Origin of the sequence: Prevotella sp. TCVGH, assembly GCF_023522295.1 — a bacterium.
Classification (GTDB): Bacteria; Bacteroidota; Bacteroidia; order Bacteroidales; family Bacteroidaceae; genus Prevotella; species Prevotella timonensis.
Genome location: NZ_QFFX01000016.1, coordinates 1 through 54318 on the forward strand (window position 1 = coordinate 1; position 54318 = coordinate 54318).

Annotated in this window: 47 protein-coding genes, 1 tRNA gene and 1 pseudogene; 22 read left to right on the plus strand and 27 right to left on the minus strand. The window is 44.8% G+C overall.

Going from position 1 to position 54318, the window contains the following annotated elements:
* Positions 1-176 precede the first annotated feature (176 nt).
* The 13 genes and pseudogenes from DEM91_RS04580 to DEM91_RS04635 form a co-directional block, all read right to left on the minus strand.
* Positions 177-4664 carry a DUF2958 domain-containing protein gene (locus DEM91_RS04580; protein ID WP_249858142.1) on the minus strand — a complete coding sequence of 1496 codons (4488 nt, stop codon included), beginning with the start codon at positions 4662-4664 and terminating at the stop codon, positions 177-179.
* A gap of 94 nt (positions 4665-4758) precedes the next feature.
* Positions 4759-5187, minus strand: a complete 429-nt coding sequence (locus tag DEM91_RS12660; protein ID WP_410525623.1) for a topoisomerase C-terminal repeat-containing protein — start codon at positions 5185-5187, stop codon at positions 4759-4761.
* A pseudogene (locus tag DEM91_RS04585) lies at positions 5179-6842 on the minus strand (DNA topoisomerase); the annotation flags it as partial. The gene DEM91_RS12660 and the pseudogene DEM91_RS04585, both read right to left, overlap by 9 nt.
* A 21-nt stretch (positions 6843-6863) precedes the next feature.
* Positions 6864-8273 carry a DUF4099 domain-containing protein gene (locus DEM91_RS04590; protein ID WP_019036209.1) on the minus strand — a complete coding sequence of 470 codons (1410 nt, stop codon included), beginning with the start codon at positions 8271-8273 and terminating at the stop codon, positions 6864-6866.
* A gap of 430 nt (positions 8274-8703) precedes the next feature.
* Positions 8704-9216 (minus strand): isoprenylcysteine carboxyl methyltransferase family protein, encoded by a 513-nt coding sequence (locus DEM91_RS04595; protein WP_036868466.1) that lies wholly within the window; start codon positions 9214-9216, stop codon positions 8704-8706.
* A 106-nt stretch (positions 9217-9322) separates the two neighbouring features.
* Positions 9323-11287, minus strand: coding sequence for a phosphatidylinositol-specific phospholipase C (locus DEM91_RS04600; protein ID WP_019036211.1), 1965 nt, complete (start codon positions 11285-11287; stop codon positions 9323-9325).
* A 427-nt stretch (positions 11288-11714) separates the two neighbouring features.
* Positions 11715-14180 (minus strand): hypothetical protein, encoded by a 2466-nt coding sequence (locus tag DEM91_RS04605; protein ID WP_026302367.1) that lies wholly within the window; start codon positions 14178-14180, stop codon positions 11715-11717.
* A gap of 23 nt (positions 14181-14203) precedes the next feature.
* Positions 14204-14386 (minus strand): hypothetical protein, encoded by a 183-nt coding sequence (locus DEM91_RS04610; RefSeq protein ID WP_019036213.1) that lies wholly within the window; start codon positions 14384-14386, stop codon positions 14204-14206.
* 131 nt (positions 14387-14517) lie between these two features.
* A complete protein-coding gene (locus DEM91_RS04615) occupies positions 14518-14967 on the minus strand; it encodes a hypothetical protein (RefSeq protein WP_008124763.1) in 450 nt (149 codons plus the stop codon).
* Between the two features lie 202 nt (positions 14968-15169).
* Positions 15170-15349 carry a hypothetical protein gene (locus DEM91_RS04620; protein WP_019036215.1) on the minus strand — a complete coding sequence of 60 codons (180 nt, stop codon included), beginning with the start codon at positions 15347-15349 and terminating at the stop codon, positions 15170-15172.
* Positions 15350-15928: 579 nt separating this feature from the next.
* Positions 15929-17932 carry a conjugal transfer protein MobC gene (mobC, locus tag DEM91_RS04625; protein ID WP_019036216.1) on the minus strand — a complete coding sequence of 668 codons (2004 nt, stop codon included), beginning with the start codon at positions 17930-17932 and terminating at the stop codon, positions 15929-15931.
* 68 nt (positions 17933-18000) lie between these two features.
* Positions 18001-19281: a conjugal transfer protein MobB gene (gene mobB, locus DEM91_RS04630; RefSeq protein ID WP_249858143.1), complete on the minus strand. Its 1281-nt coding sequence runs from the start codon at positions 19279-19281 to the stop codon at positions 18001-18003.
* Positions 19278-19658, minus strand: a complete 381-nt coding sequence (locus DEM91_RS04635) for a hypothetical protein (RefSeq protein ID WP_019036218.1) — start codon at positions 19656-19658, stop codon at positions 19278-19280. Before DEM91_RS04635 ends, mobB begins: the two co-directional genes overlap by 4 nt.
* A gap of 590 nt (positions 19659-20248) precedes the next feature.
* On the opposite strand from DEM91_RS04635, the gene DEM91_RS04640 reads away from it, so the two are divergent.
* The 17 genes from DEM91_RS04640 to DEM91_RS04720 all read left to right on the plus strand — a co-directional run bounded on the left by DEM91_RS04640 (position 20249) and on the right by DEM91_RS04720 (position 33809).
* A complete protein-coding gene (locus DEM91_RS04640; RefSeq protein WP_004339679.1) occupies positions 20249-21052 on the plus strand; it encodes a division plane positioning ATPase MipZ in 804 nt (267 codons plus the stop codon).
* Entirely contained in the window at positions 21039-21557 is a 519-nt protein-coding gene (locus DEM91_RS04645; RefSeq protein WP_004338351.1) for a DUF3408 domain-containing protein, read from the plus strand. Before DEM91_RS04640 ends, DEM91_RS04645 begins: the two co-directional genes overlap by 14 nt.
* Positions 21554-22330 (plus strand): hypothetical protein, encoded by a 777-nt coding sequence (locus DEM91_RS04650; protein WP_004339677.1) that lies wholly within the window; start codon positions 21554-21556, stop codon positions 22328-22330. The genes DEM91_RS04645 and DEM91_RS04650 overlap by 4 nt, the downstream gene beginning before the upstream one ends.
* 151 nt (positions 22331-22481) lie before the next feature.
* On the plus strand, positions 22482-22784 hold the full coding sequence (locus DEM91_RS04655) for a DUF4134 domain-containing protein (RefSeq protein WP_004338354.1): 303 nt from the start codon (positions 22482-22484) through the stop codon (positions 22782-22784).
* Between the two features lie 3 nt (positions 22785-22787).
* A complete protein-coding gene (locus DEM91_RS04660) occupies positions 22788-23120 on the plus strand; it encodes a DUF4133 domain-containing protein (protein ID WP_036885181.1) in 333 nt (110 codons plus the stop codon).
* Entirely contained in the window at positions 23120-25639 is a 2520-nt protein-coding gene (locus DEM91_RS04665) for a TraG family conjugative transposon ATPase (RefSeq protein WP_249858144.1), read from the plus strand. Before DEM91_RS04660 ends, DEM91_RS04665 begins: the two co-directional genes overlap by 1 nt.
* Positions 25640-25669: 30 nt before the next feature.
* Positions 25670-26302, plus strand: coding sequence for a DUF4141 domain-containing protein (locus DEM91_RS04670; RefSeq protein ID WP_019036792.1), 633 nt, complete (start codon positions 25670-25672; stop codon positions 26300-26302).
* Positions 26303-26325: 23 nt separating this feature from the next.
* Positions 26326-27363, plus strand: coding sequence for a conjugative transposon protein TraJ (gene traJ, locus DEM91_RS04675; RefSeq protein ID WP_008448442.1), 1038 nt, complete (start codon positions 26326-26328; stop codon positions 27361-27363).
* 17 nt (positions 27364-27380) lie between these two features.
* A complete protein-coding gene (traK, locus tag DEM91_RS04680) occupies positions 27381-28004 on the plus strand; it encodes a conjugative transposon protein TraK (protein WP_036895233.1) in 624 nt (207 codons plus the stop codon).
* A 4-nt stretch (positions 28005-28008) separates the two neighbouring features.
* Complete coding sequence (locus DEM91_RS04685) at positions 28009-28302, plus strand: hypothetical protein (RefSeq protein WP_024992812.1); 294 nt, start codon at positions 28009-28011, stop codon at positions 28300-28302.
* Complete coding sequence (traM, locus tag DEM91_RS04690; RefSeq protein WP_024992811.1) at positions 28295-29554, plus strand: conjugative transposon protein TraM; 1260 nt, start codon at positions 28295-28297, stop codon at positions 29552-29554. Before DEM91_RS04685 ends, traM begins: the two co-directional genes overlap by 8 nt.
* Positions 29555-29598: 44 nt before the next feature.
* Entirely contained in the window at positions 29599-30549 is a 951-nt protein-coding gene (gene traN / locus DEM91_RS04695; RefSeq protein WP_024992810.1) for a conjugative transposon protein TraN, read from the plus strand.
* A complete protein-coding gene (locus tag DEM91_RS04700) occupies positions 30543-31121 on the plus strand; it encodes a conjugal transfer protein TraO (RefSeq protein ID WP_249858145.1) in 579 nt (192 codons plus the stop codon). Before traN ends, DEM91_RS04700 begins: the two co-directional genes overlap by 7 nt.
* A 12-nt stretch (positions 31122-31133) precedes the next feature.
* On the plus strand, positions 31134-31595 hold the full coding sequence (locus DEM91_RS04705; protein WP_019036799.1) for a DUF3872 domain-containing protein: 462 nt from the start codon (positions 31134-31136) through the stop codon (positions 31593-31595).
* Positions 31596-31606: 11 nt separating this feature from the next.
* Positions 31607-32113, plus strand: coding sequence for a glycoside hydrolase family protein (locus tag DEM91_RS04710; RefSeq protein ID WP_004338365.1), 507 nt, complete (start codon positions 31607-31609; stop codon positions 32111-32113).
* A 140-nt stretch (positions 32114-32253) separates the two neighbouring features.
* The gene (locus tag DEM91_RS04715; protein ID WP_231551771.1) at positions 32254-32679 is read left to right on the plus strand and encodes a hypothetical protein; all 426 of its coding nucleotides are present in this window, start codon (positions 32254-32256) and stop codon (positions 32677-32679) included.
* 11 nt (positions 32680-32690) lie between these two features.
* Positions 32691-33809: a DUF6575 domain-containing protein gene (locus DEM91_RS04720; protein ID WP_004338366.1), complete on the plus strand. Its 1119-nt coding sequence runs from the start codon at positions 32691-32693 to the stop codon at positions 33807-33809.
* Between the two features lie 195 nt (positions 33810-34004).
* Here the strand turns inward: DEM91_RS04720 and DEM91_RS04725 are convergent, their stop codons facing one another.
* The 10 genes from DEM91_RS04725 to DEM91_RS04770 form a co-directional block, all read right to left on the minus strand.
* Positions 34005-34223, minus strand: a complete 219-nt coding sequence (locus DEM91_RS04725; RefSeq protein WP_004338368.1) for a hypothetical protein — start codon at positions 34221-34223, stop codon at positions 34005-34007.
* A 4-nt stretch (positions 34224-34227) separates the two neighbouring features.
* A complete protein-coding gene (locus DEM91_RS04730) occupies positions 34228-34509 on the minus strand; it encodes a hypothetical protein (RefSeq protein ID WP_004338369.1) in 282 nt (93 codons plus the stop codon).
* Positions 34510-34540: 31 nt separating this feature from the next.
* Positions 34541-34786, minus strand: coding sequence for a DUF6926 domain-containing protein (locus DEM91_RS04735; protein ID WP_024992831.1), 246 nt, complete (start codon positions 34784-34786; stop codon positions 34541-34543).
* Between the two features lie 22 nt (positions 34787-34808).
* On the minus strand, positions 34809-36080 hold the full coding sequence (locus DEM91_RS04740; protein WP_004338371.1) for a PcfJ domain-containing protein: 1272 nt from the start codon (positions 36078-36080) through the stop codon (positions 34809-34811).
* A 4-nt stretch (positions 36081-36084) separates the two neighbouring features.
* Positions 36085-36504 carry a PcfK-like family protein gene (locus tag DEM91_RS04745; RefSeq protein WP_021668299.1) on the minus strand — a complete coding sequence of 140 codons (420 nt, stop codon included), beginning with the start codon at positions 36502-36504 and terminating at the stop codon, positions 36085-36087.
* Between the two features lie 5 nt (positions 36505-36509).
* Entirely contained in the window at positions 36510-36941 is a 432-nt protein-coding gene (locus DEM91_RS04750) for a hypothetical protein (RefSeq protein WP_024992817.1), read from the minus strand.
* A gap of 357 nt (positions 36942-37298) precedes the next feature.
* Positions 37299-37649, minus strand: a complete 351-nt coding sequence (locus tag DEM91_RS04755; protein ID WP_019036539.1) for a hypothetical protein — start codon at positions 37647-37649, stop codon at positions 37299-37301.
* A 140-nt stretch (positions 37650-37789) separates the two neighbouring features.
* Positions 37790-38257, minus strand: a complete 468-nt coding sequence (locus tag DEM91_RS04760; RefSeq protein WP_249858146.1) for a DUF1896 domain-containing protein — start codon at positions 38255-38257, stop codon at positions 37790-37792.
* Positions 38258-38284: 27 nt separating this feature from the next.
* Complete coding sequence (locus DEM91_RS04765; protein WP_249858147.1) at positions 38285-39517, minus strand: site-specific integrase; 1233 nt, start codon at positions 39515-39517, stop codon at positions 38285-38287.
* Positions 39518-39917: 400 nt separating this feature from the next.
* A tRNA-Ser gene (locus DEM91_RS04770) sits at positions 39918-40002 on the minus strand.
* Between the two features lie 553 nt (positions 40003-40555).
* Here DEM91_RS04770 and DEM91_RS04775 point away from each other — a divergent pair.
* The 5 genes from DEM91_RS04775 (at position 40556) to DEM91_RS04790 (ending at position 46014) form a co-directional block, all read left to right on the plus strand.
* Positions 40556-40885, plus strand: coding sequence for a PadR family transcriptional regulator (locus tag DEM91_RS04775; protein ID WP_195253756.1), 330 nt, complete (start codon positions 40556-40558; stop codon positions 40883-40885).
* 24 nt (positions 40886-40909) lie between these two features.
* On the plus strand, positions 40910-42658 hold the full coding sequence (locus DEM91_RS04780) for a PspC domain-containing protein (RefSeq protein WP_195253755.1): 1749 nt from the start codon (positions 40910-40912) through the stop codon (positions 42656-42658).
* Positions 42659-42870: 212 nt separating this feature from the next.
* Positions 42871-45006 (plus strand): TonB-dependent receptor, encoded by a 2136-nt coding sequence (locus DEM91_RS04785; RefSeq protein WP_195253754.1) that lies wholly within the window; start codon positions 42871-42873, stop codon positions 45004-45006.
* Positions 45007-45570: 564 nt separating this feature from the next.
* Positions 45571-45702, plus strand: coding sequence for a hypothetical protein (locus DEM91_RS12560; protein WP_262893459.1), 132 nt, complete (start codon positions 45571-45573; stop codon positions 45700-45702).
* A gap of 51 nt (positions 45703-45753) precedes the next feature.
* Positions 45754-46014: a transposase gene (locus DEM91_RS04790; protein WP_229039380.1), complete on the plus strand. Its 261-nt coding sequence runs from the start codon at positions 45754-45756 to the stop codon at positions 46012-46014.
* Between the two features lie 311 nt (positions 46015-46325).
* Here the strand turns inward: DEM91_RS04790 and DEM91_RS04795 are convergent, their stop codons facing one another.
* The 4 genes from DEM91_RS04795 to DEM91_RS04810 are packed head-to-tail and all read right to left on the minus strand — an operon-like array spanning position 46326 to position 54235.
* The gene (locus DEM91_RS04795) at positions 46326-49373 is read right to left on the minus strand and encodes a type III restriction-modification system endonuclease (RefSeq protein ID WP_249858149.1); all 3048 of its coding nucleotides are present in this window, start codon (positions 49371-49373) and stop codon (positions 46326-46328) included.
* 4 nt (positions 49374-49377) lie between these two features.
* Complete coding sequence (locus DEM91_RS04800) at positions 49378-50556, minus strand: YhcG family protein (protein WP_249858150.1); 1179 nt, start codon at positions 50554-50556, stop codon at positions 49378-49380.
* Between the two features lie 11 nt (positions 50557-50567).
* Positions 50568-52379 (minus strand): PIN domain-containing protein, encoded by a 1812-nt coding sequence (locus DEM91_RS04805; RefSeq protein WP_249858151.1) that lies wholly within the window; start codon positions 52377-52379, stop codon positions 50568-50570.
* An 11-nt stretch (positions 52380-52390) separates the two neighbouring features.
* The gene (locus tag DEM91_RS04810) at positions 52391-54235 is read right to left on the minus strand and encodes a site-specific DNA-methyltransferase (RefSeq protein ID WP_249858152.1); all 1845 of its coding nucleotides are present in this window, start codon (positions 54233-54235) and stop codon (positions 52391-52393) included.
* Between the last annotated feature and the right edge of the window lie 83 nt (positions 54236-54318).

Genomic DNA, 54318 nt, shown 5'->3' on the forward strand with positions numbered 1-54318 from the left:
ACCACTTTTAGCTGTTCTTTTCCTTTCATCGTTTCTCGAACGATTTGGTAACTGAACTCTTGCTTTTTCACTCCTTTCTTCGCCTATTTCCTTTGATGCAACTCAATGAGTAAGCAGGCAATATCTCCTCTATTTCAATCAGATACGCATTCTTCTCCTTTTCTTGCTTCCAACTCCTATACTTCCGCATAGAACGAGGCAAGTTCAGGCACTTTAATAAAGGTTCTGAAGCGTTCCTTCTGAATAATCTCATTGGTGATGGAAAACTCATAGTCAGTGGACTTCTTGGCAAAGACCGCAGCCCATGCGTCGAAACTGTTAATGCCCTGCTTCTCCAAGGCTTGCGGGCGCAAGTATTTGAAGAGCAAATATAATTCTGTTAGCGAATTACTGATAGTAGTTCCCGAAAGAAAAGTTGCTCCCAAGTCCTTGCCTGACCGCTCCTGTATGGTGCGAATGGCAAAGAGCATATTGAGCGCACGCTGTGAGCCATCCGGATTGCCCAAGCCCGACACTCTGTCGTGGCGGGTGTTGAACATCAAGTTCTTGAATTGATGGCTTTCATCTACAAAAAGGTGGTCAATACCCATCATCTTGAAATCCACGGCATCGTCCTTGCGCTCGGCAATGCTGTCTTGAATGCCCTGCAACTTGGCTTCCAAGGTCTGTTTTCGTTTCTCCAAACCTTTGAGCATGGCACGGGAAATGTCCGCTCCCTGCATACGGAGCACTTCAAGATTTTCTTCTACAGAATCTTTTTCTTTCTGCAAAATCGCTTCTTGTATCTCCAATGCTTGCGGTATCATGCCGAACTGCTCATGCGTGAGGATAATGCAGTCCCAATCATTATTCTTGATGTCATTGAAGATGCGTTGGCGATTCTGCTTGCTGAAGTCATTCTTTCCCGGATAGAGTATCTTGGCATTGGGATAAGCCTTGCGAAAAGTGTCGGCAATATCGAATACATTTGCTTTGAGTCCAATAATCATCGGTTTGTTAGCCAATCCCAACCGCTTCATCTCGTAGGCTGCTGTACACATGATAAGCGTCTTACCTGCACCGACCTCGTGGTCGCAGATACCACCTCCATTGGTCTTCAGCATCCACACGGCATCTTTCTGACTCTTATAAAGGTCTTGTATGCCCAATCTTTTAAGGTCGAGGTCGGGAAACGACTGATGCGTACCGTCGAAGTTGGGACGCACAAAGCAGTTAAAAAGGCGGTTGTAACGGTCAGAGAGCTGCTCCTTGAACGTGTCGGGTGTCCGTCCGAGCCAATCTACAAAGCCTTGTCTGATTTCCTCAATCTTGGCATTTGCCATCTGTATGGCATGACCGTCACGAACCTTAATCGTCTTCTCATTACCCTCCGCATCAAGTATGGTCTTGCTTTTGTTAATGTCAGGAATGGTATTGTGAAGTGCGTGCTTCAATAAATTGAGTCCGTCATAGCGTCTAAACTCACCTTGTACAGCATATTTGTGCCAGATATTACCGTTCTTTTGGTCGCAGCCAATGGCATACTCGTCCATATTAGAATGATAACTCACCCTGATGTCCGTCTCGAAGAACTCCGAGGCGAACTTGCCATAGACTTTCGCGGGTATCCAGCGTTCACCGAGGTTGAAATCCAAATCAGCAAAGGGAATGGGCGTGGGAGTGGCGGCACGCAGGGCAGTCAGACTCTGTTTCGCTTCCTCATGCTCCGGATGATCCAAGAGCCACGACTCGATACGCTCCGCCTTTTCAATCACATTGCCAGAAATAAACTTGTCGGCTACCTCATAGCTGTCCTCTTCGGGATTGTAGAAGATGCGTCCTTCCAAAGCAGAAAGCATATCGCTCTCTTCCATATCGGGAAGCAAAGAACTCATATAGTCAAGCTCCACCGTGCCGTATTTGTTGAGTGATGCGCCCAATGCCTCCATCGGGTCTGAAGCTATGGACAGTTCGGAGGTGGAAAAAGCCGTCGGGTGGTCGAAGATGTCCGCCTTGATGTACTTGCCGTTCTCGGAGCGTTCCAAGAACAGCATTTCCACTCCGGTGGCATCCATCTTGATGACATCGGTGTTTGTCTTCTGGTTGAAGTACCCCCAACGACCTACATAGCCGTCATAAAGCCGATTGAGTTTCTCACGCTCTTCCTTGTCCTCCGCTTGGTTGTTCGCCTCATAATCATAGAGTCGGTGATAACTCTCCCTAATCTCAATATATGCTTTCAGCCGTGAGAGCTGAGCAAAGGGTAAGTCCATCGGGTTGAAGGTAGGATGTCGTTTCAAGTCAGACAGGAAACCTACCTGCCCATTCTGTACGACTATCGAGCCGTCACGCAAATGTGAGTCGGGAGAAGAAAGGAACGGACGCGGTGAAGCATCAAACTCTTTCTTAACCTCTGCTATGGGCTGTGGCTTGCGAGGTTCGGCTTCCTCCATAAAGTCAAAGAGCGAGGGCTCTCTGACGGGAGCAGATGCAGTTTTCTTGCTTCTGCGGGAACTGCTTGGCGTGCTTCTTGCCGGCTTGGGTTGCCTGCTCGCAGAAAGTGGTTGGTTATCGCTGACCTTCTTTTGTTGAGCAGCCTCTTTGATTTCATTATTTACACGGGCTACATCTTGTGTCCAAAGACTATATTCCTCTGGGGCAAACAAGAACTGTTCCATGGCTTCTGTCTCTATGGTGCTATCCATAATCGGATGATGGTCTTCATCAAAGAATACCGTCTGACCGTTCATCTCGCGTGGGGCTTCCACGTCTGTGCGAATTTCACGGCTTTCTTGTTCGTATTGTCTTTGAAGGGTAATTACGGGGACACCTTCTGGGGCTGGTTCGGTTTCAGGCTCTGTATGTAAAACTGGCGCAGCTTCTTCGACTTTCAAAACCTCCTCGACTTGTTCTACCATTGCTTGTGGTTGATTGTCTTCCTGTACAGGTTTCTGCACTTCCTGACGGCTTTCATCCTTGATTTCCTCAATGATGGGTTCTTTAGTGTATTGTTCTCTGACAATCTCTTCCAGTTCCGCAATCTCGTGCAACTTTGTGGGTTTGAAGTATAAGTCCCGCTCAATACCCAAGCCTTTGACCTTTACTTCCTCCATTTCTTTAAGGGACATATACCCAAGTTCCCAGCCGTAGCCCATCGTTACGGCACCAAAACCGATGCGTTCTTTGGGGTCGTATTCCAGCATATAAGCGGTATAGGCTCCCATAGGAAAGAAATAGCGAGCGTATGCCGTGCGGTCGCCAATGAGCTGTTTTTCCGTTGCATAGAGCTTGGGAAGTTGCTTCTTGGTGCTGTCGGGCATCAAATTGTAGGTATTTTCTTCTTCTTTTTCATCTTCCTTGTCCTCTTTCTTTTCCTCCTTATCCTTGATTTCCTGTTCTTGAGGTATTCCTTCCGTTTTTATGTTTTCTTGTACTTTTTGCACCATCTTGTCCATGTGTACCTGCCATTCCTCCTCGGTCATGGGTATGCCGGTTTCATAGAGTTTACGATCGAAACGCTGCTCTACTTCCAAAGAGAGTTGTGTGCGCAGGCTGTCAGCCATATCCTCGATACTGCCGTCAAACGTATATTCCCAAGCAGGCTTACCGTAAGGGTCTGTACCCATTTGTCTGTCTATGGCAATCGTACGGTGGGAAATATCCTTCCATTCGCCCTCGAAGAGGGAGTTATGATTGAACGCAATAGAAAAGCCGTCGCCTTTGGGGACAGAGGCGGTTTGTACAAACTGCTGTTCAATGCCATCACCAATTTCTTTACCCGACTGCTTTTGCAGGACAATCAGGTCGCTGCCAACATCCGTACCCGCATTCTCGGAGAACATACCCGAAGGTAGGCGGATGGCGGAGATAAGACGGCTATTCTGCATGAGGTAACGGCGGATGGCTTCATTCTTGGGGCTATCCAATACACCCTGCGAGGTAATAAATGCAAGAAGTCCGCCCTCCTTGATAGTGTCCAGCCCTTTTACAAAGAAATAATTGTGAATGGTTCTGGTGGATTCCCGTTTAAGGATATTCTCTCCCTTGCTATAACTACGGTCATAGACCATAAAGTCGCCAAAGGGGATGTTGCTGGTAATCAGGTCGTACTTGTCCTTTTCTTCCAGTTCTCCAATGGCTTCAAAGGGTTCTTGCCGAACAAAGATATTATCCTTGCCGTAAGGATGGAGGGCTTGTGTGATGCGCGCCGTCAGTAGGTCTTTCTCCATCGCATCGACCATACCGGCACTTTTGGCAAAGGTTTCGGTAAAGGCTCCCATACCTGCTGAAGGGTCTAAGCACCTTCTTACTTGCACGTCGGCAGCACTAAGGGCTTCGGCAATGGCGGAGACGATACGGGTGTCGGTATAGAAGGAGGTCAGTACGCTTGCCTTGATACTCTCCCAATAGCGTTTGGCGGTGCTGGCATCGACGGCATCACGGTAAATCATCTGTTTGAGCCTTTGGGTAGGCGCGAACAGGTTTTGCTCCGATGCGCTCCAATAGCGGAGGTCATCGGGATTATCACAACGGTTCAACACGCATTTCAGACCACCGAAACCTTGATAACCTCTGAGCAGGACTTTCTCGGCTTCGGTGGCTTCACGGCGTTCTTTCTCTAATCGGAGGATCACACGGATGGCTTCCGTATTGCCCTCCAAGACTGCTTTCTTATTGTATGCCATAATTTTTCTGTTTTAAGATGGAGAGGGAAAATTAGTCGGAAGATAATTTTTCCTATCTTCCAACTAATTTGTTTTATCTCCGATTCTGTGAGAGTTATCTTCCTCGTGCTTTGCCTTTCTTTCCTTCAAACTCAAAGGCGGTGGTATGGTCTTCGCCCAGAACAAGACGTGCGTTGAACTTCTTGCCTGCCTTGCTCGTCAAGCCTTTGAGGATAGGCGTTCGCCCGGTAGTTATCAAATCACGGATATTGTCCTCGGAAAGGAACGTGCCGCAGATTTCACGGAAGATGTGGAAGTCGCAGCCCTCGTGCCTGCATTTCGCAATTTTGGCATAGATGCCCACACTCTCATTGCTGCATTTGGGGCAGTGGTAGGTGGGATAGGACTTTTGTACCTGTGGAGCAAGGGCAAGGAGTTCCTCGCAAATCGTCTCCACATAGGAGTTGATGCCTTGTGCGAACTTCTCGGGTGGCATTTGTCCAGCCTCGATGGCGGCAAGGGTCAGTTCCCACGAGCCTGTCATCTCTGCATTGGCAATTCGTTTATCCTTGACAATCTCATAGACTGCCAAGCCTTTCTCTGTCGGGACTACCGTTTTCTTTTCTCTTCGGATATAGTCTCGCAGAATCAATGTCTCGATGATATTGGCACGAGTGGCTGGTGTACCGATGCCGCACTCTGCCATTGCTCTTTTACTTTCTGCATCTGCGACCTCTTTCCCTGCGTTTTCCATAGCAGAAAGCAAAGTCGCTTCTGTATAGAGCGGTTTGGGCTTGGTCTTGTGCTCGGTAATTTCTGAAGAAAGCAGTGGTAACACCTCGTTTTCTATTAGATTGGGCAATACGGATAAAGTCTGTTCTTCTTCCTCTTTGCCTTTTTCATCGTTCGTGCCAGTACTATGCTGCACGGCTTTCCAGCCCAAGGAGATACTTCGGCACGCCTTCCAAATGTAGGTGTTTGTACCGTCTGTCAGTTCCGCCTGCATCCTCTCCTCCTCTGAATCGGGAGAAAAGGCTTCGATGAAACGATGGACTACCATTTGGTAGATGGTCGTTTCATCTGTCGATAGTCCCGATGTTGTTTCACCCGTAGGGATAATGGCGTGGTGATCAGTTACCTTGCCGTTGTCCACCGAGTGGCGGTTAAGTGGTGTCGGAAGTGCAGTGCCTATCTTGCCAAGTAAAGTGGGTACTTCCTCGAAAACGTCTTCACTGATGTATCGACTGCCGGTGCGGGGATAGGTCGTGATTTTCTTCTCATAGAGGCTTTGTGCGATTGAGAGGGTCTTATCTGCTGAAAAGCCGTGCTTTCGGTTGGCTTCCTTCTGTAGGGAGGTAAGGTCGAACAAGAGGGGTGGCGACGTATGTCCCACCTTTTTGCGACCGAAGTCACGGTAAGCCGGCTCTGTTCGCGAAGCATGGCGAGAGCGGACTGTGCATCGGCTTCATTGTCAAATGCACTACTGCTCACAGCTTTCAGCGATACGCCCTCTTTCTCTGCTGCTACGGAGAGTTTCCAATAGGGGACGGAAGAAAAATCACGATTTTCTATGTACCGACGGCAGACCATAGCGAGTGTCGGGGTCTGTACCCTTCCCAAAGAGTAACCGCCTTTGCGAGCGATGGACAGGGCACGGCTGGCATTGATGCCCACAAGCCAGTCGGCTTCGCTTCTTGCCTTGGCAGAGTAATAGAGATTATCGTAATGGCTTCCCGGCTTAAGATTGGAAAGTCCTTCACGGATGGCTTTATCCGTGAGGGAGGAAATCCAAAGTCTGTCAAAAGGTTTGTGGCAGTTCAAATGGTTGTAGATATAGCGGAAGATGAGTTCACCTTCACGCCCGGCATCGGTGGCTACGATGATGCGGTCAGCCTTGTCAAAGCAAACTCGAATGGCTTTGAGTTGCTTGAGTGCTGCGGGGTCTGATGTGTACTCCTTATCCTTGCGCACTTGTCGCACGATAAGTTGGAAGGGATTGGGACGGATGGGCAGGTCTTCTGCTTTATAGGCTGCAAAACCGTAGGCTTCGGGCATGGCAAGGGTAATGAGGTGTCCCATTGCCCAAGTAACCATATAGCCGTTACCTTCTAAATATCCGTCTTGTCTGGTATTAGCCCCTACGATACGGGCTATATCTCTGGCTACCGAGGGTTTCTCGGCAATAATACAAGTAATCATAGTTGATAATAGAATTAAAGGTTACATCTTACGTCCACGGGACTTCTTCTGTTTGTTCTCGTCCTGCTTTTGCTTCTGCTCAGCAGTAGGCTGTGTCTGTCCCGTTTTGAGTGGTTCTTTCACATTTTTGGTGGCTTCGTTGGTCTTGCCGTGGTTATTGACCGCAACCTGTGTCTTGTGTTCCTCTGCTACGGCAACCACCTTTTCTTTGCCGGTTTCTTGCTTTTTGTCAGGATTCCACTTGTAAAAACGTGGGCGATTCTGTTCTTTGTCCATACGGACGTAGGCATTGAATGATTGTCCCTGTTTGTCCACCATATTCTTTAGATATAGTGTACGACCGCTATCCAATGCTTCACGCTGTTTATCTGATAACTCTAAACCGCAGAGCTTATGAGGTACACCTTGCTGCTGAGCCTGTTTGTGTTCCTGTCGTTCTCTTAAACTCTTGTTATCGCCAAAGATGAACTCAATGCCTTTTCGCTCGGCATTGACCTGCAAGGTAGCATTGAAGGACTTACCACTCTTGGCGGTCATTCCTTCCACTTTCACGGCTTTGCCTTCCACAAGATCTTTGTACTGGACATCAGAGAGCGTTACACCCTTGATCTCCTTGGGAATGTTCACACGGTCGGCACGTAAGGCAACAATTTCGTTGGTCTGTGGATCGATGGAGACATAGGCAGAAAAAGGATTGCCGTTCTTGGGCGTTACTTCGATTGTCTTGCCAAGGTTGCCCGTAGCAAGGAGTTGCTCCTTTTCTTCGGGAGAGAACTTGTAACCCATATAGGGGAAGTCGAGCTGTGGCTCCTTGCGTAACGGGTGGATAGCCAAGCCGACATTGCCATTATCATCCGTGCGGAATGCAAGACGTGCTTCGGTGTAGATGGTCGTGTCACCAATAGGTACGGCAATAGTAATAAGGTTACTCTTCTGCCAAGAAAGCATCTTTTCTAACTCTCCACTTTGTTCCAGTCGTTCACGGGTAAGACCGAGGTCACCAAGTTGCTTCCAATCAATCTTCGACTCATCAATGGCTGTGGCGTTCTTCTTTTTCGGCAGATAATCGTCAAAGGATACTCCAATCTCTGTCAGTTGCTGTTTGCTTTCTGGCTTTTCACGACTTTGCAACATGGTGCGAAGATTGTCCACACCTTGTTCTACATTGTTTGCCAAAACCTTGTACAGTCCGAAACGAGTCGGGTTATTGAACTGTTTGAGGAAATTGGACATGAAGTTCTTTAGAAGTCCGTCCTTGTTGTTGAATTTCAAGAACGCTGCCTGATTCGCAGCGATTGCTTCGGTGGTTTTAAGGTTGCCCTTGTCGTCTATACCCGATACTACGGAGATTTTTCCTGCTTCTTGCTCATTCTTCACTTCCGTGCGATCTTCCAAGACCAGCACATAGTTGTCATTGTTGTTTGGTTCCATAAATATTACATTTTGATGAATATATAATGTTATATATTGGCAAAATTAAACGGATAAAACCAAACGCTCACACTGTGAGGAAATAGTGGGAAAAAGTGGGAAACAAAATGAGAGGAAGATTTGATGTACCAACAAAAAAAACTTCCCCTACAAGAGAAAGTCTATGGATGAGAAAGCACATCAACGATAAGTTTTTTGGTTTGCAGCTCGAATGTCAGCTACCAATAACCGTGACCGACGTCGGTCAGCGTCGTGAGTGACGACATTTGGAAGAATATTGGATGAAACACGCAGGGGGAATTTTTCTGAAAAGAAAAACTTCCCCTCCTCTTCGATACCACACGTCTGTATGTGGTTGCAGCCCTGTTTATAAAAGTTATCCTGATGATAGGTGGTATTTTATAAAGTTTATCGACGTCGGTCACGGCCGTTACGATAGCAGGTGTCGCATGGCTCTTTCCTCTTGACGGATGCGAACTATTAGCAGGTAGCCGTAGAGGGGCAGACCTACGCATAACGTTGTCCAAGCATGGCAGAGTAGCGCCACACCTATCAGTTCTGGTATGATGTTGAGGAAATAGTTTGGGTGTCGCACCGTACGAAACAAGAAACTACGATCGATGCGATGGTTGGGTACGATGTAGAGTTTCACTGTCCAAACGTCACTCAGCTTATAGATGACGTAAAACAGCATGATGTAGGCGAATGCCATGACTGCCACGCCGATGACAGAGGTCCTGTCAAACTCCATATTGCTGGTATATCCCTCATAGAGGGCACCAAAGTAGTAGGCTATATGGGCAAGCGTCAGCAGTAGGGAGTTGCGTTTTCCGTACTGTGTGGCTCCACATTTGATGAGACGTTTCTCGTTCCTTATTGAGAAAGCGAGGGAGAACAAGCGCAAGACAAAGAAACTTGCGAAGATGATAATTGCATATAGCATAACTGTAATATGTTTTATGATGTTTAATAATCCGCTATGAAGCCGTGCCGACGCGGGGGGGGGGATTCCGCACGGCTCGGCTGGTGTGTTGACTTGCCCCAACTTGTTACCACTGCTTGAGCGGCGGTGTGGCAGTATCGTTGAACTTGATGGCGATGTTGGTGAGTCCGTTGTCCCACCAGCCTGCAAAGTTGAAAAGCAGTATACCCGTTGTACGCAACTGATGGTCTCCCTTAAGAATATTTATCACATGCGGATCTACGTATCCTGTGACGGCATTGGGTGTGCCTATGCCGTTTGGACCCGTGTACGAGCAGAAGGTGATGAACCAGTCGGGTGCCGCATCACCGTATGCCTCACTGGCTTTTAGCAGGTTTTGGCGCACAAGGTTCACCTTGTCGCCAGCAGCGCATCTGTAAGTGTCCTCCACATTCAGCGTGGTACGACTGTGATTGGTGGAGTAGATATTGGTAGAGAATTGTCTGTTATCATACCAGCGGTCTATCCACCCCGAGTTGGTGGAGTACCAGCCCTCACGGCTCAAGATGAGCATCTTGCCTCGCAGTTCTCCCATTGTAAGTGTCGGACTGAACGATCCTGCAATGTATGGTGTAACGTAGGGATCAGCTCTTAACACGTTGCCCACCGCCGCACGATACTTGTTGCCTCCATCTTTGTCGTAGTCGTGGTCACGCTTGATGGTCATGATAACCGTTTCCGATGGGTGCTCCCGCAGAAAATCAGCGGTGGTACGCAATACATCCTTGTGGAACGTGCGGTCGAATACATTACTGGCGTGGCAGAGCTTTAGCACGCCATCTGCAAGCACCAAGCGTATGTCGAAGAAGCGTATGCCGCTCTCGAGCTGCCCCTTGATGTCCTTGTCTTGCGTCTTCACCCACCAATTGCCTGACCATGCTCCTGTATCGTGCGTTCCGGGTATGGACATCTTGCACACCAGTCGGTCGTCTTCCATATCCTGCATCCAGTTGGCATTGGTAGTGGAGATCAGTTGCCGCAGTTTCAGCGAGAGCGTGTATGTTCGACCCGCCACGGGACCTTGTGCATTGCTTTTTCCTTCCAGTGGAGTGTGGTACAACCACCATGGCGATCGATGTATCCTGGCTTCTTCTGTAGGTACGATAAAGTAATTGCCTGAATACCCTACGGATTTACCTATGGGCATACTCCAGAAGCCATACCAGCCTGATGTCTCGCCCGGTTTTAATGTGAGTGGTTGGACAAGTGGACATTCGAAATCCTCTCCACTTTTCTGCAAAATTGGAGAAATGACAGGCGCATCCCCTCGTTCATCAGTCTGCCACATTGCCTCCCACACGAATGGTGCTGCCTGCATGGAATCGTCAGTGGGTTGCATGCGCAGTGATGCCACGCTCATGTCATATTTCGTATCATTTGTCAATCTCATGCGTATGAACGCTCCTTGCGGTTTGAAACTCACATGTGGCGAACGCAGGTGCAAACCGTCACTCGTTTCCAAGGGCAACCATGCTGACAGGTAAGGCATGTTCCATAGTTGCTCCTCATTTTGGTTTATGGGGCGTGCCAAACGCTCTACGCCAATTTTTATTTTGTGCGTCTTCTCATCGTAGGTTCCATGACCAAGTAGAAAACATGCCTGCCAATTACCAATTTTTTCATCGTGAGGAGCCTCCACGTCAGCATTGAGAGTGTCGCACCACAAGACACCATCATGCGTTTTCCATTTCACCTGTACTAATTTTATTGGTATCTTGGGGTTTTCGTTTCTGATAACGCAAAGTCCCTCAGTTGTTTCGCCTTCTTTTAGCCGCATCTTCGGTGGGACCATATCTCCCTCAAAACCATAGGTGAAGGATCTTGTTGCTACCATCTTGGTGTTGTCTACGCCACCATTAGGGACTTCTATTGTAAGCCGTATCGTGGTTGATTGATGAGACGAACTTTCGTTATTCACTGTAGTGTCACCGTCGCATCCGTATAGTAGCATGGTGCATAACAGCGCATATATCACCGTCAAATTATATAACGTTCTTTTGCCCCATTGAAGGGCGAGTTGTTCTGATATCATAGTAAATCTTATGTAATTTTGTTTTTTAGGGTGCAAAGATAGCGAATAACAGGCAACTTCCAAAACCTAACTATTGGCATTTATCGTACGCTTTGGAAAGAAATGGAATGATGTAACTTTGAGTTGCAGCGGTTTTCTTGTCAAAAGTCTATGTACACGCAAAATGCATCTCGTAGTCATCTATGGACTTCGAGATGCACAGCCTCACACAAATACATATCCAATGCGGTTTGTTAAATATTATAAATAATCGAGGAGAGGGTAAGGAAGCTGAAAATATAAGTATGGAGGAATAGATGCCTACAACACAGAGTGTTAAGGATAAACACACCAATAGAAACCAACATGTATTTGTTATTTTTAGCCATTCCTTAACATAAAATTATATACTATAGTGAGGGACACGCATTGCCCCTCACCTTAGATACTATTTGCGACGTATGAGTCGTTGCTCGTCCTTGTCTTTCTGCAACTGGCGTGGGGCGCGCTTGCCGAATTCGTCCACGTCTCTGTTTACCATGAGGCGAACGCCGTAGTGCAGGGTGGCATTATCGTTATGTCCACGGTCGAAGCCGTCTTTGGATAGCACACGGTAGCAGAATGTCTTGTTGCTGTGCTCGTTGTCCTTGTCGTAGGTGTCGTATTTCCAGCGTGTTCTTGACCAGTATGCCATGCGCCATGTAGATCCGCCTTTTGGGAAGGGGTAGCCTACGCAGGGCAAAACACGATAACAGTCGGTACGATAGAGCGGGTTGCTGTCCGAACATTCTCCCCACCACTTGTCATCCATGATGTCGCGTACGGTTACGTTGGCGTTGCCTATCCAACGGCTCTGTACCACGAGGCGCATGCCCTGTCCGTCGTTGGTGGCGTCGGGACCGCCAGCGTCCATGAACCTCCAGCGATAGGCACAGCGATAACGGTTACCGTAGGGACGGCGGTCTTTGTCCGATTGGGCTTCCTTGTTGTTGCCGTAGAAACGAATGGCGTAGAGTTCGAGCCGACTCTTATCTTGCATAAAGTAAGAGTAGAAGATGGGTTTCTTATTCCAAAACCGCTCTTCCTGCATATCTGCCTTGTTGCTGTTGTGTGTTTCGCCAGCTGTGATGATGGGGCGCATGTCGTCTTCCTCTGGGTCGAACATTTCGAAGTAAGGGTTGGGAGCCGACTTGATGTTATTCCAGCCTGTAAGACCTATGGGCAACGTACCATTATAGATGCTTGTAAGGATATTAGGCAAGGCAATTCCCCATTCTTCGCCAGTGGGAAGATGGTAATCTTGTGGCTTCATGGTGCCATTGTTCAGCGCAAAGCGCATTTTCATATCGGCACTTTTGAGCGACCAGTTGTTCACCCATCCGTAATCAGCCTCGTTGGGGTGTGGTGCGTTGGTGTCGTGGAAGCCCATCTCATCGGTTTTGCTGTTTGTTACCGCCAAACGTTCCAAAGGGTTTGCCCATGGATAGGCAGGCTTGCCGTCTCTCATCTCACTGAAACGTGGACGACACACACCTACTTCCACGGAGAAGCCACAGCCTTTAACTTTTTTGTTTTTGAAATCGAGGACTTTGAACTCGCCCGACCATTCCTGAGGTTTTGACTGCCCAACCAACCATTCATCAGCGTACGGATAACGTGGGTTGCCTTTCTGTTTCCTACCCAGCATAAATCCTCCACGCTCGGCGGTAAGCATGGTTTGCCCGATGTAGTTGAGCTTAGGTATGGGCATGCCCCACACGTAGAACTCGTCGTACTCGGCTTTCTCCTTTCCCTTGCGCATGGCAGAGGCATCGAAGGTGTAGCGGTACTCGTAGAGTGGCGAACCGTAGTCTGCGCTCTCGTCGAGTGGGTTCACGTTGCCAGGATTGTTGAAATGTATCTGCCTGTCGTTTTCGTACATCCAGTAGAAGTTGCTTTCAATGCTTGTGTTCCAAGGGCGTAGCTCACAATCGAGACCGAAAGAATGATCCATAGCAAGATCGGAACTTGAGCGGAACAAGCTTGGTGGCATCATCAGAAATCCGCCTCGGGCAGTGATTTGCGAGCTGGCAAAGGCATATTTATGTCCCTCTGGTTTTACCAAGTCGGTATTGCGCTTTACCTTGAAGCGTATCATTGTTCCCAATAACCTAAACTTCCATTTTTCAAAATTGATTTTTCCATCTTTCATCTGTAACTTCATCCAACCTGTGGCATAAGGTACGGCAACTCGAATGTTTCCATTGGCATCAAGTTGGTTGTGGTATGGAGAGTGATTAGGGTCGAAGTCTACATAGAAATGATATAGCTTTTCTGCACGTTTCCTTGTCTTGTCGTCAAGACTCATATTTTTGCGTTCTCTGTCAAAGTCTGGGTTATATTCGCCACCGATGATGCCACACACATACCATTCCTCATTTTGCTTTGGTGTAAATGCTTTGTCGTTGAGCCAATGAAACTCAACCATGTCGTTAGTTTTAGCAAAAATAGTGCCATCGCTATTGTAGCTTACTTCGTCAAATTTTACCTCTCCAGCTCCAAGCACCACCTTGTTGCCGTCCATCGCCTCTTTGCCGTCAATCATCGTCTTGGCGTCTTTGTCAACACGTACGATGAAGATGCGTGCCTTGAGTTCGGAACCTTCTATCAATGGAAGATGCTTTGAATTTACAGAAACGGCACGTGTGGTTGCAGTATTTCCACCCAATGAGGTGGATACATCAGCAAGCTCTACACAGGCGTTACCCGAAATGCCAATTCTTGAAGTTTCACCAACGTTTTCCACTGTCGCCTGCTTAACATCTGTGCTATTGAGCATTGTTTCATCAGTGCATGAAACAAGAAATAAGAGTGCTATCACGCAGGATAAGAGCCATTTCATCTTATCCGTTCTTGGTGTAAAGAATGTATTCATTGCTATTGATAATATATTGTAGGTTAGTCTTCTATTATGTCATCTAAATCGCCACCGTTTTTGCCACCAATATTACTTCCACCGGTGCCGTCGTCGCTTCCAGCCAGCAGCGTACACTCTGCCTGCATGGGTATCATCGTGATTTGTGGACGAACGTACTGTTTTTTCTCTCTCGTTGTTTCTTGAGTGTCAATAATCTCTGTCATAATTCTTAAAATTTTATGTAGTTAATGCTAATTGGTTAAAATCTCGTATATTGTTGCCTGCCCAAGTTTGTTCGTGAGTGACGTCGGTCAGTGTTGTGAGTGACGTCAGTCAGCTGCGTGAGCGACGTCGGTCAGGGGTTTGGGCTTGGCTTTTCAGAACTTTCGCTTTTCGCCTTGGCTGGTGCTTCGGTGCGCTCGTAGCTCACGCCGCTGAGGGTGAAGTATTTGCGCGATGGCTTGAGCCTGACGGCGGGTTTGGAAATGTGCTTGGCTGGACTGAACTCCTCCTTGCCTTTCTCCACGAGGCTGCTGCTAAAGGTGGGGGTGAGGGTGCCGATGTCGCCAAAGTCAACGCTGTCGCCGTTCTCAACGTGTCGTTTTGCTATTTCGGCGGCAAGTCTCAGTACTGCCTCCACTTCCGCACCAGTGAAAGTGGTGGCTCTTGCCACCTCGTCACAGAACGAGCGGTGGTCGATGCGTTTTCTACCTGTTGGCAGTGCCTGAATGACGGTCTTTCCTGCCAGCTTTCCTAATGTTGCCTTGCGTTCGGTGAGAACGTAGGCTAAAGGTCTGTTAGCCATAATTGAATAGTTTTAAGGGTTTAAGTAATAAAATAGCGATTGGAACGTATCTTCCAGCGCATTCCAACCATATCTGTTTCGCCTTTTGCTTTTCTTTTATCATATTATTACATTCATTGGTATCGACAAGATAGTTTTACCGCATTTGCCCAGTATAACTTGTCGGCGTGCTTGTCAGCGATTTAGATTCCTCTATATTCGCCTACGTACACAAGCCATGCAACAGGTCACTCTGACCGTCAATCTTTATCACTGTGCAAAATGGAGCTTCGTACAGCTTCCTTTGTTTTACAATTACTTTAGTCATCACTTCGTCAGTTTCTTTATTTATTGTAAATAGTTTGTCGTCTTTTTTAGCGACCTTTTCGCTCTTTTCCTCCATAAGCGTGTTCGTTTTTCGGTTACATAGTCTTTTATTGTCTTAATCTCTATCAGTGCTACACGACTATAGGTTGTTTTCATAGTTTTTGTTGTAGCGTTTCCTGCTTGTGCTATTTCGTACATACGAGTACTGTGCGCAAGTCACACGACACTCATGGGTATGGCGATACTCCTCTCATACCTTTTCTTGCGATGAAAAAAGGCGGAGAGAGAGTAGTGTGCGGCGAACCAATAAAAAGTGTTAAAAATTCGGGGGGGGGGGGAGGTAATAAAAGATGTTAATAAACATGCAGAGTGCAACATTCTTTCGCACTCTTTGCTAAAGGCGGAAGAAGAAGTTGGCAGGCAGCCGAAATTGCGAGTCGCATATTTATACATACATCATCAAAAATAGTTATTACCTTTATTTTTGTTGCTCCTGAATATATCCAATATGGGAGCGCTATTGTTTTATTTTATAAAATATGATGCAAATTTAAGTATTTTTCCCAAAAATTACAAGCAATTTCCGGAAAAATAATGAAAAATACAGAATGCAAACGTTTGCTCATGTTTATACGGCAGTATTAAAATAAGGCTGCTAATCTTTTACTAAATGGGCAAGGCTGGGCGTGTGCTTTATCCGTTGAATTTCAGAATCGACAAGCGATCGAATTTCTTGCTTCACTTTACGATAGTTGGATTCAATGGTTTCTTTGAGCGTGTCGCAGCTTTCTTCGTCAGTGAAATCAGTTATATTGGGGATGGGTTTATAGGTTTTCATATCCGCAGACACCTTGGCACTATCTACCACTATCTCCGCATGGAAAATTTTCTGGTCGATACGCTCGTCGAAGTTGTCTGACACAGCACCGACAAACATTCCCTGTGTGAGATTACTGATTTTGCTTGCAGGGATAAGACTATCCATCTGTGTGGAGATAGAGGTGGATTTGTCATTACGGTTAATGGTCATAGACTGTCGCTGTTGAAGCACCTTGCCAAAGCGTTCCGAGAGTGTTTTGGCAGTTTCTCCAACCACCTGCCCTGAGAACACATTACCCACCGTATTCTGGATTACCTTGCTCTCCTTGTCGCCATAATCACGGGTGAGTTGCGAAAAGTCTTGAAAACCCAAACAAACTGCCACTTTATTGCTTCGTGCTGTGGCTATGAGATTATCCAATCCACGGAAGTAAATCGTTGGCAACTCGTCGATAATTACCGAGCTTTTAAGTTGCTTCTTCTTGTTGATGAGCTTTACGATACGGCTATTGTAAAGTCCGAGTGCTGCCGAGTAGATATTCTGGCGGTCGGGATTATTGCCCACAACAAGTACTTTCGGCTCGTTGGGATTGTTGATGTCAAGCGAGAAATCATCACCTGTCATCACCCAATAGAGGGCAGGAGAAATCATGCGTGAAAGCGGTATCTTGGCACTCGCAATCTGTCCCTGTAGCTGTTCCTGCGCTCCTCCCTCCCAAGCATCCATAAAGGGAGAAAGGTAGTTGGCAAGCTCATCGTAGGAAGTAAGTATCGGAAATATCTGTGCGTAGGGACGGTTCAGGAATTCGATGGCATGGGGAAAGGTACAATATTTGCCGTTCTCATATATCTTCAGAAACCAGATAATGGCGGCAAGCAAGATAATCGGTGATTCGACGAAAAAATCTCCCTGCTTCTGAATCCACGAGCGGTTGAGATTGAGCATAATGGTGTAGGCACTCTCATAGGCATCGGATATATCTGTCATAAAGGCAGGATTGATGGGATTACACCGATGCGATTTCCTCGGATCGTCAAAGTTGATGACATAGAACTGTGGCTTCACCTTGTATGCATCCAAGTGATTAAGTAGGTGATTATAAGCAATCTCGGAAAGGTCGGGAAACTTATAATCGTAGATATACATGGCAAAGCCTTTCTCAATCTGCTGCTTGATGTAGTTGTTTACGATAGCGTAGGACTTACCCGACCCCGGTGTGCCGAGTACCATTGAAGCACGGAAGGGATTGACTACGTTAATCCAGCCCTTATTCCATTTCTTCTTATAGTAAAAACGTGTGGGGAGATTGACGGAATACTCATTCTCCATCAATCGTGTTTCCTGCATGAAACTCTCGTTTTCTGTGTTGAATACATCGTCCATCAAGTTATTTTTGAGCAGTCGGCTCATCCATACACCGCCCATCAGCAGACAGATATAGCCCACGGACAGCGTGAAGATATAGAGCGAAGCCGCCCCAATTTCTCCAATGGGCAATGCCAACAGCCACCAGTTGAGAAAGAAAAAGACAAAGCCTGAGAAAAGCACCGTCCAAATCTTCGACCATGTTATTTTCTCCTCCTTCACGCCTTTCGTCCCTAAACAGGATAGTGCAAGGAATACCACGCAAAAGAGTTTTGTCCAGAGGATAGACGAAAACAATCCTGTGGTACGCTGGAAGTTCATCAGTATCTTATCCACAATGCCGAGCGTAAAGCCCCATGTATGGAACGCCTCGTAGCAGAACCAATAACAGTTGATAAGGAGAAATATCACTGATATGCCCCTCATAAAGTCCATGACTTTACCTAATGCCCTTAAATCATCTTCCTGTGCCATAATCGTATTGTTTTTGGGAAGCCTCCCCCAACCCCTCCTAAGGAGGGGAGATAGAAATGCTCGTTTGTTTAATGTTTTCTTCGCCTAAGATTTACCTTACTTTGTCTGCGGAGTTTACGCTGCCATGCCGCTTCTTTCCAATCATCATTGCCTGTAGATGTGAAAGAACCATCCACCATATCCTCGATGAGTTCATCAACAAGGTTGTCGCATTCCTCTGTATTTAGGTGCAAAGATTCATTTGTAGTTGTCTGCTCCAAGCGTTCTGAAGGATTGCCATACAACGCTTCATCCAAGAATGGATTGTGTGTTGGATTGGATAAATACGCATTAAATACATTGGCAGAATATCCTTTACCCAATCGGGAACCGTTGAGCGCAATTCCCTCATTATCGTCAATAAAGGTAATGCCATAGATACGTCTACTTTCGTTTTTTCGGATTACCACACGCAAGACTTGTTCTTCCAATCTGCTCCGCAGCTCTTTCTCTGTTTGTGGAGAGGTGCGCATAGCTTGTAACACCTTGTTCCTTATGGTTGGTATCAGCGGCTTGATGGCTTGCTTTGATCTTTGCATCCTGTTCTGCACGGCTGTATAGCCCACACCACGTCCAATGTCCGAGGCGTGGATGGGTGTGCTTACCTTGTCTCCCTTATCATCTGTTGGGACATAGACAAGTCCTTCATATTTCTTTCCCCGAAACTCTGTCTTAACTTCCTCCACAGCAAGATTGTATACGGAGAGGATGGCATTCAATTCTCCAAGTGAGCAGAGCTCATAATGCTTTAGGACAGAGAGAAGCGTTTCGGCTACTTGTTCCTTGATATTCCCTTTGGTGGTATCAATTTTAGATACTTCCTTCATTTCCCTATCAGTTACTTTTGAACTTGGAATAAGGCTATATTTTCTTTCCAAAGCATCGGTAATCTTCTTGCTCCTTCGCTTTTCAAATTTGTCGTTGATTTTCTTTCCCTCTCCGTTCACTCGAAGCGACACGATGTGTATATGCTCACGAGCAATGTCACTATGCTTAAAGACGATGTAGGGTTGTTTTCCGTAGCCGAGTGCTTCCATATACTCCTTGGCAATCTGCGCAAGAAGTTCATCAGAGAGTTTCTCGTCCGGGTGAGGATTGAGGGAACAATGAAACACCGCCTTCTTCGTTCGGCATTTCTTGGGTATCAATGCCTCCATGTCGGCAAGCACGTCTTCCATCGTATAACGTCCCCCTCTGTCCTGATACAACTCAGTGGCAAGGAGAATGCTTGCTTCCCCTTTCTCCACCTTTTTGAAGTTGTATCCGAGTGCCCCTCCAAGGTTCTCCGTCGCTGAAATCTTGGCAATCATTTCTTGCGGTAGTCAATGGTAAGATTGATTGTCTGCTCCTGCAAAGTGATGATTTGAGCAGACAGTTTCTCCAACTTTTCAAGCAGAATCTGTGCGGTCTTGACCGAATGATAGCTGTTAATGGCACGCACGGTTTGGTTATAGAGCACACCAATTTTATGGATTTGCGCTGTCAGTTCTGAGAGCTTTCGGTAATATTCGACGGCAGATTTGTCCACCGTAATCACTTTGAAACTCTCTCCAAGGATACGACCACGCACAAAATCCGACTTGGTTTCCGCTCCCGATTTATGGAACAAATCAATCGCCCGTTGCTGGTCTTTGGGCTTGGGAAGACGGGTATCCCATCTGTCCCATCGTTCTATCTTTTCGTTCATTGTTTTTATCCTTATCTAATTACGACTTTGGAGTGATTTAATCCCCTTTGGGGCAAGGGTCTTTGTGGTACAACTGTAAGTTTGTGTTACAAAGACACACCTTGCCAATATCAAGAAATGATACGATTGAAGTATCCACCCTCGTGGGGTGTCTGCTTCGGGATATTACCTCCATGTATTATTCTCGCCTGCAAAGTTACGGCGAGTTTTCAAATAACTCATTATCAATGATATTCACTCTTTTTCCTCGCATTTCCCTGCACTTCATCGGTGTCATATAATCAGCCAAAATATCATTTATTTTGCAGTCAGAACGAGCGAACAATGGCATGATGATACAAGTAAAAGATACATCGTATTACCGTTGGCTTACACCAAAGATGACAAGAACGAACGAAACATATTCATAACAATTTGTTGTCATGACAAACTATTGTCAGTACAACAGATTGTAAGAACTATAAATCGTCCTTTCAGACTATCGCACGAACCATACGCAGCCAGAACAAACTGTCTGCTGATACTTCTCAAAAATGAGAGAACATCCAAACATCAAATAGACAAGTAATATGAACTAAGAAATTATCATTATGGAGAACAAACAACAACGCCCCATCTTTCTGGGGTTCTCCTCGCAAAAGGGAGGAGTCGGAAAAAGCACGCTTGCCGAAATCGTAAGCAGCATATTGTACTACGAACAGGATATCAACCTCTTCGTGGTGGACTGCGACCTGTCGCAGGATTCCTTTTACAAGCTGAGAGAACGTGAGAAAAGCGTCATTCAGGGAAGCGAGGAACTTTCCAAGTCTATGCAGGCATTCTTTCAGCACCTCGGCAAAAAGGCATACAGAATTTACAAGTCTAGTCCCAAGGAAGCCGTCAAGACAGCACAAAGTAAGATTGACGCTATCAGCAATGAGAAGTACCAGTTGGTTGTGTTCGACTTTCCCGGTCATGCAGGAACAACGGAGTTGATGGAACTGTCCCTTCAAATGGACTATATCCTGTCTCCACTTGAAGCCGACATACAGTCGCTCGTCTCTTGTATGGCATACGCCAAGACCATTACGGATATTGGTGTTTCTATGTCCGACTCACGGATAAAGGACATTATTCTGTTCTGGAACAAGGTGGACAGAAGGGTGAGGAACATCATCATTGACGAATACACGAAGCTCATCCAAGGACATGAGCTCACGCTCCTGCCCGGCTATGTATATGCCACGCACCGCTTCTCCCACGAACTCTCCACATACGGGCTGCGTGGTGTGTTCCGTTCCACCTATCAGCCTCCTGCAAAGGGACTGCGAACGGGTACGGGGCTGGATGAACTCGTCTCCGAGATAATTCAACGTTTCAAACTAAAAACAAAAACAGAACATGGCAACGATTGAGGAAAGAAAACAGCAACTGGAAAAGAAGCTAAAGAAAATGGCAGAGGACAATGTTGTGGTGAAACCTGTCACGGTCCCCAACCCCTTCGATCCATCCGAGGACACCGAGCCTTCCCTCGCAACATCACGAGAGGAAGACAAAGGTTCGGAAGAAATGAAGACGGCAAAAGAAGAACGAACAGACGAAACAGGAGGAGAGGAAATCGGGAACACGGAGCCGAAAAGAGAAAGGAAGCCAAGAATGGAAAAGTCCGGCAGGTCGTCCCTTTCCATAGAGGAATACCGTTCCCTATACTTTCATCCCGTACGTTCGCAAATGCGGACAGCTTTCTCCATCAATTTGGAGACATTACAGAACCTACGCAATGTGCTACAAGACTTAGGAGAAAGGGTATCTATTGCTTCCTATATTGATAATATCCTCCGGGAGCATCTGCGGGAACATCAGGAACTTCTCAATAATGCAGCAGCAAAGCAAAGACGTAAGACCACAATAACACTATGATGGAAACAATACTTTTCAGTTTTATACTGGTACTCATCATCATTTGGATGATGCTTGGTATCCTGTATTTCTATATGCGGTATGTATCTCCGTATGACTTCATTATCAAGAAAAAAGGAAAGAGCGATGAAGATAGCAAGAAGAAAGAAGCAACGAAGAAAAAAGACGGACAGAAAGGAAAAGGAACAATAGAGCAAGCCGAGTTTGTACTGATTGGAAAAAGCCGTTCCACTTCCCCGATTATCCCACAAATTCCCTCTGTTTCATCATCTGAAAATTCGGAGCAGAATAATAATAATTTTGCACCGCAGAACTCCGAAAAGGAGGAAGAAATGAAAGAGGACAACGAAATGGACATTGATTTCGAGATGGAGAGAGTGGACGAAGATGAGATTGTCCGTGAGGAATTAAACCTATCCATCGAGCCCACATCGGGCGAAGCCGAAATTTCGGAGCAGTCCGTCCTCGCACGTGACTTAGTCCGCCTGCAAAAGTGGGCAAAGAACAGTGAGGAGGCTGATGAGGAAGAAGTCAAAGAGACAGTTCGGCAGCTTCAAGACTCTGAGCTATTGGATAAGTACAAGGAGAACATCGCCAAGATGCAGGGAGAACAGTCTGCACTGTTGGAGAAAATCCGTAAGGCGGAAGAAAAGGAAGATCAGAGTGCTCAACCAGCAATGCCTTCATCACAAAACCCAACACCTCCTGTTTCTGGCATATCTGACACAGCAGTGGGCGATGCTGACGATAGACCGCTGTCCTATTATCTGTAAAAATGGTTTCTTGATTTTCATATTTCGGAGGAATGCAGGGGTTGCTCAAAAGTAAAATAATCAGCCAATATCTATCATACGATAAAACCGAGCCACCCCTGACACCTCCACAAGAAGACAATTCGTTTAACAACTTAAAATAAACAGCAAAATGAACAACAAAAAAATCACAATGATGCTGTTCCTGACGGCACTGACCACCGCAGGAGCGTATGCACAGGGAAATGGTATGGCAGGTATCAACGAAGCCACGAAGATGGTAACGTCCTACTTCGACCCGGGTACGAAACTCATCTATGCCATCGGTGCCGTAGTGGGTCTTATCGGAGGAATAAAAGTATACAACAAGTTCTCAAGTGGCGACCCCGATACGAGCAAGACAGCCGCTTCTTGGTTCGGTGCGTGTATCTTCCTGATTGTGGCTGCCACCATCTTACGTTCCTTCTTCCTGTAAACGATGGCACAGTGGGAAATCAATAAAGGTGTAGGTCGGACGGTAGAGTTCAAGGGTTTGAAGGCGCAATATCTCTTCCTATTTGCGGGAGGACTGTTGGCGGTCTTCTTTCTCGTGGTGGTGCTATATCTCTGTGGCATCGACCAGATAGTCTGCCTCGGTCTTGGCTTAGTGGGTGCAACACTCGTTGTGTGGCAAACGTTCGCCATGAACCGCAAGTACGGCAGATACGGACTGATGAAGCAGGGATCCATTAAGATGCACCCGCGCTACCTCTTGAACCGCCGTACCGTCTTTCACCTTATCCGTAACCTCAAACCAAAACGCAAGGCATAATGAGAAACAACAGTAAAATCACGACCTTGGAAGCGAAGTTTCCGCTGCTCTCCATCGAGCAGGGTTGTATGGTGAGCAAGGATGCCGACATCACGGTAGCTTTCCGTGTGGAGCTGCCCGAACTCTTCACCGTTACCTCCGCCGAATACGAGGCGATGCACTCGGCATGGCACAAGGCAATCAAGGTGCTGCCCAACTATACAATCGTGCATAAGCAGGACTGGTTTATCAAAGAGAACTACCAAGCCAAAATGAATAGTCAGCAAGGCTCCGGACTTAGCTTTCTTGCCAAAAGTTCAGAGCGGCACTTCAACGAGCGTCCTTTCCTGCACCACTCGGTCTATCTCTTCCTGACCAAGACCAACAAGCAGCGTATGCAGCGACAGAGCAACTTCTCGTCGCTCTGCCGTGGACACTTACTTCCCAAGGAGATTACCGACAAGGAGGAAGTCGTCAAGTTTATGGAAGCCGTAGACCAGTTCGAGCGCATTATTAACGACACGGAGCAAATTCGACTCAGCCGTATGACGGAGGAGGATTTGGTGGGTACAGCCGAGAAAGGCGGACTCTTAGACCGCTACTTCTCCCTTTCTGAAGAAGGACACGCTTCTTTGGAGGACATACGATTAGGAGCAGACCTTGTGCGTATAGGGGATAATCGCCTTTGCCTGCATACGCTGTCAGACACGGACGACCTGCCTACAAGTGTTTCCACAGACACACGCTATGAGCGACTATCAACGGACAGAAGCGACTGCCGACTGTCCTTTGCCGCTCCCGTTGGCTTGTTGCTGCCCTGCAACCATATCTATAATCAGTACCTCTTCATCGAGGACAGTGATGATAACCTGCAAAGGTTTGAGAAGCAGGCACGCAACATGCACTCGCTTGCAAGATACAGCAGAAGCAATCAGATTAACGAAGAGTGGATACAGGAGTATCTCAACGTAGCCCACTCGCAGGGGTTGACCTCCATTCGTGTCCACTTCAACGTGCTGGCATGGAGCGATGACAAGGAAGAACTCCGTAACATCAAGAACGATGTGGGCAGTGCGTTGGCACTGATGGAGTGCAAGCCACGCCACAACACCGTTGATACGGCTACCCTCTATTGGGCGGGTATTCCCGGCAATGCCGCCGACTTTCCAAGTGAGGAGAGTTTCTATACCTTTATCGAGCCGGCTCTCTGTTTCTTCACGGCAGAGACCAACTACAAGGACTCGCTCTCTCCCTTCGGTATTAAGATGGCTGACCGACTTTCGGGCAAGCCAATCCACTTGGACATTTCCGACCTGCCGATGAAGAAAGGTATCATTACCAACCGCAACAAGTTCATTCTCGGTCCTTCAGGTAGTGGCAAGTCTTTCTTTACCAACCACATGGTACGCCAGTATTACGAGCAAGGGGCGCACGTACTTTTGGTCGATACGGGTAACAGCTATCAAGGCTTGTGCGAGCTTATCCACCGCAAGACCAAGGGCGAGGACGGTGTTTATTTCACCTATACCGATGAGCATCCTATCTCTTTTAATCCTTTCTTCACCGATGATTACTTCTTTGACGTGGAGAAAAGAGAAAGTATCTGCACCTTATTGCTTACGCTTTGGAAGAGTGCCGATGAACATATTACCAAGACAGAAGCAGGCGAACTTGGTTCTGCCGTCAACACCTACATCGAACTTATCAGGACGGATCACACCATCGTTCCCTGCTTCAACACCTTCTATGAGTATCTTCGTGATGTGTATCGGGAGGATATGGAGCATCGGGACATTAAGGTAACGCTCTCTGACTTCAATATCAATAACCTCCTAACGACACTCAAGCAGTATTATAAAGGTGGTAGGTATGACTTCCTGCTGAACTCGGACAAGAACATCGACCTGCTCTCGAAACGTTTCATCGTCTTTGAAATCGACCAAGTGAAGGACAACAAGGATTTGTTTCCTGTCGTAACGATTATCATCATGGAAGCTTTCATTAACAAAATGCGCCGATTAAAAGGTATCCGCAAGATGATTCTCATCGAAGAAGCATGGAAAGCCATTGCCTCGGCTAATATGGCGGACTATATCAAATATCTCTACAAGACGGTCAGAAAGTATTTCGGGGAAGCCATCGTCGTGACACAGGAGGTGGACGACATCATCCAGTCGCCCATTGTCAAAGAGAGTATCATCAACAACTCCGACTGCAAAATCCTGCTTGACCAGCGCAAGTACATGACCAAGTTTGACGGCATACAAGCCATGCTCGGACTCTCCGAAAAGGAGAAGAGTCAGATACTTTCCATCAACCAGAACAACGATACCAACCGACTATATAAAGAGGTGTGGATAGGTTTAGGCGGTATGCAGAGTGCCGTCTATGCCACGGAGGTGAGCATGGAGGAATACCTTACCTATACCACCGAGGAGACGGAAAAGGTGGAGGTGATGCAACGTGCGGAACAGCTGGGTGGCGACATCGAAACGGCTATCAGGCAGTTGGCAAGTGAAAAACGGGAGAAAAGAAAGTAATTTTTCAACAACTTAAATATGACAACAACAATGAAAAAACAAGTTTTTATGCTACTTACCGCTTTGACTTTATTCTGCGGTGGTCAGGCACACGCACAATGGGTAGTAACCGACCCGGGCAACTTTGCGGGTAACATCGCCAATTCCGTCAAGGAAATCGCCACCGCCACGAAGACGGTGAAGAACACCTTGGACGGCTTCAAAGAGGTAGAGAAACTCTACAACGACACGAAGAAGTATTACGACGATTTGCGTAAGATCAAGAACTTAATCGGTGATGCCTATAAAGTAAAAGAATGTATCCTGATGGTGGGCGACATCTCGGAGATTTACGTTACCTCGTACAAGAAGATGCTCTCAGACAAGAACTTCCGTCCTTCGGAACTTGCTGCAATGGCTTCCGGCTATACCAAGTTATTGGAATTGAGCGGCGAGAGCCTGAAAGAACTCAAATCGGTTGCCAAAAGCAATGTGTTCTCGATGAACGACCACGAACGTATGCAGCAGATAGACCATATCTATACCACGCTGCGTGAATATCGTTCGCTGGTATCTTACTATACCCGTAAGAACATATCGGTGAGCTTCGTGCGTGCCAGAGAGAAGGGAGAACTGAGCGAGGTAAAATCCCTCTACGGTAATACGGCAAGCCGCTATTGGTAATCAAGTAAGGAAAGGACAAACTTATGGATTTTGCCAGTTTACACGATTTGCTCCGCTCGACCTATGACGAGATGATGCCGCTTTGTTCGGATATGACAGGTGTGGCAAAGGGGATTGCGGGCTTGGGTGCGCTCTTCTATATCGCACTGAGGGTATGGGCTTCGCTTGCCCGTGCCGAGGCAATCGACGTGTTTCCGCTCCTACGTCCCTTTGTGATTGGTTTTTGCATTATGTTTTTCCCTACGATAGTGCTTGGCACAATGAATGGCGTACTCTCCCCAATCGTCAAGGGTACGGAAATGATGGTGGACAAGCAGGAGGGGACACTTGCCAAACTTATAGCACAAAGGGATAAGTTGCAGGAGGAAGCCTATCTGCGCAACCCCGAAACGGCATTTTTGGTATCGAATGAAGCCTTTGACCAAAAGATTGAAGAGATGGGCATCGTCGGTCCGGAGGATGCCATAACCATTGCGGGAATGTATGCGGAACGCTCTGCCTACCAAATGAAACAATGGATTTTAAAGTGTGTTCACGACATCATGGAAATACTCTTCCACGCTGCGGGATTGATTATTGACACGCTGCGCACTTTCATTCTGATTGTGCTCTCCATTCTTGGACCCGTCGTTTTCGGCATTGCCGTATGGGACGGACTGTCGGGGTCGATGACGGCTTGGTTTTCTCGCTATATATCGGTGTATCTATGGTTACCGGTGAGCAGCATCTTGACCGCCCTTCTGACAAAGATACAAGTGCTGATGGTGCAGAAAGATATTGAAACCCTTAGCGACCCGAATTTCCTCCCCGATGCGGGCAGTTGGTATCACATCGTCTTCTTCCTCATCGGTATCGTGGGCTACTTCTGTGTGCCTACGGTGGCAGGCTGGATTATCGAAGCAGGTGGCGGCATCGGCTCATACGGTCGTAACGTCAATCAGACGGCTCAGCGTGGAGCGCAGGGCGCATACACCGGAGGCAAGTATTTGGCAGGTGGAGCAGGAGCCGTTGCAGGCAACGCCATCGGACGTATCAAGGGTGCATTACTCAAAGGTAAATAACAAAAAACGAAAAAACAATGGAATTCAAATCACTCACCAATATCGAGACCTCATTCCGTCAGATAAGGCTCTATGCCTTTGTCTTTGCCATCGTCTGCGTGGCGGTCAGCGGCTATGCCGTCTATGCCTCGTATGGCTTTGCCAAAGAGCAGAGGGAGAAAATCTATGTGCTTGACCAAGGAAAGTCTTTGATGCTCGCACTGAGTCAGGATGCAAGCAAGAACCGACCTGTGGAAGCGAGGGAACACGTCCGTCGTTTCCATGAACTGTTCTTCACCATCGCGCCCGATAAGGATGCCATCGAGAAGAACATGGAGCGTGCCTTTGTGCTGTGTGACAAGTCGGCTTTCAATTATTACAAGGACTTGGCGGAAAAGGGTTATTACAACCGTGCCATTTCGGGCAATGTCAATCAGCGTATCGAGGTGGACTCTATCCGCTGCAACTTTGAGGTCTATCCCTACGAGGTAACGACCTACGCCCGTCAGTTCATCGTGCGACCGAGTAACATCACGGAGCGTAACCTGATTACGACCTGCACCTTGCAGAACTCCGTCCGCTCGGACAACAATCCGCAGGGCTTCCTCATGGAGCAGTTTATGGTGCGACAGAATCAAGACCTCCAAACCTATAAACGATAGCACGATGAAAAGAACAAGGGGATTTTCATTCGCACGGCACTATTTGAGGGCGCACTTGTGGCTTCGCCATCGGTGCGACAGGCTCACGGCAAAGCAGCGCAAGCTGATTGTATTCGGATTAAGTTTTGTCTATCTCGTCTGTTCTTTAGTGATGATAGCGCAGTTTTTCCTGCCGCACGATAAGGAGGAAAGACTACCTATCCCCAAGGGAACGATAATAGACAGCGACATCCATACAGATAGCGTATTTATACGACTTTATCAACAATATTCAACTAATAGTAATGAAAATGGATAATAAACAGAAAGAATATCTCAAGAAAGGACTGGTCTTCGGTGGGCTGGGATTGCTTTTCGCCCTCTCGATGTGGTTCATATTTGCCCCGTCGGGCAAGGAGAAGAGTGCGGCGCAGCAGGGACTGAACGACAGCATACCGCAGGCGACCACCGAACAGCTGACGGGCAACAAACTCAAAGCCTACGAATTGGGCGACAAGAGCCGTCAGGACGAACAGACACGCGAGGAGATGGGCAGGCTTTCGGATTACTTTGATAGTAATACCGCCCCCTCGGAAAGCGAGCGTGCGGAAACAGCCGCTTCGACGGCAAAGATTGAAAGCTCAATGCACCGCTATGAGGAGAACAACCGCCTGTTGAACTCTTTTTATGCACCCGATCCGCACGAGCAGGAGCGTGAGGCACTGCGCTCGGAGTTGGACAACCTCAAAAAGGAATTGGCATCAAAGAATGAGAATGAGGATGCGGAGGAGAAGCGACAGCTCGCTCTGATGGAAAAGAGTTACCAAATGGCGGCGAAGTATCTGCCACAATCTTCTTTAACTACCAATGCTGCCAACGCTTTTACACCCGCAAAGGAAAAGGGAGTTTTGGAAACATCGGCAACAAAACAAGTATCGGTAGCCGGTTCTCTTCCTGCAATGGAGGTATTGGCAGAACGTAAGCAGGTGGTGTCTTCGCTCGATCAGCCGATGACAGATGCCGACTTTGTTCAGCAATACGGCACGAAGCCACGCAATATGGGCTTTCATTCGCTCACGAGTGCGGTTGCTGCCGTGTCCCGCAACACGCTCAGCGTGGTGGTGGACAGGACAGCGACACTCAAGGAGGGCGATAATGTGGCGTTGCGCATGCTCGAAACTGCCCAAGTGCAGGGCTTGCGCATTCCCCGCCAAAGCCGACTCATTGCGAGGGCTAAGATTGAGGGCAACCGTCTGCACCTGCTCGTTAAGAGCATTGAAGTAAAGGGACGGATTATTGCCGTGAAGCTCTCGGCATACGACACCGACGGACAGGAGGGGGTATTCATTCCCGGTTCGGAGGACATCAACGCTCTCAAAGAGGTGGGAGCAAACATTGGAGGATCGATGGGAACTTCCTTCACCTTTGCTTCCTCTGCCAAAGACCAAATCATCTCGGAGGCGGCACGTGGGGTGATGCAGGGCGCAAGCCAGCTGCTCCAAAAGAAACTCCGCACCGTCAAGGTAACACTTAAAGGCGGCTACCGCATGTTCTTGGTTCAGTCAAAATAAGCATATCAATCAATAAAAATAGCAATAACAAAATAATAACAACAATGAAAAAATGGATTTTTTCGGCTGTCCTGCTTGCCACGATGGGAGCGTCAGCCACTGCACAGACAACGACTTCAACGCTCACGCCCGACCGTCCGCTCTCATCGGGAGAACTCTTTCAAGGTATGAGCAAGGCAATTCCGAATGGACGCATCGTCCTGCCTTACGGCTTGGAAGTTACTTTTGAAAAGACGGTGCATTTGATTTTTCCATCGGCTGTCCGCTATGTGGATTTGGGTTCACAGAACATCATCGCCGGCAAGGCGGAGGATGCGGAGAACGTGCTGCGTGTAAAGGCTGCCGTCAAGGACTTTGAGACGGAGACCAACATGAGCGTGATTTGCGAGGACGGCTCATTTTATGCTTTCAACGTGAAATATGCCGATGAGCCGGAGAAGCTGAGCGTGGAGATGAAGGACTTTCTGTCGCCCGTCGAGGGACGTTTGCCGAGCAACCGTGCGGACATCTATTTCAAGGAACTTGGGAACGAGTCGCCCGTACTTGTCAAACTGATGATGCAGACCATCTGTCAGAATGACAAACGCTATATCAAGCACATCGGGGTGCACCAGTTCGGTATGAAATTCCTGCTTAGGGGATTGTATGCGCACAATGGCTTGCTATATTTTCATACCCGAATAGGCAATATGACCAATATGCCGTACTCGGTGGACTTCGTTACGTTCAAGGTGGTGGATAAAAAGGTGGCGAAGCGCACCGCCATTCAGGAACAGGTGCTGCAACCACTCCGTGCCTATCATCAGGTGAACTACATCAAGGGAAGGCACACAGAAAGTTCGGTGTTCGCCTTGGAGCAGTTCTCGCTTTCAGAAGATAAGCAGCTTGAAGTGACGCTTTATGAGCATAATGGTGGACGAACGCTTACCTTCTATGTCGAGCCGCAAGATTTACTTTTGGCTCAGAAGATTGATAACCTAAAACTCAAATGGTAATGAAAAAGTGTCTTTTTCTTCTTATGTGTGCGGTGGCCATTGCGCTGCCCACACAGGCACAACGGCTGATTCCAAAGCAAAAAGGCTTGGAAATAGTAGGTAACGTGCCAATTATCAAAGGCGAGAAATTGTTTGCCAAAGACAATTTTGGCATAGGTATTTCGCTCACTCGCTATCTGAAGCGTGAGAATTATTCATTTCTTACGGTAGAATATGAGCAACAAAATATGCCGTATCGCAGCTATGATGTGAAACTCAAAGATGCCTTCGTGCATTTGGGTTATATGCAGCCTATTGTTTCTGACAATGGTAAAAATGTATTTGCCTATGCTGGAATATCCGCTTTGGGTGGCTATGAGGAACTTAACGAAGATAAGAAACTACTTCCCGATGGCGCAAAACTGCTCGATGGCTCTCACTTCGTCTATGGTGGAGCGGTGCATCTATCCATAGAATGTTTCTTATTGGACAATGTGCTGTTGCTACTCAAAGGACAGGGACGCATACTCTTTGGTACGGATGTTCATCATTTTCGCCCTGCTGTATCGGCAGGAATCAGGTTTAATCTATAAATGTAGGGAACAATGAAAAAGAAATTTTTTAATAGTATATGGGTAATGGGAGTGCTAACCCTTGCCGTGTTTTGTTTATCTGCTTGTGATAGGGAGTTGGATGTTCAGCAGTCTTACCCGTTCACTGTCGAGACGATGCCTGTCCAGAAGGACATCGTCAAGGGACAGACGGCAGAAATCAGGTGTACACTCAAACGTGAAGGCGACTTTGCCGACACTCGCTACACCATCAGATATTTCCAACCGGACGGGAAAGGAACGCTAAGAATGGACAATGGGACGGTATTCAAGCCCAACGACCGCTATCCGCTCACCAAGGATGTTTTCCGACTTTACTACACCTCACTCTCATCTGACCGCCAGACGATTGATGTATATGTGGAGGATAGTTTCGGCAGGGTTCAGCAGCTAACCTTTAGTTTTAACAACGAGCGGGAAGAGGGCAAGGACAAGCCTGCATCTTCACGCCACTAAGAACATAATGGATGCGAACGATACATTCTTTCATTTTACTTTGTGTATTCTGCCTGTTCTGTCAGCCGACCCTTGCTCAGCGGAGGGTGCGGTTGGCAGACTTGCCACCTTTTGAACGTGCGGTAGTCGTTGTAAAATACTTTGAGGGTATGCACAGCTGGAAGAATTATCCGTATGTTGGATATGGGCATCAGCTGCAACCAGGAGAGCGTTTCACAGCGGATATGACGGAATGGCAGGCAGACTCCCTGCTTCGTGCAGACCTTTGGAAATGCATTGAATGCTTCAAAGAATATGGCAAAGATGCCCTATTGCTTGCCGTCTTATCCTACAATGTTGGAGTAGGTCGGTTGTTGGGGTATGGCAAACATCCCAAGAGCAAATTACTCAAAAAAATAGAAGGTGGAGATAGGAGTATCTATCGAGAGTATGTTTCCTTCTGTCGATACAAAGGAAAGGTTTTGCGTGGGCTTGTCAAGCGAAGACAGGTGGAGTTTGCTCTATTCTTCATCTTGTAATTACTGAACACCTTTTTACCTAAAAACTCTTTAAATTTTATGGAAAAGCATTTATGGCATTGCAAAATTAAATATTTAATATTACTTTTGCAAACAAAAAGTATATATAATTACCAAACAATATGTATACGTCAACAAAATTGACAGAATATAGAAGTAAATATAATGTTTCGTGGGCTAAACAGTTGCCAGCCAACACTCCTCCTGAAGATGTCGTAGTTGCATACGACAATGAACCTTTATTTCGTCTAATTCAAGAAGATAGCGTCATGACAGAGGATGATTTAAAACCTCATACTGAGCTGTATCCACAGAAAAAATTTGGAAACAAACTATGGCAAGCATCTGGGTTATCTTCACTATGCACATTGGAAGATGCACGTTCTATGGCGAAACTTCCTTACTTGAAACATTTGCATGGAATTGCAGAAATAATAATGTGCCCAGAATATGGTGTAATGCTAAAAACTCCAAGTAATAACTGTGCAAATCATTATACTTGGTGGCATACAACTTTATTTGATTTAAACAAAGCTGAAATCCAATATAGAGAAATAACTCTTTAACCGAAAGCAATATGATTCAACTAAAATTTATAGAGGTTATTGTTTTCTATGAGATACCACAAGTTTTTGTAGCGACAGATATTTTTGGCGCAAATTATTTGTGCCTATTATATCCGTATGATGATGAAACGTGTTATAAATATCTCGCTGTAAGGATTAGTGAAAAACGTTTGAACTTATTTAAAGGTCAGAAAATAGATTTATTGTCTATATATAAAAAACCAGAAGATAATAGTTATCTTGATGTAATTGTAAGAGGTGCAAATGATATATTAGCCATACCCCTTGAATCTATTAAGGTACAGCCTTTTATGCTACCAGATGAAGGCTTTTTCTGTAATTATGAAGCAATTGATAATGAAGAATTAATTTCAGGTTCATTACAAAATGGTAAAATAATGTCTTGTATAGCATTTAGTGACATTGATAATTCTCATAGCATTGATATTAATGTATTAACAAATGCTTTAGACAGATACCAAGCTATGATACGTAACTGTCACATTAAAAGCTTTGGTAAACAACATGCCTCTGAAGCAAATATGAGAGCTTGTGCATTAAAGGCCGCATCTTTTGATGTACACTTTATTCTAAATGAAACATTTGATATGTTTGGTGAAGCATCAAGGATATCATCTACTTTACAGAAAATTGATGAAATATTTACAATAGACTCTGTAGATGGATTGAAAGAAAAAATTGAAGATTTACAGGGACATACATTAAGCAGTATGCGCTCTTTTTTGCAAGTCTTAGAAACTAATAAATTGTCTTTTAAACATAAATGGGTTACATCAACATTAGAAAAAAGTATCTCTGGTTCTACTATATCATTAAATGCAATTTCAAGAGTATATGATTATTTAAATGCACACATAGAATTAGAGGAAGTCATAACCGAATTTGTTGGTTATTTTGCTTCTGGTACAGTTCTATGTAATGGGAAATGGACTTTTATTTACGATAAAAAGAAAATAACAGGTACAACAGCTGAGGCTAATATCCTTAATGGAGTTACATTAGGGGAATTACATCAATATAAAATAAAATGTATTGAATATCAGAATGCAAATAATATATCTACAAAGCCAAAAACAACATATAAGCTTATAGAATGTACAAAAATATAAAAACAAAGGGGAAGATGGCACTTTGCCATCCCTCTCTTGCTCTTCTACCTCTTTATAAAGATCCTCAAGATCATCCTATAATTTAAGCTTTTGATAATTAGCGACTTTCTTTTGCTTCTTTTCTTTGGTCGCCTGCTCGTTCAAAGAAAAAGAAAAGAAGCCACGCATTTTTTTAAGGTTGCGTGGCTCATTGTGTTAGGGATTTTCGGTTGTTTCAATTATCCGCTCTTCGGGGTGGGTATCGAAAGCCCAATTGATTTGTTCATCGGGCAGTGTGCTGTGTATTCCTCTGCCCATCACCATTCCACAATCTTCAAGGATTTTCCGCTCGGCTTCCTCTCGGTCTGTGGCTACAACCTCAAACACACCTTCAAAAACGTATTGGGTGCGTACTCTGTAAACTTTCCTTTCCATATTTTCAAAACTCAGCGATTAGTAATCTGTGTTCCATTGGTTCACCATTCGATAGCCAACGGTGGGTTAGCCAAAAATGATGTGCGCCGTAACCATAGACAAAAAACTTGTCAAGTTCCGTTTCTTGGGAGATTTGAAGGAGTGCGGTCTGCAACTCCTCCTTGTTCTCGGCTATGCTTATGGCATTGATAACTCTCACGATGATGTTGGGTATTTCATCTGCCCACGAGTTGTTGAGAGCTTTGCTCGAAAAATTATGAATAATGCCTTCTACTTGTACTTTCATATTGTTGTCGTTTATAGGTTGATGTTTTTATTTACTCTCTGCAAATAAGGGCGCAGTCCTCTACCTCGGTGGGTAGTCCAAAGGCTGGAACGTGGGTAAAATAAGGTTGCATATTCCCCTCTATGTCTGTGTGGGGCGATATAACCTCCGCTTTGGTGTCCTTACTCCATTGGTCTGCGAGTGCGATTTCTTCGTCTGTCAGTCCTGTACTATCTCCATTGATAAGGTAGCCTAAACTCCACGTTGGAATTTTCTCTATAGTCTTGTATGTCGCCATAATCGTTGTTATTATAGGATTGTTATGCGGTTGCTCTCTGTGCTATCATTCTCATATTCTTCTGCATCAAGGCGAGTATCTGCTCGTGGTACTCGGTGTTCTTGTTGCACACTCCACGACTTTGTACCACTTTCATCGTTTCCAATGATACCTCGATGGTTTCGATGCGCTCTCCGTCCTTTGTGGCAGAGAAGATAAGCGACTGCGGTTTGCTGTAATAGCGTGCGTCATATACGCAATGGTGCATTGCCGTGCCTTCCTCCAAATGCTCCTGCACACTCTCCAAAACGTGGATACGGATAATGCCGTCAGTAAACTCTATGCCAAAGAATTTTGCTTTGAGTTGCTTGTACTCTTGTTCGGCTTCTATTGCTTCCTTACGCTTCTTGATAATGTTCTCACGCTCTTTCATCGCTCTGCTCTTGGCTTGGTAATGGTCGTGCGCTGCTCTTAGGTCGGTGGGGCAAACATACTTGGCATTGTGAATATCCTTGCCTAATTGATTGAGCATATCCACCATATCACACCATAGACTTCCGTCCTCTATATGGTAGCCGTTTCGCAAACAGATGCGGATAGATGCCCAATAGCTATCAATGCTTCTTCGACCATTGTGCATGAAGAATTTGAGTAGCGGGATTTGCCCCGACTTCAACAAGGTTTCCACACGGCTATCGGAAAGCAGTGCCGGTATAAGTTCAGTAGGCACTATATTGTGGAAGTTTCCCTCAAAACCATTTCTGCGGAGTGTGTCCGTAACCTTGAACTTGGGATATATCGGTGAGTACGATATATAGCGGTAGGCTTCGTTGTCGTTGCGTACTGCCATTGGCGAACAGAAAGAAAAGGTGTCAATGTATCTGCCTAATGTTCGTTGAACAGCAATAATCGTTTTTCTTCCTTGTGCGTTCCACCAATACTGACCGATTTCAAAGGTATATGAAGATGCCTTGCAACCTTTCTCCATTTCCACAGAAAGGAGGAACATTCTTAGTATTTGGTATTCTCCGTAAGTGGTAAGTATCGTGAAATATTGCTTTTGTCTTATCTTGCGTTGAAAGGTTTCCTTGACCTGCAACCTTGCCCCGCAATGGGGGCAGGTGCAAGTGTCCGTAGGCTTTTCTATTGTCCAACTATGCCCACAATCCATACACGTTGTGCGACCTTTGGGCAGTCGGTAGGCGAAATGGTCTATACATTCACGGAATGCCCATTTGCTCTGTGTCTTGGTTATCGGGCGAAGGTGCTTACTCTCGGCAAGGACTGCCTTCTCATATTTGTTTCTTGGTTTCATAGGCTTAAAAATCAAATAGTGACGGTTGTGTTTGGGGTGCTGCGCTTTCGGTTTTCTTCACTCGTGCGTTACGGCTCTGTATCTTGGCGAGTTCCTCACGTTGGTACTGCTTGATGGCTTCTTGCCTTGCTTCGGCTTTCTCCTCCTCTGTGAGTTCCACAATATGATTTACTGCCACTCTGCAAGTGATTTCCTTTTCTACTTCAATTTCATCCTCGTCATAGTAGTGTACTGCCATTGAGTAGATTTCATCGTCCTCAAATCCATTGCAGCCACTCGTCTGCACTTGGTTCAAGATGTAGGTTACACATTCCTCGATGCTCTTGTTAGGCTTCATCAAGTTGGGTGCAAACAAAGAGTCTGTCGCTGCACGTTGGTTCAGATACTCGGCTATTGCTCTCGTAAAATGTTCTGTTCCTTTCATATCGCTTAGTATTTAGGGATTTCTACAATTTGGTTTATCTGTCCGCAAAGGAAACTTCTTAGGCTGGTGCGGTCGGGTGCATAATACTCTGACCAATGTCCGTATTGATTGACCAAATACTTCTTCAATACGTCCATAAAGTCAAACCGATAACCCATAAGGGGTACGGCTGTACGGAAGTAGGTGTTAGTGTTCACCGCTTCGGCAAGCCAATTCTTTTCCTCACGGCTCATTCGCTCCCCACGATTGAGTTTCACACGCAATAAATAAACCTTGCTGTGGCTCAAAGTTTCCAAAGGCTCAACATCCCACTGCACAAACTTAGTTGCCACCAAACGCTCACTTTCATCAACCACCGAACTTATGCGGTAATGAGAGGAGGAGCTATATCCTTTTTCTTTCATCGAAGATGTGATATTTACTTTCTGCTGTTCCATAATGACATTTTTTTTATGCGTCCAAAGATCGGAGTATGCTGATTCCTTTTTGTAGCAAGAACAAGGTAGGGGGCGCAGCCGGCACAAGGTTTTGTAGGAAAATACTACCCGGAATGAAATGTAGGTGTGGAGATTTTCCGTACAAACCAAAGGCACAGACCTTGTGCAAGCCGTAGCCCCTTACTACCTTTGCGAATAAAAAGAAATCAGCACCGACTTATGGCACATCAAAGTGGAATAGATGGACTTAAGAAGCGAAAGTGCAACGCCTGTATGGAAAACGAAAAAGGTGGCTACCTCACGTTGAGATAACCACCCATAAAGAAGAATGAATCGAAGAATATCTTTCCTTGTGCCTTAGAGTACACAGAGCAGGATTGCCAAGATGACGGCAAGCCAGAACAGCCAACGCAGGATTGTAAAGGTTACTTGAAGAATAACTTTGACAATGAAGCGTAGTATCAGGAAACCGAGAATAATCGAAACGGCGGTTACGACTTGCGGCGTAACTATCTTCGAGATGAGGTAAATCGCACCGATAACGATGGAAAGCAGAACGGCGAGTTCGATGAAGCGTGTCCAACCAAAGCGGCGGACTTGCTTGGAAGAAGTCGGCGGCTGCCTGTTCTTATCGGTTTTGTTCGATGCGTCTGCCTTGATGAAGGCAGGTGTGTGAATGTCTTGATTCATGATGATTGTATTATTCATAATCGAGGCTTTTAATAGTTTCAAGAGCGATAACAAGATGCGCACACAACACAAAGACAAGTGTTTGCAAAACTCTTGACGTGTGGAGTGGAGCGTTTATCTTGGCTCTTGACACTACAAAAGCCCCCGATGGTGAAGTATCAAACCATGTTCTCACCGCCTATCGTTGGCAGACCATTGATCTCAATGAGCAGCACGATTGTACCGGTCAGTTCGGTGTACAGTTTGTCGTATTCTGTACCTGCCGTAAAGTCGTCCGTGAGTTCGTACTTGGCAAATACCGCTTGAATTGCCTTGTTGTTCAGTAAAATTAGTGCTAACCTTTCGGGAAGCGGACTTGGCAGTTCCTTCTCAAACTCCTGCTCCAGTACGGAAACAAGGGTATCATACTTTGAGAAGTGTAGGTCGTGGTACAGCACCTCGCTTGCCATCACCTCTGCTTCGGGATGTGAGAAACCTTGCGCCACGGCATCGCAGTAAGCCGTCAATGCCTCGTCTGCGCGAGCGTTTATAAACGCATTGTCATTCTCTCTCTCAGGGAAATGCTCTCCGAGATACGCTTCCAACTTCAGACGGAAGTAGGAAAGTTCTTTCTTTGTCGTTGTCATAAATTCAAAATTTTAGGGTTATATACATTATTTTTGGGAAATGCCTAATGCCGTATTGAAAGTACCCAACTTGTCAGCCAGCTCATCCATATCGTGTTCTATCTTCTTATTGGTAATACGGGCGTAGATTTGCGTTGTCTTGATGTTGGTGTGTCCTAACATCTTACTTACGGATTCGATGGGAACTCCCTTGGATAGGGACATCGTGGCAAATGTGTGCCGGGCGAGGTGGAAGGTCAGGTTCTTTTTGATACCGCAAATATCGGCAATTTCCTTCAGATAACTGTTCAGTTTTTGATTCGTCAGCATGGGGAAAATTTTGCCGTCACGATAGGTCTTGCCACTATATTTTGCAATGATGCTCTTGGGTATATCGAGTAAAAGAACGTTGGTCTCCACGCTCGTCTTCTGCCGCTTGGTCATTATCCACTGCTTGCCGTTGAGCGTGACGATGTTTTCCGGAGCGAGGTTGTACACGTCTATGTACGCAAGTCCCGTGAAGCATGAGAACACGAACACGTCCCTTACAAGTTCCAAACGACCGATGCCGAAATCCTTGTTCGCAATTTTAAGGATTTCCTCGTCTGTGAGGAATCCACGATTGACCGGTTCCATGTGAAAACGGATGTTGAGGAACGGATCATGGTGCAGGACACCAAGTTTCCTGCCCAGAATGGTAATCGTCTTGAAGGTTTTCATCATCCTCGTGGCGGTGTTGGGATTCTGTCCGACAACCGTTCGAAGATAAATGTCGAAGTCGTGTATCACGATATAGCCGAGTTCGGACAGGCGGATGTCAGACCGACCGTATTTATCACGAAGGAAATTTGAGAAGTGTTTCTTGCAGACGTTGTATTTCTGTAAGGTTGCAGCTTCGACCGACACGCCTACCTGCCGTGCAACGTCACTGTTGTGCTTGTTGAAGAGGCTCATTAGGGTGTCCACATCCTCCTTCTTACCAAGATACTCCGACTTGATACGCTCCAAGGACACCTCGTCCGTCATCTCGACTTTCTTGAAGATGGTCTGGAGTCCGCTCTGAATGTTGTCAAGTTCGAGGTTGGTGGAAAGTGCTTCAGTTGTCCTTCCCTTCAATCGTTCCTTCTCCCTGTCCCATTGGGACTGTTGGACAGCAATGCCCGTCGAGCCGATGGAAAGGCGTTCGTTGTTGAGATAGATTCTCAGCATGACAGGGGTCTTGCCCTCCTTGTTCACATAATTGCTTCTGAGATAGAAGACTGCTCTGAAAATTGCTTTCATACATTTTACTGCTTTTAGTTGTAGCCTGAACAGAAGTCTTGTCCTAACACCTGCCATCTGTAGCCGTAGCTTGTCGGACACATTGTTGCCCGAAGTGGTGTATGGTAACAAAAACACCTCTGTAATCACGCTGCAAAGTTCAACATATTTGTTTGAATAGCAATAATTTACGCATACTCCTTATGTACTCTGTATGTACTCTTGGCTACATTTTTATTTTGCCTTGAAAATGTGTAGCCTGATTGTAGCCTTTTTAGAGCATTTTGGGAGTTTCTGCCCCCTCCGTGCATACTCTGAAATTTGGGATGGGTATAAAAGAAAAGTATCATAACTACTTGTAGCTATGATACTTACGATTTTCTTAGGTTTCCCTCTGATGTTTATTTCAGAGTACCTAAAGCGGAGAGAGAGGGATTCGAACCCCCGGCACCTCTCAGTGCGACGGTTTTCAAGACCGTTGTAATCGACCACTCTACCATCTCTCCTTCACATGATTATGTGACTTTAATTGTAAAGCGAGTGCAAAGGTAAATGTTTTCATAGAAACAAAAGAATAAATACAGAAAAGAATTGATATATTAATATTTGTTAACATTTGAGCGTGGGTATTGGAATTGAACACTAAGTGTAAAGCTTATTTTTTGTGATTAGACAGTTTCTTAGTTTGAAAACTCGTTTCTTTTTGGTGTATATTCAGATTTTATATCTGTTGTATATTTAATATTCATATGAGGATGTCAGTTATTCTCCGTTATAGGGGAGTAGGGTGTCGGGGATAAAGTCGAATGCTTACTTTCCGACACACAAACCTTGTTCTTACATTTTGTCATTGATACTGAACAAACACAACAAGACTTCTTTTACTGCTATTAAGCCTTATTTGAGGTTGAATGCCACACCATGCACTTACAGCTGAATATCAGTTTTCTACATCTAAGTAGTTAAATAAGGTTAATAAACAAAAGGTTTATAGTACTATGCTTTGCAAGGTACTTGTATTTTACATACATTTGCATCATCAACTATAAATTGATGATTATGAATGTAGACAATGTGAAATCGCAAATGCGCAAGGGAATGTTGGAATACTGCATTCTGTTGTTGCTGGAAAAACAGGCAGCCTACACGTCTGACATCATTCAGCGGCTCAAGGAGGCCGAACTGTTGGTGGTGGAGGGAACGCTGTATCCGCTGCTTACACGACTGAAAAACGATCGCTTGCTGAGTTATAACTGGCAGGAAAGTACGCAGGGGCCTCCTCGAAAATACTATATGCTCACCGACAAAGGGGCAGTCTTTCTCCGCGAATTGGACAAGGCGTGGGGAGAGATTGCCGCCACCGTCAATTTTCTGAAACAATCTAAATAAGTTATTCATTATTAACCAGTCATTATGAAAAAAAATATTACCATCAATATGTTAGGCAGGCTTTACGCCATTGATGAAGACGCCTACGGACTGTTGCAACAATATATCGACACTTTGCGCAGCTATTTTGCGCATAAGCCCGATGGAAAAGAGATTGCCGACGACATTGAGGCTCGTATTGCTGAACTGTTTGACGACCTTAAGGCACAGGGAGTTGAGGCTATCAACATTCAGCACGTGCAGGACATCATTACGCGAATCGGAGATCCCAAAGAGATGGATGAGGATGAGCCGAACGACGAGGAGACGGTAGAGCAAGATGCGGAACAGTCGGAGGAAAAGAGTACGGTCAACCGACTGAAGGAAGAAGTTGTTGCTTATTTTGATCGATTGAGAAAATCGGGCAAACGCCTTTATCGCGACCCCTCCGATAAAAAGATCACTGGACTGCTGGCTGGATGCGCCCGCTACTTTGGTGGCGACCCTTTGTGGTGGCGGTTAGCTTGTGTGCTGCTTGTCTTTATCACTTTCAATACGTCTTTGTCTTCTGGTATGTTCTTCCACGTAACGCCGTTCACGTGGACACCGCTTTGGCTCGTGCTCATCTATTTCATGATTTCGATCATCACACCTGTGGCACAAAATCCCGAAGACCGACTGAAAATGAAAGGAAAGGATGTGACGCCACAAAGCTTGGCGCAGGAAGTGACCGAAGAACACGTACAGGCAGATATTCCCCAATCTCGGCAGAGTGGGGCGATAGGATGCGTAGGAGGTTTTTTCAAAATTATCCTGCTGCTGATGAAGGGCTTCTTAATTCTTGTCTGCATTTTTGCCGGATTGGGATTGGTTACTTTATTGGCAGCCCTCATTGTGTTGCTGACCATGCCCGATCTGTTTGGCGACATTGAATTTGCGACGCTCTATTCAAGTGCGGTTAGTCCAACATTAAGTGTGGTATGTGTTGTCAGTATGGCAGGTGTGCTTTTCATTCCCCTTTATTGCGGCATCCACTCAATACTTAGCAACACCAAGAAACTCCTACCGATGGGTACTCCGCAACGCTTGATGTGGGTGGGCGTATGGACTGCGAGCCTCATAGTGGCGATTATCAGTGGCATCGCCATTGGTGCAAGAATTTCCATTGCCGAAGAGAAACAGGGTGATATGAGGCGCGAGGCGTACATCAAGGCGAACACCCACAATGGCGTATTCATCAACGAAACCGATTGGGATTTCCTGAATCAAGGCGGATGGTATCTGCTGGTTGCTCCGACAGATCGTGAGGACCATTACACCTCAAATGGAGAATATTACACTGGCAACCAGAATGTACGGTATTTGGACGGTTACTCAGACTGGGGACTGAACTATCAAGTGGAGCGTGAGAAAACCGATGTTGCCCCCGGCACATACACCTTGAGTGCCGTCGCTCGTACCAATGGCAAGGGCGCCTATGTATATGCCATTGCCGATGGACGCAAATATATGGTGGAGATACCAGCCAATGGCAATACAGCTGGGAATATCTGGATAGAGGCGAAACGCAGGTTGAGCGTTACGGACTCGCTCTCATCAAATCCAGACGAGACTTATTATCAGAATATCGTTGAGGCTAACGACGGCAATGGATACGGATGGAACCGCATAGAGATCAAGAATATACGCAGCACCAAAGGCTCCGTTCGCTACGGTGTTTCCACCAAATCAAGCTTCACAGGCTCCACTTTCGCAGGGCAATGGGTATCAGCCGCAGACTTCAACCTGAAATAAACAGGGCAATCAAGTTCGTTTTTACGAACAACAGTGTGGATGTTAGTGTGAAAGATGGCTTATATTGACAATTTACTCAGAGTTGATGAAGAATCATGATTTTTAGGTATTGTATTATTTTTATTCATTTAATACTTTTGTAAAATAATTTAGCGTTCATCAAATACATTAAAATGAATCGCTTAATATAGTATTTACAAATATTATTTCACATGAAGAAAAAAAATTACTTAATTCTTAGTATGATTATTACGACGTATGCATTTGGTAATGCCAAAGAGCATATTAAGACAGATTCAACGTATCTTTTAAAGGAAGTCGTTATAAACACTACACGTATCCCTGAAATAAAGTCTAATGCTGCTGCAACAGTAACAATTATAGATCAAAAGCAAATTGCAGCAATGAGTAAAGCTGAACCTGATTTATCTCACCTTTTAGGTTTACTCACTCCAAGCATGGCGTTAGCAAGCAATACAACAAGTTCACGCGCACAAACTCTTCGAGGCAGGGGCGCTCTCATATTAATAGACGGGATTCCACAATCCACTCCATTAAGATCTACAGACCGAGATATACGCTCTATAGATGTTTCTGCTATTGATCACATTGAAATTGTAAAGGGTTCGACTGCATTATACGGAAATGGTGCTATCGGTGGTGTGATAAACATTATCACAAAAAAGAATACAAAGAACAAAAAGATTGCCGGTGAGTCTTCTCTCTCAGGTTCAACTTATAATTTCTATCATGGAACACAAGGAATGGGCTATCGTGTTAACCAACAACTTTATGGTTCTATAGATAAGTTAAACTATCTTGTTAGTGGTTCTTTTGTAAAAACAGGTAGTAGTATTGATGGTTCTGGTGAATATATCTCTCCACGCTATGGATTAGGTGATACTTATACGTCAAATGCTCTTATTAAATTAGGCTACGCATTATCAGCCAAAAATAAAATAGAATTTATGTATAATTTCTATCGGAGCTTGCAGCATACTACTCTTGTTCAGCAAAAAGGAGAATATCTAAAGAGTCCAGCTATAGGTATCTTCGGTGAAAAAGACCCACAGGCTGTCGATGAAGGTACACCTTATAACCATAATGCGTATCTAAAATTTTCCTCTCGTAAATTATTTTCAAATACAGATTTTGAAGCGTCTATATATGGTACAAGTTTATACACAATATTTGATTTCAGAAAACATAACCCGAAAAAACCGCGCTGGGAAGAAAAAAGTGGACAAGCTACCATCAAAGATCAAAAGATTGGTTTCCGTTCTCAATTTAATACATTCTTGTCAATATCTGACAATCTCTTCACTCGTCTTACTTATGGATATGATTATCTTTTAGATAAAACCTCTCAGCCACTTGTAGATGGACGTTATTGGGTTCCTAAACTTCAGAGTAGTAATCATGCTCCATTCTTGCAAACAAAGACAACTCTTTGGGAATGTCTTAATGTAAAATTAGGAGGACGTTATGACGTTATAGATGTCAATGTACCTGATTATGATATATTGCGTACAAAACTCAGCAGTCCTGAAGTACATGTTAAGGGAGGAAAACTAAAATATGATAATTTCTCATTTAATGCAGGTATATCTTTCAATAAGTTGTCGATATTTCAACCTTTCGTTGCTTTTTCGCAAGGTTTTTCTATTTTTGATTTAGGGCGGACGCTGCGTGCAGCTAAAGAAGACGTTTTATCCAAGATTATTACTGAGCCAGTAAAGACAAATAACTTTGAATTAGGTGTATACTCTGATATCAATCATAGGTTACAGCTAAATGGATCTGTTTTTTATACTTATTCAAAGTTGGGAAGCGACCTTAAAATTGATGAAGCTGGTTTTTGGGTAGTCAACCGTACACCTCAAAAGGTATATGGAATGGAATTGAATGCAGATGCGCAAATATTAAACAACTTAAAAGCAGGTGCCAATTTCACATGGTTTGAGGGGAAGCTCAAGTCTACTTCAGACAAATGGGATACCTATATGTCTAACATATCTATCCCTGCAGCCAAGTTTGCTATGTATTTTGATTATGCTCCTATTAAGAATATGTATATGCAGCTACATTACGTTCATACAGGAGACCGTAACCGCTTTGACACCACAGGTAAAGGTGTATATAATGAGGGAGAAGGAAAAGTTAGTAGTATAAATTTACTCAACTTTTCAACAGGAATAAGTTTAAAGGATTGGGAACTTAATTTAGGTATCTCAAACTTGCTTAATAATACTTATTATACGCCAGCTTCTATGTTGATGGCAAGAGATGCAGAGTATGCGCATGCTGATGGACGTAAGATAACATTAACTGCTACATTTAAGTATTAGAAACTGAGGTCAAATGATGACCAGCATTAAATATATATTGGGAGTTCTACAACAATGTTCTCAAATAACATGTTCAAAAAGTTCATTTTTTGATACAAATTAGAGGAATATAATTCATAAGAATTTCGTACTGATAATATTATAATAATGAGTCAAGATGGAGCGTCAATACTCCATTGCAATAAGTACGAATCTATAATATTGAAACAAACCCTCTCTTAAAAGATAGAAAGAGCCATATCAACACTCGAAAACAGAGTTTGATATGGCTTTCTTAATATGCTCGTAAGAATCCAGTATTAGTTGTCTTAGTGTGGGTTAGCTATTGAAACTCGTGTGGAATGATGATACATTTAGCTTTGTTTTTATAGCCACATGAAAATCAAAAATAATCACTGATAAAAGTTGACCAAGTGAGCAGGTTTTGCAACTTTATAAAAAACAAATAATTAGGTTCTGCTAATTAAATTTAACTATCTGACAATTAACTATTTACGTTGTATAAAATTTGGTCAATTCGCCCAAAATGACTACCTTAGGATGTTAAAACATTCAAGAATCGAGATGAAATACTACTCACAATATCGCAGTCACGACCTGTTTGAACTTCAGGAGTCACTTTTGGGATTGAGCAAATCCAACCGTTGGGTCAAGCTGGCCGACCACCTTCCCTGGGACAGGATAGAGAAGGAATAAAACAAACGTCTGAGGAACAGTCATAATGGTGTCGACAACAAGCCCGCCCGCATGGTGGTGGGAGCGCTAATCGTGAAGCATGTGGAAAAACTGAGCGATGAGAACACCATCCAAGCCATTCAGGAGAACCCCTACATGCAGTATCTGCTTGGGCTTGAGAAGTTTACGGAAAAGCCGGTATTCGTTCCAGAGTTGTTCGTCCTTGTCCGCAAGCGACTCGACCATGACTTCTTCAACATGCTGCCCCTGATGCTGGCGGAAACAGACGGGAGCAAGCCGAAGAAGGAACATACCGACGAGACCTATTATTAGAATATCGTTGAGGCTAACGACGGTAAGGGTTATGGATGGAACCGCATAGAAATCAAGGGTATACGCAGCACCAAAGGTACCGTTCGCTACGGTGTTTCCACCAAATCAAGCTTCACAGGCTCCACTTTCGCAGGGCAATGGGTATCGGCAACCGACTTCAACTTGAAATAGACAGGGCAATCAAGTTTGTTTTTACGAGCAACAGTGTGAAAGTCGGCGATTATTGGCTGCTTACGATTCTTTTAATATTGATGAAAAACGGTGGAAGGACTAGTTAAATCCAATCTCCACCGTTTTTAGCAATGCGTGCTTTATCTTATTTCATTTATAATATCAAGAAGTGTGTCGTAATCCGTCACCTGTTCATACCTTACGTCCGTGTCCTTAACATTATTATAAAGTTTTATGGCACACTTAATCTTAGAGCTTTCTATTGGCGAAATATTCATCGATCCCATCGCTCCCTTTGTTTCTGCAATGAAGTATATGTGCTTAACTCCCATACCATCATAAAAGGCTATTGCCCAGTCGGGTGCATAATTCCCTACAGGAGTAGGAATTTTGAAGCTACGTGGAAGTCTGGCATATACGCATACCTCCTTTGCTTCGTCTAAATGTTGCGCAAACTTTCTTTCACCGTCAGAGTCACAGAAAACATAATCGAGAATGCACTTCTTTGCGTTATACACCCTATCAATCGATGCCTTATGTTTATCTCTCGTGAAGATGTTTGAGTCGAAAGTGTTTTCGGTACGGCTATAGGATATGTCTTGAATAATCATTGTCGCCTTCTGTTCCTTGATGATGCGAACAACATTGCGGATAAACTCTTCTGGATTATTTCTGAACAGTCGCTGCTTCACTGGTTGAATACCTTTCAGGATACGTACAACTGTACGACGTGTGAGTGTAGCGTCACGGACGATTTCTCCCACAAGGTCATACTCCACAGTTGAAGTACTGATGTCTGTGAGCGAATTACGCTCAGACTCCTTTACTCCGTTAAACTCCAATTCATCATCACTCTGTTCGCCTGTAGTTACAATATAGCGAAGTTGGGTCACGGTCAGCTCCTCATCAATGGCTTTAATCACATTCCTAATGAGTTCCTCGCTGTCGTAATGAACAGTGTAAACGTATCGGTGATTGATTTCGTTCCAAAGTGCCTTAAACTCTTCTTTGCTTGCATTATCATTCAGCTTACTGTTCTCTACCTCTGCCGACTTATTGCCATCTTCAACCATACCTGCAAGAACTGAAGGATCAAAGATGCCTTGAATGAGCTTGTGAATATCCGCTTCCATCGAACGCAACTTCTTACTTATTGGTTCCAGAGTCCCATCGGCTAACGCCTGACGATATTGCTGTGTTATATTTTCCTCCTTATCTACATAGTCGTTGTCATACAGATACGCCACGATACTTGCTGCCTCCTGCGTTGTGATTTGATGTTTCTCACCATCCACAGTAACAGTAAACTGTGCAAAGTATTCTGCTGTTGCCTTTGTAGGACGTTCACGCAGTGCCTCCTTTGTTTCTTTCTGCAACGCATCCACAAACTGCTCGTAATTCTCGTTGGCAATGACGGTGAGCTTGTTAATTTCATGCACTGCATCCCCCAAGTGTTCATAGTCCATGCGGTTACCCCTCTCATCTACACAGATACGAAGCCCACGACCCACTTCTTGTCGCTTGCGAATCCCACTCTGTGTGTGTCGAAGTGTGCAGATTTGAAATACATTTGGATTGTCCCAGCCCTCACTCAATGCCGAGTGGGAGAAAATAAACCGTGTAGGCTCGTCAAAGGATAGCAGTCGCTCTTTATTTTTCAAGATAAGGTCGTAGGCTGATATGTCGCTCGAATAGTTTTCCCCTCGTTTCAGCTTAGAGTTGATGCTATGCCCTTTCTTATCTACAGAGAAATAACCATTGTGTACTTGCTTTGCCGAGAACTGACGCAAGTATTTTTGATAATCATCATCAAAGGCGGAAAGGTTGGCATTTAAGAAATTCGTATATTCTTCTTCAAACACGTTCCAAAGTCTTTGTGGCACAGTGTTGCCCTCTTCATCGTAAGTCTTATAGTTGCTCACCTCGTCAATAAAGAACAGCGACAATGTCTTAATGCCCTGACGGAAAAGCATCTCCTCCTTGGCAAAATGCGATTTGATGGTTTCGCGTATCTGCACTCGCTGGAGGGTCTCCTCACTCACGTCGCCCATCACATCGCCTTTATGCAAATGTTCACCGTTCTGAAAAACTACCTTGTTCTGCTCTGGTATGATGTCGGTAATCACCATGTTGCGATATTCCTCCAAACCCTTGGAAGAAGTGTAAAGATTGTCATGCTGATTGAAGAGCAATGTGCGCCTACGTATTCCCGTTTTACCTTTCATATCAATCTCAAGCCTCACCTGTGGCGCACGGTTCTTTGACAGCGCAATACTGTCAAAGTAAATATAGCACGAGGTGCCTTGCAGATTTTGCAGGGTGATGCCTTTCACCTGAATCTTCTTCACCAGTTTCTGCTGGTAAGCATCCAGTGCGTCCAAGGCATAAATACAGTTGTGCGAAGTCTTATGTGTAGCCGAGTAGTTGAGCACAAAGAGCGGACGGAAGTTGCGAAGTGCTTTCTGTGTGGCAGCTCCTTCCATTTTCTGCGGCTCGTCCATGATGATGATGGGGCGGTTGGCTGCAATCACATCTATTGGTCGGCGCGAGTTAAAATCGTCTCTTATGCTGTATATGATACGGGCTTCTTTGTTTCTCGCCCCCTCTTTCAAAGATGTGTTGAAGGCTTGCGTGTTGATAATCATCACGTTGATGTTGGCGTCACTGCTGTAGCTGTCTATCTTTTGCAGATTGCTACTGTCATAAATGAAATAACGAGCCTTCTTACCATATTGCTCCATGAAATGATCTTCGAGCATGGCAAAACTTTTTGCCACTCCTTCACGAATGGCGATACTGGGCACCACAACAATAAATTTGGTCCACCCGTAGCGTTTGTTCAGCTCAAACATCGTCTTGATGTAAACGTAAGTCTTTCCCGTTCCCGTTTCCATTTCTATGTCGAGTGAGCAAGCCCCTAACCCGTGGGTTGCCACTAAGTCGTTGCTACGAGGAATGTTGCCCAATCCTTGTATGCGATGAATATTATCTAACAGTTGGCTTCTATCCAGCTCAACCTCATTGTTGCGAAAACCGATATAATCTTCTTCGTATGTAATTTTCCCTTGTGTCTTTCCCAAGTCACGGCGATATTTCGCTTCTTGCTTTGAGGGCTGACCGCTAAACACCTCCACTGTCTGCTCTACGGCATCGGTTTGGTACTGTTGTATCTTAAACTTAAACTTCATCCTTTTAATCTTTATTTGCCTGTTGCTGACGAAAGATTTCCTTCTGAATCTCTATCTCGCGTGCCAATTCCTCCTTAGAGGGAAGATAGGTAAGATATTTTGCTTGAAATATTTGGTCGCTGCCATGCAGTACGCTATACCTTGCCATATCGTTGCTGGTATCTGAGCAGAGTAATAATCCAATGGTGGGGTTGTCCCCCTCTGTTCGTTTCAGAGCATCATACATACGGATATACATATCCATCTGCCCAACATCTTGATGCGAGATCTGCGTGGTTTTGAGATCAACAAGGAAAAAACACTTTAAAATATAATTGTAGAAGACAAGGTCAATATAGAAGTCGCCCATGTCCGTGCGTATGTGCTGTTGTCTTCCTACGAAGGCAAATCCTTTACCCATTTCCATGATAAACTTCTGCAAATGGTTGATGATGCTGCCTTCCAGTTCAGACTCTGTAAAGTCTGCATCCGACTGCAAGCCAAGGAATTCTGCCACTACAGGATTTTTGATAAATTCCAACTTGTCTTGTTGCATAGGAGCTGTGAGCTTGTGCATCTCGTCAACAACCTTATCTTTATGTGCAGATTGGAGTAGGCGGTTATAATATTGTGAGACAATATTACGATGCAAGGTGCGTGTGCTCCACATCTCCCTCAATGCCTCTTGTTCATACCACCCACGTACAATAGGATCTTCCACCCTTATTAATTCTCGATAATGCGTCCATGGCAGGATTTTTCTGCTCAGCGGAAATGAATCTTTAGATTTTGTACGCACTGCGTTCACAATCTCAGATTGCCCACTCACGGTGTTGATGTTTTCTAATTGTTGACGCACTGCGTCTACTTTCGCTGATTGTTGACTCACTGCGTCAACAATCTGTGGAAAACAACGATAGAACTTCAAATAATTATACAAAGAAACACGTTCAAACCCTTTGCCATACGCATGAGTTAGTTCTTTAGCAAGTGTAGCTATTACCTGTTTTCCATATTCGGCTCTCTCTTCTCCATCAAGTTTCTCACGTGCAATGCGTTCACCAAGCATCCAATTGCGGAGTGTGAGCGAAACATTGACAGCACGGTATGCTTGTTCACGGGCGTCCTCTATAATCGAACAGATGTCAGAATATAGCGAGCTGAAACCTGAAATCTGGTTGGTGTCTTTTGTTATGCTATTCATTGCTGATTTTACTAAAATGGTAATTCAAATGCATTCATTTCTTCCATTATATATTTTATCTTTCCTTGCAATGGAGGTATACCTTCCACCTGAATCTGTGATTGTGGAATGGCATAATATGACATTAAAGCCGCTTTTATTTGGGTAGAATCTGCAAATTCAGATGTGAATCTGCTTATGAAAGTAGAACTAATATTTTGTCCATTACATTTCAAACTAACTGTATTGCCTTGCTCATTAAAATCAAAACAGAATAGATATTTTTCTTGTCCACCAACTTTAGGAACAAAACGTGATGTAACCTTTGATAATTGCTCATTTATAAAATCAAATGGACTTTTCCAATGAAATTTTTGAATGTTTTTAAAAATATCCTCAAAGAAAGAGGCCTTGAAGCTCCTTGGTCTTATTTTTCGTAGAGAATCAAAGAATACTTCATATAAAATTCCATCAATTAAAGCAACCTGAAAGTCCTTTGGCCAGTTTTGAATGCTGTGATATAAGTTTTCAATAAAAAATATGGCACTTCCTGATGATCCTTCTGCACTTTGGAGAATATTTCTGCCAAGGACAAAAACAGAATCCTTATCACCTTCATTCGTTTCTTCTGGGAAAGTCCATTTAAGTAGCTTATCTATAGCGGGGTTTTGGATATACCAGTTGTGACTTTTTAAGTTTGTTATAAAATCATCCATACAGCCGTGCTTCAACGATGTATCATACTGGGAATCCATTAGTGCAACACCTGAATATAGAGGTTGTGTGACCACTTCTGTTCCTGAAGTCGTTTGAGGACTCTCATGCAATACTTGTGACTTATCATCTTCTATTGAAATTTCAGTCTTTTGATATGTGATTTCTTCTTCTCCTTCTTCTTGCGAAGTTGTATCGTCTGAAGAATCATTTTCATTAGCTGATGCTACTTGGAATGATATGGCCAAGTCCCGATATTCCTTTGCTTTAATTTTAACAAATGTCTCAAAATCTACAATATAAAAATCTTCACTTCCTGTAGCCAACTTAAATTCGTAAACCAAACTGTTTTTCGCAATTCTAATTTTTTCAGATGGAGCAGCACAACGTCTTTCAGAGCCGAGAATTTGTTCATTAGGTTCATAAACAATATCCTGCTTTCTGTCGCGTGTAATGAATATGACTTTCGTAGTCCTATTTTTCGAACAGTAGTCTAAAATCTCCCGCCAAATCAATAAATCACCGATTGCATTTTCATTTTTATTACTATCTCTATATCCTGGGGGGATTCTATTATCATACCTTGAAGAGTAATCATTTATCTTTGAGAGAAGTGTGTATATGTTAGTATTTAACACATGGGGTTCAAATTCCTCCGTAATTTCTATGTGTACTTTGGACTGATGCTCATTGAAATTATTATTAATTGCTTTACTGATTTTGTTCAAACCGTCAACAATGTTGTCTATATCTTTTTTCAAGCAATCAACTTTCCCCTCATATGCTGTTCCTTTTAACATCGAAGCCCCTGCATATCCTTTTACAAAATATGAAAGCTTTTCTATTTCACCAGTATATTTTTTTACGTTAGATAGCTCAGTAAGAAATTCTTTGGTTTGCTTTGAATAAATTTTATCAGAATACTCATGAATAACCCATGCTGGAACATGGAATCTATCTCCACACTTTTTTACCCAACTATAAAAGTCTTGTCGTGCATTATCATTTAATCGGTATAGCTGAGAAAGTATATTCGTATCAATAAAGATTGCGCAATCTTCATCGTTAAGCAAACTTTCTATTTTGGCTGTATATTTTGATATGTCTATCTTAGTGACTGGGAATTTCATGGTAATCTAAATTAAAGTATTTTTCTAATTGTTGTGGGACTGTATTCCTCAAAGAACTGTTCGAAGTTGTCGGCAACATTGTCGCTTGCCAAAGAGCGGTCTGCCATGACGAAATATTGTGGCTGTTGCTTCGCTATGGAGGTGATGACCGTTTCGGTTACCTTTGGTTCAAAGCAAGCCATGAGATAGCCTTGCTTCACGTTCCAAACCGTCTTTCTGGCTATTTCTGTTTTCTCTATTTTCTCCGAGAGCGCAATGCCAAGTTCCATCATCACCTGCAAGAGCAAGTCTTCATCTGTTCTGTCTGCCTTGATGTTATCAGCAAAGAGGCTTTGCATGTCTGTTGCCGCTGGAGTATAAAACACGTCCTCCATGTTAGAGCTGTCGACTTTCAACACACGGAACCCCGTGTCACCCTTCCAGTCGGGGCGTTCCTCCTTTATTTTCTTTCCAGTTCGGCGAATACGCTCCTTACCAATCTCGCAAATGTTCTTATACCCCGCCTTGTGAGCCTCGCTCTTTTCATCTGTCACCTCGGGCAACTGCACCATGATATATTTCCGATTGCCCTCGTCCTTTGCATTCAATTTCATCACAGCGTGCGCTGTTGTGGCTGAGCCAGAGAAAAAGTCGAGGACAAGAGAGTCGGGAGAGGTTCCAATTTGTGTAAGGTGTTCTATCAAAGCAACTGGCTTCGGATAACTAAAAGGAGCTGAGCTAAATAACGCTTTAATGTCATCATTTCCACTTTCTGTACGCCCATAGTAACTCTCAACTAATAGAGATTTTGGCGTAACTCCTTTCGGACGATAATATTTGGTATACACTTTCCCATTCTTAAACACAAGTTTATCATACTCAGTTTCCACTTTAGATTTGCTCCAGCGCCAGCGAAACTTCTTTTCTCCATTTTTATTACGGGGATAATATGAGTTTCCTAAAGAGTCTTTGATTTCAAAATCCAGACTTTCAAGATATCCCAGAGATGATTTATCCAAGGTTATAAGCCCATAATCTCCAATGTCATCTTTAAAAGGATAAAGCCCATCTTCCAGCTGATACTTCAAATCTACATTTAGATAAGCCATATCCAATACTTTAGAGAAAACTAAGACATATTCATGTTCTACAACTACCATTGATGAATCATTACCTCCCCCTTGCTTCTTCTTCCAAATCAGCTGCGCAATAAAATTCTTCTCTCCAAACACTTCATCGCAAACTTTCCGCAAATTATGCACCTCATTGTCATCAATAGAAATGAATATCACGCCATCTTCAGAGAGTAAGTCCCTCGCTACTTTCAGTCGGGGATAAATCATGTTCAGCCAATCGGTGTGGAAACGACCATTGGTGTCGGCATTCTTCTCAAACTCACTGGCAATTTGGTTGCCTTCTTCATCGTAAGCACCAGATACTTCGGCGTAGTCTGAGTTCTTTTTAATAAAGTTATCCTTATACACAAAGTCGCCACCCGTGTTATACGGTGGGTCAATATAAATCATCTTTACCTTGCCGAGATACGACTCACGCAATAACTTCAGCACCTCAAGGTTATCGCCCTCGATATACAGATTTTGCGTATTATCAAAATCTACACTATCTTCACGGCAAGGGCGCAGCGTGCTGGTGGTGGGTGTGTTTGCCATTCGTATGGCATGACGCTTGTCGGGCCATGTAAATTGGTAACGCTCTTGCCCCTCACCAGTGGCATCCGAAGACAATGCCTGACGAAGTTTGTCGAAGTCTATCACCTGCCGAAGTTTACCGTTTTCGTCCTTTGCCTCTATCAGGCACTCTGGCCAACGCTTGGCAATGTAAGCCATGTTGTCGCTCACGATGTTTGGGCTTTGCATTTTTAACCCAAATCGGTCATTAGAAAAAGCTTCTTGTCATTTTCTAATGACCGCCATTAGAAAAACAGCATTGTATATACTTG

Excerpts from the sequence above, each read along its gene's own strand:
- DEM91_RS04765 (WP_249858147.1), bottom strand. The coding sequence starts at position 39,517 with ATGAAAGCAATTTTCAGAGCAGTCTTCTATCTCAGAAGCAATTATGTG.
- DEM91_RS04805 (WP_249858151.1), bottom strand. The coding sequence starts at position 52,379 with ATGAAATTCCCAGTCACTAAGATAGACATATCAAAATATACAGCCAAA.
- DEM91_RS04700 (WP_249858145.1), top strand. The coding sequence starts at position 30,543 with ATGGTAATGAAAAAGTGTCTTTTTCTTCTTATGTGTGCGGTGGCCATT.
- DEM91_RS04595 (WP_036868466.1), bottom strand. The coding sequence starts at position 9,216 with ATGCTATATGCAATTATCATCTTCGCAAGTTTCTTTGTCTTGCGCTTG.
- traJ (WP_008448442.1), top strand. The coding sequence starts at position 26,326 with ATGGATTTTGCCAGTTTACACGATTTGCTCCGCTCGACCTATGACGAG.
- DEM91_RS04670 (WP_019036792.1), top strand. The coding sequence starts at position 25,670 with ATGAAAAAACAAGTTTTTATGCTACTTACCGCTTTGACTTTATTCTGC.
- DEM91_RS04640 (WP_004339679.1), top strand. The coding sequence starts at position 20,249 with ATGGAGAACAAACAACAACGCCCCATCTTTCTGGGGTTCTCCTCGCAA.
- DEM91_RS04720 (WP_004338366.1), top strand. The coding sequence starts at position 32,691 with ATGATTCAACTAAAATTTATAGAGGTTATTGTTTTCTATGAGATACCA.
- DEM91_RS04610 (WP_019036213.1), bottom strand. The coding sequence starts at position 14,386 with ATGACAGAGATTATTGACACTCAAGAAACAACGAGAGAGAAAAAACAG.
- DEM91_RS04665 (WP_249858144.1), top strand. The coding sequence starts at position 23,120 with ATGAGAAACAACAGTAAAATCACGACCTTGGAAGCGAAGTTTCCGCTG.
- DEM91_RS04745 (WP_021668299.1), bottom strand. The coding sequence starts at position 36,504 with ATGAAAGGAACAGAACATTTTACGAGAGCAATAGCCGAGTATCTGAAC.
- DEM91_RS04590 (WP_019036209.1), bottom strand. The coding sequence starts at position 8,273 with ATGGAACCAAACAACAATGACAACTATGTGCTGGTCTTGGAAGATCGC.
- DEM91_RS04785 (WP_195253754.1), top strand. The coding sequence starts at position 42,871 with ATGAAGAAAAAAAATTACTTAATTCTTAGTATGATTATTACGACGTAT.
- DEM91_RS04735 (WP_024992831.1), bottom strand. The coding sequence starts at position 34,786 with ATGGCGACATACAAGACTATAGAGAAAATTCCAACGTGGAGTTTAGGC.
- DEM91_RS04725 (WP_004338368.1), bottom strand. The coding sequence starts at position 34,223 with ATGGAAAGGAAAGTTTACAGAGTACGCACCCAATACGTTTTTGAAGGT.
- traN (WP_024992810.1), top strand. The coding sequence starts at position 29,599 with ATGAAAAAATGGATTTTTTCGGCTGTCCTGCTTGCCACGATGGGAGCG.
- DEM91_RS04795 (WP_249858149.1), bottom strand. The coding sequence starts at position 49,373 with ATGAAGTTTAAGTTTAAGATACAACAGTACCAAACCGATGCCGTAGAG.
- DEM91_RS04650 (WP_004339677.1), top strand. The coding sequence starts at position 21,554 with ATGATGGAAACAATACTTTTCAGTTTTATACTGGTACTCATCATCATT.
- traM (WP_024992811.1), top strand. The coding sequence starts at position 28,295 with ATGGATAATAAACAGAAAGAATATCTCAAGAAAGGACTGGTCTTCGGT.
- DEM91_RS04685 (WP_024992812.1), top strand. The coding sequence starts at position 28,009 with ATGAAAAGAACAAGGGGATTTTCATTCGCACGGCACTATTTGAGGGCG.
- DEM91_RS04660 (WP_036885181.1), top strand. The coding sequence starts at position 22,788 with ATGGCACAGTGGGAAATCAATAAAGGTGTAGGTCGGACGGTAGAGTTC.
- DEM91_RS04705 (WP_019036799.1), top strand. The coding sequence starts at position 31,134 with ATGAAAAAGAAATTTTTTAATAGTATATGGGTAATGGGAGTGCTAACC.
- DEM91_RS04790 (WP_229039380.1), top strand. The coding sequence starts at position 45,754 with ATGGTGGTGGGAGCGCTAATCGTGAAGCATGTGGAAAAACTGAGCGAT.
- DEM91_RS04605 (WP_026302367.1), bottom strand. The coding sequence starts at position 14,180 with ATGAATACATTCTTTACACCAAGAACGGATAAGATGAAATGGCTCTTA.
- DEM91_RS04635 (WP_019036218.1), bottom strand. The coding sequence starts at position 19,658 with ATGAACGAAAAGATAGAACGATGGGACAGATGGGATACCCGTCTTCCC.
- DEM91_RS04810 (WP_249858152.1), bottom strand. The coding sequence starts at position 54,235 with ATGCAAAGCCCAAACATCGTGAGCGACAACATGGCTTACATTGCCAAG.
- DEM91_RS04580 (WP_249858142.1), bottom strand. The coding sequence starts at position 4,664 with ATGGCATACAATAAGAAAGCAGTCTTGGAGGGCAATACGGAAGCCATC.
- traK (WP_036895233.1), top strand. The coding sequence starts at position 27,381 with ATGGAATTCAAATCACTCACCAATATCGAGACCTCATTCCGTCAGATA.
- DEM91_RS04615 (WP_008124763.1), bottom strand. The coding sequence starts at position 14,967 with ATGGCTAACAGACCTTTAGCCTACGTTCTCACCGAACGCAAGGCAACA.
- mobB (WP_249858143.1), bottom strand. The coding sequence starts at position 19,281 with ATGATTGCCAAGATTTCAGCGACGGAGAACCTTGGAGGGGCACTCGGA.
- DEM91_RS12560 (WP_262893459.1), top strand. The coding sequence starts at position 45,571 with ATGAAATACTACTCACAATATCGCAGTCACGACCTGTTTGAACTTCAG.
- DEM91_RS04780 (WP_195253755.1), top strand. The coding sequence starts at position 40,910 with ATGAAAAAAAATATTACCATCAATATGTTAGGCAGGCTTTACGCCATT.
- DEM91_RS04730 (WP_004338369.1), bottom strand. The coding sequence starts at position 34,509 with ATGAAAGTACAAGTAGAAGGCATTATTCATAATTTTTCGAGCAAAGCT.
- DEM91_RS04740 (WP_004338371.1), bottom strand. The coding sequence starts at position 36,080 with ATGAAACCAAGAAACAAATATGAGAAGGCAGTCCTTGCCGAGAGTAAG.
- DEM91_RS04800 (WP_249858150.1), bottom strand. The coding sequence starts at position 50,556 with ATGAATAGCATAACAAAAGACACCAACCAGATTTCAGGTTTCAGCTCG.
- DEM91_RS04655 (WP_004338354.1), top strand. The coding sequence starts at position 22,482 with ATGAACAACAAAAAAATCACAATGATGCTGTTCCTGACGGCACTGACC.
- DEM91_RS04600 (WP_019036211.1), bottom strand. The coding sequence starts at position 11,287 with ATGATATCAGAACAACTCGCCCTTCAATGGGGCAAAAGAACGTTATAT.
- DEM91_RS04620 (WP_019036215.1), bottom strand. The coding sequence starts at position 15,349 with ATGGAGGAAAAGAGCGAAAAGGTCGCTAAAAAAGACGACAAACTATTT.
- DEM91_RS04775 (WP_195253756.1), top strand. The coding sequence starts at position 40,556 with ATGAATGTAGACAATGTGAAATCGCAAATGCGCAAGGGAATGTTGGAA.
- DEM91_RS04755 (WP_019036539.1), bottom strand. The coding sequence starts at position 37,649 with ATGAATAATACAATCATCATGAATCAAGACATTCACACACCTGCCTTC.
- DEM91_RS04750 (WP_024992817.1), bottom strand. The coding sequence starts at position 36,941 with ATGGAACAGCAGAAAGTAAATATCACATCTTCGATGAAAGAAAAAGGA.
- DEM91_RS04710 (WP_004338365.1), top strand. The coding sequence starts at position 31,607 with ATGCGAACGATACATTCTTTCATTTTACTTTGTGTATTCTGCCTGTTC.
- DEM91_RS04645 (WP_004338351.1), top strand. The coding sequence starts at position 21,039 with ATGGCAACGATTGAGGAAAGAAAACAGCAACTGGAAAAGAAGCTAAAG.
- DEM91_RS12660 (WP_410525623.1), bottom strand. The coding sequence starts at position 5,187 with ATGACAGGCTCGTGGGAACTGACCCTTGCCGCCATCGAGGCTGGACAA.
- DEM91_RS04760 (WP_249858146.1), bottom strand. The coding sequence starts at position 38,257 with ATGACAACGACAAAGAAAGAACTTTCCTACTTCCGTCTGAAGTTGGAA.
- mobC (WP_019036216.1), bottom strand. The coding sequence starts at position 17,932 with ATGGCACAGGAAGATGATTTAAGGGCATTAGGTAAAGTCATGGACTTT.